Raw genomic sequence first — 57671 nt, 5'->3', positions numbered from 1 at the left:
ATCATTTCGCGTTTGATGGCATGAAACGTATGCTTGAACAGATCAAAGCCGTCCTGCTGGTACAGCCGGACCGGATCCTCTTGCTGATACTGCCGGATGCCGACGCCTTCTTTCAGGCGGTTCATCATCTCCAGGTGACGGATCCAGTGCCTGTCAAGAACCCGGAGTGCGCCCTGCGCAACCTTGTGCTGCACTTCCGGCCGGCTTTCATACGTCTGAATCTGCCCCTGATAACGCTCGGCCAGCGCATGAAGATCGGAGATAACCTCGGCTTGATCTTCATAATCGACCTGAGCAATTTGAATATCTATTCCCGGTGCGGCCCGTTTTAAATCCCTTTCGAGCTTATCCAGATCCCATTCTTCAGAAGCTGCCGTTTCCGGACAGTACGTTTGCACTAACTCATTAACGTAATCCAGGACCATCGGCGCGATGATCTTTATAGGATTTTCGGCATGTAGAATTTGATCACGCAGCCCGTACACCACGGTGCGCTGATCATGGATCACGTCATCCAACTTCAGGATGGAGGCCCGGATATTCGCCTGGGTGCCTTCGCTGATTTTTTGCACAGTATTGATGAACGCGTGAATCTGCTTGTTCAAAATTAACCCGTCTTCGTTCGTCTTCGGTGCTTTCCATTTACGGTCCCGTTCCGTCTTTCCGAAGCGCTCGAACATCTCATCCTCCAATGAAAGCAGGAAGCGGGAGGAGCCAGGATCACCCTGGCGGCCAGCGCGCCCTTTCAGCTGGTTATCAATGCGGCGCGATTCATGCCGTTCCGTTCCAATCACATGCAGACCACCAAGTGCGGCCACGCCTTCACCAAGGACAATGTCCGTTCCGCGGCCGGCCATATTCGTTGCAATCGTCACCTGGCCGATTTGTCCGGCGAGCGAAATCAAGCGGGCTTCCTGCTCCACACTTTTCGCATTCAAAAGCTCATGACGAATGCCTGCTTCCTGTAGCAAGTTTGAGACGTATTCCGACTGCAAAATGGAGGAGGTGCCGATCAGGACCGGCTGTCCTGAGGCGTTTACCGTTTCCACCTCACGAACAATCGCGCGGTACTTGTCCGCCTGCGTAAGGTACACCTGGTCCAGATGATCTTCCCGGAGCACAGGTTCGTTCGTCGGAACCGACCACACATTCATCCCATAAACACTCTGAAATTCGCTTTCCTCGGTCTTCGCCGTTCCGGTCATTCCCGTGAGCCTCGGGTACATCCGGAAGAAATTCTGTACCGTAATCGACGCCTGGGGCTTATTCTCTTCCGTAATCGCAAGCCCTTCCTTCGCTTCCAGCGCCTGATGAAGCCCGTCGGAGAGCGTGCGACCTTCCATTAGCCGTCCAGTGAACGTATCAATCAGCTTGATCTGCTGTTCATCCACCACATAATCTTTATCTTTATGAAAAAGAACCCGGGCCCGGACCGCTTGCATCATGTAGTGGTAAAGCGTCTGATGCTCGAGCTCAAATAAATTCTCAATATCAAAAGCGCTCTCAATTTTATGTATGCCCTGATCGGTAAAATGGACAGCTTTTGATTCCGGATCAAGCTGATAATCCACATCCTTATGGAACGTACGCATCACCAGAGCTCCCAGCTTATGAAGATTCGCGTGGGCTTCCATTTTGCCGGCGATGATCATCGGTGTCTTCGCTTCATCGATCAGTACGCTGTCAATCTCATCGATAATCGCCACATGATAGGGGCGCTGCACCTGGTTCTTTCGGTCCCGTGTCATATGATCGCGAAGATAGTCGAAACCGAAGGCGGTTCCTGTCCCGTAGGTCAGATCAGCTTGATAGGCTGCTTGTTTCTCAGATTGGGAGATTTGATTCATATTTAATCCAGTTCTTATCCATAAGAAGTCATACAATGGACTTAAAAGTTCATAGTCACGCTGTGCTAAATACTCATTGGCCGTAATCATATGGACACCCTTTTCCTCTAAGGCAAACAGATAGCCGGAAAGGGCGGCCACAAGCGTTTTTCCTTCGCCGGTCGCCATCTCTGCAATATGGCCATCCGACATGATCAATCCTCCGAGCAGCTGAACGTCATAGGGACGAAGGCCAAGCACCCGGCGGGCAGCTTCGCGCACGACGGCAAAGGCTTCCGTGCGAATGTCATAAATGGACTTCCCATCAAGCAGCGAGGTCTTGAATTCGCTGGTTTTCGCCCGCAGTTCATCATCAGAGAGAGCGGTCATCGCGTCTTCCAATCGGCTGATGGCGCGGAGTTCTTGTTCGTAAGTCTTCCATTCACGTCCCCTTCTGTCAGGGAAGAGTTTCTTCTTCATGGTGGATGCTCCTTGGTTAGGTAGTTATCATTCACTTTACCATGGAAACTCCTGTCATTTCTACACGAATTACGTTAAGTTTTGGGAACGAAAAATCATTTCGTGTGCCTAGTCTTTTAAACCTAGAATTCTATCATTATTGCATGATTTTTCCACTGAATGAGGACAAGGTCCTGAATGTTACAATTTGTAATTTTATGAATATTTGAATATACTTAAGGTTGTAAAAAAGTAGAAAGGAGGGTAATTTTAGGTTTTTTGATAGAAATAATAAGGAGGACAACCATTTGAACATGAAGAAGAGTTTGATTCTATTCTTTATTTTCCTGCTCGCCTTTTCAAACTCGGTGTTCGCGGCCAGTGGAATAACCGATAATGCGGATGTACAGCAGCCGGAACCCGAAGCGAAACCAAAGGTCCAAAAGGAAATTAAGGAAACGGATGCTGAGAAGGAATATTCCCCGAACGATGATGTTCGCGTCATTGTCGAACTGAAGAATGACCCGGCAATTGAGCAAGCGAAATCAACAGGTAAGACATACCAGGAACTACCTAAGGAAAAGAAAGAACAATTACAACAGCAAGCTCTACAAGAGCAAGAGAAAGTAAAACAATCCATTTCCGCTGAATCGGTGCCAATGGAGTATAAGGAAAGCTTTACCACCGTTGTAAACGGCTTTAGTGGAGTTGTAAACTACAAAGCTATTAAAGTACTTGAATCTCTTCCGAATGTGGGCAAAGTACATATTAGTCATGAATATGAGCGTCCGGAAGTGATCGATCCTGAAATGTTATATAGTAAGGAGCTTGTAAACGCTCAAAAAACATGGCAGGAATACGGATATAAAGGAGAAGGGATGACTGTCGGTGTTATTGACACAGGCATTGACCCGTCTCATAGGGATATGGTGTTAAGCGAAGACACCGACCCTGAACTTAGTCAAGATGATGTATCCGGATATAAAGATTCCGGAGAGCTGAAAGGGGAATACTTCACCGAGAAAGTCCCTTACGGCTACAACTATGCTGACGAAAATGATACGATCCTTGACCTTGGACCAGGGGCCTCTGAACACGGGATGCACGTATCCGGTACAGTGGGTGCCAATGGCGATGAAGATAATGGCGGAATTAAAGGGGTAGCTCCAGAAGCCCAGATTCTCGGATTGAAAGTGTTTGGTAACGATCCGGAAATGCCGTCCACATATAGTGATATCTATGTCAAAGCCATTGATGATGCGATTATGCTTGGAGCAGACGTGATCAATATGAGTCTTGGTTCCACAGCAAGCTTCGTATTACCAGAAGATCCAGAACAGAAAGCAGTTGAAAGAGCTGTTAATAACGGCGTAATGATGGCGATTTCAGCCGGGAACTCCGATCGTTTCGGCGGCGGATTCAATAATCCGTTTGCTGCGAACCCGGATACCGGTCTTGTTGGAGCTCCAGGATTATCAACAGACTCCCTGCAAGTCGCTGCTTTTGAAAATGAATACCTAATGCTGAGTGCTTTCAATACACAAGTAGATGGGGAGCCGAAAGATCCCGTATCCTTCCTATCTGCAAGTGAAGTAGATCCTGAAACACTTGGAGAAAATTATTACGAAGTCGTAGATGCCGGTCTTGGCCGAAAGCCGGGCGACTCGGAATCAAACCCGAATGCGAACGACTTTGAGGGCATTGACCTTGAAGGGAAAATCGCACTGATCAGCCGAGGCGAAACTCCGTTTGTAACGAAAACGTTGAACGCTCAGGCCGAAGGAGCTGTCGCTGCCATTATCTACAATAACGTAAGTGGATATATCAGCATGGCTTCAAGTTCCGAAATCAACATTCCTCAGCTTGGCATCCTGCAGTCTACAGGACAAGAGATGAAAGGATATTTAGATAACGGACAAAATCTTGAGATTGCCTTTAAAGGCGAAGAAGTAAAATCGAAAAACCCACAAGCTGGAAGTATGGCAGGTTTCTCTTCCTGGGGTGTAACACCGAACCTTGATTTCAAACCTGAAATCACGGCGCCAGGAGCAAGCATTCTTTCAACTATGCAAGACAATGATTATGGATTGATGAGTGGAACATCCATGGCCGCGCCGCACGTAGCAGGTGGATCTGCCCTTGTTATGCAGCGAGTGGACAAAGAATTTAGTTTAGAAAATGCTAACCGTGTGGAAATGACGAAAAATATTCTAATGAATACGTCAGCTCCGCAAATTGATAAAGGATTGTATAACGATGCGCTGAACCTTAACTACTATTATTCCCCTCGTCATCAGGGAGCGGGACTAATGGATTTACATGCCGCAATGAAGACTCCAGTCGTTGCAACTGAAAAAGACTCCGGTCTTGGTAAGGTTTCACTGAAAGAAATGGACACGCAAGAAACGTTCACAGTAGAACTTGAGAACGTAAGTGACGAGAATGCGGTCTATAATGTAGAAGGTACCGTTCAGACAGATCTTGTCGTACAGAACCCGGATACCAATAATTTTGAAATTCGTGAAGAAACACAAGGGATCTTTAAAGAAGGAACGACCAGCGATGAGAGTCCATTCAAAGGGGAATACCCAATTGATATGAGCTCATCGAACGGTGCTGAAGGAGAAAATGGCTATCAGGTTATCGTACCAGCCAACTCCTCTGTTGAAGTAGACGTTACCGTCGATCTTGAAAATACAGTCGACTGGAACTACAACCTACCGCTTGATCAACTATTTGAAAATGGACACTTCGTTGAAGGATTCGTTACCTTCACAGACCCGAACGACACGAACCCGGAAATTAATGTTCCTTATGTCGGCTACCACGGAGAATGGGATGAAGCACCAGTCGTAGATGATACTATTTATGACGAAGACGGCAATTCCTTCTATGGTGCTACCGGCTTGTTAACTCCATCGGAACTTGGTTACGAGTACCTGGGTGTCAGCCCTCTATTAGCGGAGGATGCGGCATTAACAGGTGATGAGAAGAACGTCGGTTTCTCTCCAAATGGAGACGGAGCGCGTGAAGAAGCTGTACCATATCTTTCTTTGTTAAGAAATGCGAAGGATGTTGAGTTCAATATCTTAGATGAAGATAAAAACGAACTGCGCACCATCCGTACCCGTGATGAACTGAGAAAGAACTACTATGACGCAGGTGCTGCACCTGTTGCCAACATCTATGCACCGGCTGCCTGGGATGGCAAGGTGAAAGGTGAAGTCGTAGAAGATGGTCAGTACTACTATGAAGTTAAGAGTAAAGTAGACTATCCAGATGCCGAATGGCAATCCTTTACGATTCCTGTCAAGGTGGACACAGATGCGCCTTCTCTTGAGGTGACCTACAATCAGGAGAGCGGTCAAATCAACTGGGATGCATTTGATGAAGACACAGGACTATCTCACTTTGACGTCCTTGTAAATGGCGAACTTGTTTCTGAAGATTCCCTTGGGGCAGACGCTGATTCGTACACCGTCAAAAATCCTGACGAAGCGAATAACGTAAAAGTCGTTGCGCATGACTATGCAGGAAACACAATGTCTGACAATGTGATGGAAGAAGCGGATGATACGATTCCTGGTGTTATTGCCCTTACTCCAAAAGCCTTAAGTGTTACCAATAACAAAGAAGTCGCCGTAACAGGCTACGTGGAAGATGACTCTCAAGTTGAGAGCCTGACCATTAATGGCAAAGAAGCGAAATTGAACTGGGATAAAGAAAACCAGCGCTACAACTTCAACGAAACCATCAGCTTCAAGAAAGATGGATTCAAAGAAATTGAATTTAAAGCTGTGGACGACAGTGGCAATGACATTTCCTTCATTAGAAGGTTTATGTTAGATTCCACGAACCCTGTTCTATCTATCGATGGACCGCACACCACCGATCAAGGGGAAGCGGAACTCGATATAAATGTTAAAGATAACTTTGACGAGCTTCGTCTTTATGTAGACGGCAGCGAAGTTTATAAGAACATCTTTAAAGAACCATATGAAATGAGATCGATTGAAGAAACCATCAGCGAAACAGTAAATCTGGAAGAAGGTAAAAACTCCTTTGAGATTGAACTAGTGGACTTGGCTGGAAATACAACGACCAAGCAAATCACAATCTATCAATCTGATAAAGAAGCTAAATCCTTCAACGATATTCCAGAAGATTACTGGGCAGAAGAAGTGATTCAGAAGCTGAACGTGGGCGGAGTCATCCTCGGTTATCCAAATGGTGATTTTGGAACCAATGACGACATCTCCCGTGTGAATGCCGCGAAAATGATTGTTCGTATCCTTGACCTGGACACAGACAATGTCGAAAATCCAGACTTCAATGATGTGAAGAAAGGCGATTACGGCTATGCTGATATCGCAGCGATTGCAGAAAGCGGAATTATGGTTGGTTCCCCGGACGGCAACTTTAATCCGAAAGCCAGCCTGAAGCGTTCTGAAATGGCGAAAATCCTTGTCGATGCTTATGACCTGAAAGGCAGCACCGACGATGGATTCAGTGACGTGCCTCTTGATCACTGGGCGTATGATTACATCAATACGCTGGCAGCTAACAAGATTTCCATCGGTTATCCAGATGGAACGTTCAAGCTGAACCGTGACACGACTCGTGCTGAATTTGCGATGTTCCTTGCAAAAGCTGAGGATGATCGTTTCATTAAGTAAGATATGAAGAAGCAGCTGAGGCTTTTATGAGCCTTAGCTGCTTTTTTTATCTCTCTGTTAAACGCTTTTATTAGTTTTTATAAAGGTATTTATTCAGTCAGCTATAAGGTTGTATTGGTTATGATGAAGGTCCTCCGGGTAACAGCTCGCTTTCCGTGGACTCAACACAGTGGAGGTTCGACTAAGACCGCCACATCGTGTGGCAACGTCGAACGACCCTGCGTCCTGCAGCGCCTCAGGCTTGCGCCTTCCGGGGTCTTACCTGTCATGTTCATCCCGCAGGAGTCTCGCTGTTACCCTCCGGACCTAACGATAAATGGATTAATAAATTATATGAGGGATCAAGGTAAGTACTCTCTATACAGTTATACGGAATATTTGCGTCACTCATAGTAATGTTGTAGAAGGTAATGTTAATCTATCAATCCCCTCACTAGGAATCCTTCAAGAATAGGAGGGTTCACATGAAAAAATATGGAGGTGTAAAGTAGTTTTGCTTTTTTGAAGTATTTCTTCATATATACAAGCCAGTCTTAAAGAAGGTAATAGATAATGCTCGAAGCCTAAAAGGGCATTCCCTGCGATTTACAGGAGAATAGTACTCAGGAGGTAAGTGTATGAAGAAAAGAGGAGAGGGAAATGTGCCGGTGATTAGGGCATTACTCATGTTTGTTGTCCTTTTGAGCTGGATGATGCTTGATAGCCAAATTACGGGTTTTATTCATAAATATATTACCTCTAATCACTTTCTTACGGGAGTGATTTATTCGCTGGGTGGAGGAGGAGCAGCTTGGATAGCGCTTCTTATTCTAGGGAAGGTGATGTCATTAATTAATAGAGAGTAACTTTAAAGATGATAGTTTTGGTTCACGGAGAGTAAGGCAAAGAAGGAAATAAAAACAGGAAGCAACAACAGCTATATATAGAAGAAACTAGGTATAAATTTGAGAGAAGAAAGAGAAAAACTAGAGCAATAAAAAAGGCTTTTTTCCTATTTCAGGAAAAAAAGCCTTTTTTAGGTTTAAAAACTTACAAAGCGCGGTATAGGAATACTGCGAACTCACTACGAGTAGCTTCGTTGTCTACTCGGAATGTTCCATCTTCATAACCTTCTGTAATATCATTCGCACTTAGGGCTTTAATGTGGTCGTACGCCCAGTGACTGCTTCTAACATCAGAGAATTTGTTGCTTCCATAAGCATTTAAATCAAAAGCTCTGGCGAAGATTGATGCAATTTCCGCACGAGTAATCGATTGGTCAGGTCTGAAGTCACCATCTTCATAGCCTGATAGATAACCTTCATCTGCAGCAGCTTCAATGTAGTCAGCTGCCCAGTGAGAAGAAGATACATCATCGAAGCTTGAACCGTGGCCGTTGTCTAGATCAAGCGCATCGGCAAGCATTTTAGCAGCTTCCGCACGAGTTACATCGTTTTTCGGCTTAAATAGATCTCCATCATAGCCATCAATAATTCCCTGTTTACTTAATGAACTTACAGCATCTGCAGACCAGTGATCGCTATCAAGGTCGTGGTAGCTTCCAGTTGGAAGGGAACTGCTGGATACTCCAACATCAGCTACACGCTTAGCGCCACGGTAGTTGCGGTCCCAGTAACCAGTAAGAGAAGCAACTGTTATGTCGTCACTCGGATTTTCAGCAGAAATCATTTTGTTATTTCCTATGTATATCCCAACGTGCCATACAGGATTACCGAAGAATACGAGATCACCAGGCTGCAAGTTTGAACGCTTTACATAATCCCCTTCGCCATACTGTGATCTTGATGTGCGAGGTAAATCAATACCTGCCTTATCATATACATACTGCGTATATCCTGAACAATCAAATCCGTTAGTAGATGTTCCGCCCCAAACATAAGGTGCATAGTCGTACTTGAATGCTAGATCTACTATTTGGTTCCCAATTCTTGAGCCGGCTAAAGAGTTAGGTACGAACAGTAGAAAAACCATAGAAAATGCGAGCAACGACATAAGAGCTTTCTTCATAAATTATTTATCCCCCTGAAATTTTTTTCGTCTCTCTTAATCCTTTTCTAATGTATCACAACAATTTACGTCATGAATTTACAGTTGTGTAACAATTAAATGACAACGGGTTTGCGAGAGTAGAAAAGGGGTAAAGGGCACGGGTTTACCGGACTCTAACCTCTATGAATTTTTCGCATTGGTTACAAAAGTGTGGGATTTTTATAGAATTGATCACTCAACCAACTTACATATTATGGAAATTTATTTCATCTATGATAGTTTTTCCTCTCATGTAAGAACTGAAAGTACTGTAGTAGTATAGAGAGAATAAACTCGCAAGTTAGAAATAAGGTAAGAATTAATAGATATATCACGAAGATCATCTCTATAATTAACTTCGAATGTGGTGCTTACTTATACCACCCACATTGTATTTCAGTACATATAGAGAGCTTTATTTACGATTTAATTATGGGTATAACTTGTCGATATAAACTATGTTACGGATTTTTGTGCATTCGGTCCTCAGACTTTAGTCTGTGATTGTAAACTATTTGAAAAAATAACAAGTGTGCACTCATTCCCATATTTATCTATGATATAATGACTCTATGTTTTGAAATTCGACAATATCTGGAGGTTTAGTAATGGAAGAAACAATATCCCTTAAGGAAATAATTGAGGTACTGAAAAAACGCCTTTTACTTATTATTGGTCTTGCTGCCGGAGCGGCCATTATTAGTGCTTTAGTCACCTTCTTTGTATTAACACCGTCTTATGAGGCTTCTTCTCAATTCATTGTCAATCAGTCGCAGGAAGAAACGGCAGAAAACCCTTATGATGTAAATGATATAAGAACCAACGTAGAACTAATTAATACATATAATGTTATTATTAAGAGTCCGCGTATCTTAGATCAAGTGGTTGAAGAGTTAGGTTTAGATGCAACAGCGGGAGCGTTATCCAAAAAGATTCAAGTTTCCAATGCTGAACAATCCCAGGTGGTTAACGTGGTTGCAACGGATGAAGATCCGCAGCAGGCGGCGGCCATAGCCAACACAACGGTTCAGGTATTTAAAGAAGATATCCCTCAATTAATGAACGTAGATAACGTAAATGTTCTATCCGAAGCAGCAGTTGGTTCAACACCGACTCAAGTAAGTCCTCAACCTTTATTGAACATTGCCATTGCTTTAGTTGTTGGAATAATGGTAGGAGTAGGAATAGCCTTCTTACTGGAGTACTTGGACAATACGCTTAAATCCGAAGAAGATATAGAAAGCCATTTAGACCTTCCTGTTATGGGTGTTGTTTCAACTATTACGGAAGAAGATCTACCGGAGCGTCGTCCAACCAGAAAAAAGACCGAAGACACAAAGGTGAGGAGTGAATCTATTGGCGCTTAGTAAGAAGAAAAATAACCAACAAACGTCAGTCCGAAGCATCATTGCCAACGACAATCCTAAATCACCGATCGCCGAGCAATACCGGACGATCCGTACGAATCTACAATTTGCCTCTGTGGATAAAGAGCTCGAAACCATGATTGTTACGTCTCCCGGTCCGTCAGAAGGAAAGTCTTTGACAACCGCTAACGTGGCAGTGGTATTTGCCCAACAAGGGAAGAAGGTATTGCTGGTAGATGCAGACCTTCGTAAGCCTACCGTGCACTATACTTTCCGTGCTGATAACACTTCAGGATTGAGTAATTTTCTCGTAAGGAATCGATCTCTGAAAGAACTAGCGAAAGAAAGCCGTGTAGAAAATCTGGATCTTCTTCCATCCGGGCCGATTCCTCCGAACCCTTCAGAATTACTAGGGTCCACGATGATGGAGAAGTTAATTGGAGAAGCTAAAGAACACTATGATATGATTATCTTCGATACGCCGCCTGTACTAGCGGTTGCCGATTCTCAAGTGTTATCTAAGTTTGTAGATGGCGCGTTAGTGGTTGTCCGCAGTAAGCAGACTGAACAGGAAGCAGCCGGTAAAGCGAAAGAACAATTGGAACAATCAAGAGCCAATATACTTGGTGTGGTACTGAATGATATGGATGTTAAAGACAGTAACTACTATTATTATTACGGAAACTAGAGAGAGGAACTTTCCTCTCTTTTTTTATAATAAATTATTAGAAATATTCAAAAATGTTGGATTTTGAAGTATAAAAAACAAAATGATTCTTCTAAAATATCTTCAATTCGAGACCTTAAACTGATATACTCTATAATAGACTTTATAAGACTAATAACCTAAGAATATGATATAGAGAGGAGTCCGGCATATGATCGATATTCATAGCCACATTCTTCCGGGGGTAGACGACGGAGCGCAAACCATGGAAGAAAGTATGGATATGGCTAAAGCAGCTGTAGAGGATGGAATTGATACCATCATTGCGACGCCGCACCATATGAATGGAACCTATAATAATTATAAAAATGATATATTGATTCAAGTTAGTGAATTAAATCGGCAGTTAAGTGAACGAGGAATGGAATTGAAGGTACTCCCCGGCCAAGAGACGAGGATTCATGGAGAGATGCTGGAAGGCATACAAAGTGAAGAGGTATTATCTCTTAATGTAGATACCAAGTTTGTATTCGTAGAGTTTCCGCCTGACAGTGTCCCGCGCTACACAAGTAAGTTACTGTTTGATTTGCAAGTGGAAGGATATCACCCGATTATTGTTCATCCCGAACGTAATAAGCATATTATGGAGCATCCAGATACCCTTTACACTTTGGTTAAAAATGGGGCATTCGTTCAGCTCACGGCAGGAAGTGTATGCGGTCATTTCGGTAAGAAAATTAAAAAGTTCTCCCATCAATTAATAGGAGCGAACCTGGCTCACTTAATAGCTTCTGATGCTCACAATACTTCTAGTCGTGGTTTCTGTATGACTGAGGCTTATAGTGAAGTAAGGAAAGAGTTTGGGCTGGATACGGTTTATCTTCTTTCTGAGAACGCTGAAGAGCTGTTAGAAAACGGGATATTAGCCTCAGACCCCCCGCAGCACGTGAAGAAGAAAAAGACTTTTGGTCTATTCTAAAAGCTGTATAACGAAAAAAATAACAACTTCTAGTTTTTTATACGACTAGGAGTTGTTTTTTTATTATTTCTGTAAGCGCATTAATATGAAAGTGATTAGACTCAGACAAAATCTATTAATATTGTGTAAAATATTACCTTGTTCCCCTTCAATCGGAAATCTAAACCTGCTATAATGAACAATGTTATGAACTTATATAAATTCAATGAAACTAGTAAATTCATACTACATAAAAGTTGTAAGTATAATTATTTAAGCTTTAAATAATTACTTATTAGACTCATCCATAGACCAATATTGAAAGGAGAGGGTTATTGAAATGTTTGCTTCTCTAAGGAAAAGACTTATTTTATTGATACTTATTGATTCGATTATCGTTTCCTTTTCAATTTACATGTCCCATTTCTTCTTAAATCCCTATGTGGCAGTTTTTGATCGCATTATGTTAGTTTCAGCTATTGTCTTGTTACTAACGCACCATTTGTTCTCAGGTGTGTTAGGGATGTATAGAAAGAAATGGCGCTATGCAAGTATGGAAGAATTGATTGGAATTATCGTGGTTGTAACTTTATCTATTATTAGTGCAGCTTTAGTTCAGTTTTTGGCATTTGAAATGGTTTACGAACGAGCTTTAGCTATTACATGGATGTTACACATATTATTAATTGGCGGGGTGCGGTTTGCTTGGCGTTATTATAAAACCTACGGGCTGACTTTTAATCCGAAAGGTAAAAAAGCACGATTGGTGAAAAAAAATCCTAATATGAAGCAAACGTTAATTGTAGGTGCAGGTTCAGCTGGTCGGATGCTAGCCCGTCAAATGAAAGGCTCTAACGATAGTAATACGAATATTGTAGGCTTCATTGATGATGATTTCACAATGCATCACTTGAGTATTGCTGGTCTCCCTGTTTTAGGCAGCAGTAAACATCTAAAAGAAGTGGTTAATAAGCATAAAGTTAACCATATAGTTATAGCTATGCCTTCTATTGATCAAGCCAGGATTAAAGAAATCATTAAAGAGGCGAAAAGCGTCGTATCCAATGTACAAACTCTTCCGATGATTGAAGATATCGCCCTTGGCAATGTATCTGTCAATCAAATCCGTGACGTACAAATTGAAGATTTATTAGGCCGTGAACCGGTCGAGCTTGATATTGACTCGATCCAATCCGAAATTAAAGGTAGAACCGTTATGGTCACGGGTGCAGGAGGAAGCATCGGATCGGAAATCTGCCGGCAGCTGGTGAAATTTGGTCCAAAACAACTAATTTTATTAGGTCATGGAGAAAACAGTATCTATACGATACATATGGAACTCAAACAACTAGACATGGATACTGAACTTGTGACCGTCATTGCTGATGTTCAAGACCGTGAGCGTATATTCCAAGTGGTACAGGAATATGCCCCCTCCTATATATATCATGCCGCAGCGCATAAACATGTTCCACTAATGGAAGCAAATCCGAAAGAGGCTGTTAAGAATAACGTCATTGGAACGAAAAATGTAGCTGAAGGAGCTCATTATGCAGGGGTTAAAGCGTTTGTCCTTGTTTCTACCGATAAAGCAGTTAATCCTCCGAATGTGATGGGAGCTACGAAGCGAATTGCTGAAATGGTTGTTCAGAATATCAGTAAGCAAAGCCATACTAAATTTGTTGCTGTTCGATTTGGGAACGTTCTCGGCAGCCGTGGTAGTGTTATTCCTTTATTTAAGAAGCAAATCGCTGCTGGTGGTCCTGTTACTGTTACTCATCCGGATATGACTCGTTATTTTATGACTATTCCGGAAGCTTCTCGATTGGTACTTCAAGCAGGAGCGCTAGCAAGAGGCGGAGAGGTATTTGTGCTTGATATGGGTGAGCCAGTGAAGATTGTCGATCTTGCAAGGAATTTGATTCATCTATCTGGGTTTACTGAAGACCAGATTCCAATTCAATTTAATGGGATTCGTCCGGGTGAGAAAATGTATGAAGAACTTCTAAGTGATAAAGAAGTGAATAAGAAGCCAGTATTTCCGAAGATATTTATTGGCAAAACCGTCGAGTTCGATTACCAGCTTGTGCAGTATTTGGTTGATCATCATGTATATAGTGACGTGGATGATTTGAAAGAGTATGCGCTTGCTCTTGCTAATAACAGTCTACCAAAGAAACAGGAATTTTTAGAACAAGTGCTTTAGTTGTTAGGAGTAACACAAGTCCGGGGGATTTGAAGGGTACTCCAACAGCGGGGTAATTAAAGAGTTAGTTGAGCGTTCTGTAATGAAAAATAAGGTTGCTTCGTTTGAAGCGACCTTTTGCTTTGGCTGTTTATAGTGACTGACAGGCTTTGAGCCCATCCTATTAAGGAAGAACTTTCAAGTTGATAAATAACGTCTTCTTTAATTTTTATCACTAAACGTAGTTGTTTTATGTGGAGATTTCTGAGGCATAGACAACTCTAGCAAAAGGTGACTTACATTAGGTAGGTGAGATAGCCTAAGAATTTGGTGTCTCAATAGTTACTTGGATGATCACCGAATTGTTATCCAAGCAACTATTAAATCACTAAGTGGTTTTAAAAAGTGTAAAGATTTTCATAAAAAGGGGTAAGTGAAATGTCATATTTAGTTGTGATTGCCCACCCAGATGATGAAGTACTAGGGGCGGGAGCTACAATCAATAAGCTTGCACAGGAAGGACACTCAGTAAATGTTTGTATACTTTCTGGAGATGTTAATGTAAGGAACCACAGACCAAGTACTGATGAGTTAAATGAAGATGTGAATAGCTCCATGAATATTATTGGTGTAGATAGAGTTATTACAGGGGACTTTCCAAACATTGAGTTTAATACGGTTCCACATTTAAAACTAGTACAGTTTATTGAAAAATCTATTATTGAAACGGAAGCGGATGTAGTATTCACTCACCATCCTGCAGATTTAAATAATGATCACTTACATACTTCTCTTGCGTGCCAAGCTTCAGTGAGGTTATTCCAACGTAGAAGTGATGTAAGACCATTAAAAGAACTACTCTTTATGGAAGTCCCATCTTCAACGGAATGGGGAGTAAATAAAACTATGAATCAATTTTCACCAAATACTTTCATTGAAGTTGGTGAAGGAAGTGTCGATAAAAAATTAGAGGCTCTAGCCCAGTACCGAGGAGTAATGAGAGACTACCCTCATCCTAGAAGCAATGAAGCGATAAAAGGTTTAGCTGCATACCGTGGCAGTCAAGCTGGAATGGTATATGCAGAAGCCTTTGAGAGTGTATTTAGACGTGGATTCTAGAAAGCAGAGAGGATGGTAGACTTTGAATAAGAGAATTGCATTTGCCACTTGCGTTCAATTAGGGCTAAGCTGTATTGAAGAAATCTATCGTGTTGGGGGTAACTTAGACTTACTTATTACTCTTAAAGATGAAAAGGCTAAAAATAAGTCTGGAAGAATATATCTTGATGATTTCGCAGCTAAGCATAATGTACCTTTATTAAAAATTGATAATATCAATAATCAAGAAGTACTTGATGCTTTGAAAGAACATCAAATAGATTGGCTGTTCATTATAGGATGGTCGCAAATCGCAAAGAAAGAAGTACTTGAAGCCCCTAACAATGGTTGTATTGGTATGCATCCGACATTATTACCTGTAGGGCGAGGAAGAGCGGCAATACCATGGGCTATTATTAAAGGGCTGGATGAAACAGGGGTAACAATGTTTAAGTTGGATGAAGGCGTTGATACCGGTGATATTATAGGACAAGGTGTTATACAACTTAATGAAAGTACTACAGCAACCGAACTCTATGAAAAAGTAGATGATATGCACATCAGTCTTATTGCAAAGTATTGGGAAGATATTGTTACTAATAATATTAACCTTGTAAAACAGCATGAAGCAGATGCTACTAAATGGCCGGGTAGAAAACCAAAAGATGGCGAAATATTAACTAGCATGACTATGGATGAAGCTGACAAATTGGTGAGAGCTGTTACACGCCCTTATCCGGGAGCATTCTTAAACAAGGAAGATAAAACCTTAAGAATATGGTCAGCTAAGACAAGCGTGCACGAAGGTGAAATTAAACTTAGTGACGGATATTTAACACCTATTGATTACGAGATAGAGGGATAGTTATGAAGGAGAAGAAAAATCAAAAAATTACTAAACGTTTCTTTGACATTGTTATATCTTTATTTATTCTTGTCCCATTTCTCCCTTTATGGTTATTAGTTGCAATTATCATTAAGACTACTTCACCAGGACCAATATTTTTCTTACAAGAAAGGCCGGGGCTTCATAAGAAAATATTTAAAGTCTACAAATTCAGAACTATGCGACCGGGCTCTGGAAAAATGATCAAAGGGCAAGAAGTAATGAGAGACGATAATCGGATTACGAAAATTGGTAAATTTCTAAGAAGAAGTAAAATTGATGAGATACCTCAAGTTCTGAATGTGCTTAAAGGCGAGATGAGCCTTGTTGGTCCAAGGCCAGAACGTATTGCATCTCTTAAAGACTATACAGACGAAATTTCCAAAAGATTAAATATGAGGCCGGGATTAACCGGATTAGCACAGGTTAGCGGAAATATATACCTTACCTTGCAGGATAGATATAAGTTTGACGTCTACTATGTAGAAAATTTCAGCATGGTCCTCGATGTTAAAATTATATTAAGGACTATTGGGGTTGTGTTATTTGGAGAGGATAGATACGTAGATAAATACTTAGTTGATGTGAACAAAAGCAATAACGAAGTAGCAGCAACTAATGAGGAGACTGTTTCAAATGAAAAAGATACTTATAACAGGGGCTAATAGTTATATAGGAACATCTTTTAAAACATGGGTTTTACAATTCCCTGATAATTATTCAGTTGAAACAATTAGCTTGAGAGATGACAGTTGGAAAGACCACTCATTTAAAGAATATGATGTGGTCTTTCACACGGCAGCAATTGTACATGTCAAAGAAGATAATACCGATCAGTATTCTAAAGTAAATAGGGACCTCACTATAGAAGTAGCGAAAAAAGCAAAAAAAGAAGGAGTGAAACAGTTCATATTCTTAAGTACGATGGGGGTTTATGGGACGGAAACAGGATATATAACAAAGAACACTCTTCCAGTACCGAAGACACCTTACGCCAAATCAAAATATGAAGCTGAACAACTTCTTGAAGAGCTGGAAAATAAAGACTTTAATGTTGCCACTCTAAGACCACCGATAGTATATGGCAAAAATTGTCCTGGAAACTATAGGAGACTTGCAACTCTCGCTTTAAAATCTCCGCTCTTTCCTAATATAGATAATGAACGTAGCATGATTTATATTGATAATTTATCTGAGTTTATACGATTATTAATTAAACACGAAGTTAGTGGTCTGTATTTTCCGCAAAATAAGGCATATGTAAACACAACAAAGTTAGCGAAAGTTATTGCGAATGCTCATGGGGAAGACTTAAAAGTTACAAAGTTTTTTAATGGTGTGGTTACAATAGGCATTAAAAATTCAAAGATATTTAAGAAAGTATTTGGTTCTTTTATTTATGATAAAGAGTTACCCGGTAGTCCAGGAACTTTGCTGAACGGTATGAGAGTAGAATACGAGAAGGTATCATTTGAAGAGTCTATATTAATAACAGAAAAGAATTTAGGGGCTTAAAATATGGGAGAAACAAACGATTATAAGAATATATGGATTTTTCATCACTATGCGACGCCACCTACATTGAATGGTTTTACGAGACCATACAACTTTGGGGTAAATCTGAATGAAGAAAACTATAAAACTACAGTATTTGCGGCATCATACCTTCATTTTTCAGATATGAATTTAATAAATGATGGTAGGCCCTTTACCGAAGAAGATCATTCCGGTGTATCTTTTGTATTTGTCAAGACTCCATCATCTTCAAAAAACACGCTTGCAAGAGTTAAGAATATGGCAGTATATTATAAAAATCTACTTAGTGTAGCAAAAAAATATGCTAAACAATATGGTAAGCCTGATTTAATCATTGCATCATCTCCTCATCCACTAGCTATGATTGCAGGCATTAAGGTTTCAAAGAAGCTTAACGTGCCTTGTGTTAGCGAGGTGCGAGATTTGTGGCCAGAGGCAATATTTGCTTTTGGGAAAACAAAAGAAAGTAGCCTCTTAGGAAAGCTTCTTATAACTGGAGAACACTGGATCTATAAAAATTCAGATGCGTTAATTTTTCTAAAAGAGGGCGACACGGACTACCTTAGGGATAGAAAGTGGACGACTGAACAAGGTGGAGATATTGATCTTGATAAATGTCATTATATAAATAATGGTGTAGACATTGAAGCATTTAATAGACAAATTGAAAATAATGTACTAGAAGATGAAGATTTAATGAGCGGAAATTTCAATGTGGTATATACGGGGGCAATACGCCCCATTAATAATGTAGGGAATATTTTAGATGCTGCAAAGTTATTGAAAGATCAAAAAAATATTCAATTCTTAATATACGGTGATGGTAACCAATTATCAATGTTAAAACAGCGCGTTAATGATGAAGGATTGACTAATGTTAAATTGAAAGGTTATGTAGATAAAAAGTTCATGCCTTACGTACTGAGCAAATCCTCAGTAAATATATTGAATTATTCACAAACAAAATATAATTGGTCTAGAGGAAATAGTTCAAACAAATTGTTTGAATACATGGCGTCGGGGAAGCCTATTATTTCTACTGTCAAAATGGGTTATTGTCCTTTGGAGAAATATGATTGTGGACTCTCATTAGAAAAAGATACACCTGACGAGTTGGCTAACGCTATTATGCATATCTATGAAATGCCCAATGAAACCTACAATAAGATGAGTCAAAACGCAAGAGTAGGCGCGCAGCATTATGATTATAAAGTTTTAACAAAAAAATTAATTTCAGTAACGGAGAATGTAAGCTCATGAAAAAAGAAGTTTATTCGCTATTAACTGAATATGGATTAAAATGGACAATCAATCGTTCCTTGTATTCAGCGAAATTAAAGATGATGTCTGCAATTCCTGCTACAGAAAACTTTTTTGAAAGAAATGTTGAAGTGAAAAGAATTGACTTATTTGAATTTAACGTGCCTTCAATAAAAAACTTTTTAGATGAGTTAACAGAAGAAAAAAAATCAGAAATCGTATTAATTGCCGATAAAGCCATTGATGGGATTATTACTGGCTTTTCTTCAATTGAACTAGATTACGGATACCCTATTAACTGGCATTATAACCCACTTACCAGAGCTGAGAGTAAAAAAAACGTTAAATGGTATCAGTTACCTGACTTTGATAAAGATGTAGGTGATATAAAAGTTATTTGGGAAGCATCACGACTAACACATTTTCACTTCTTTGTTAGAGCTTACTTGTTAACAGGTGAGCAAAAATACTATATTGCATTTTCAAACCAGTTAAAGGCTTGGTTAGAAGACAACCCTTATCCATACGGAGCTAATTTTAAATGTGGCCAAGAATGCACTTTAAGAATGATAAACACACTGATAGCATATACAGTATTTAAAAATTGCGGCCTTACAACAAAGTCAGATGAAGAGAATGTAAAAAATCTAGTCGAAGTATGCTATAAGAAAGTTTTATCAAACTTTTTTTACGCCCATAAATGTATCCAAAATAACCATACATTTTCTGAGATAAGTGGCTTAATTGTGGGGGCATGGTGTTGTGAAAGTAATGCAACAGTAAAAAAGGCTTATGAATTACTAGATAAAGAAATTGTAAAACAATTTGAACCTGATGGTGGATTCACACAATTTTCCTTCAACTATCACAGGTTTACTCTTCAAATTATTGAATGTGTCTATAAAATGAGTGAAAAAACTCAGATCTATATTAATGAAGCCGAAAGAATTAAAAACAGTGTTCTATTGTTATACCAAGTTCAAAATGATGATGGAGATGTACCCAACTACGGATCCAATGATGGAGCCCTTATATTTCCATTAAGTTCATGCGGGTATCGCGATTTCCGACCAGTATTGAACACAATTTATGCATTAATTGAAGGTAAAAGGTTATATGAATTTGGCGATTATGATGAGGAAATTTTTTGGTTTGGAGACAATAGAGAACTTCCTTTTGAAAAGTTAGAAAGAAAATCTTCAGTTTTTAATGAATCAGGCTTCTATAGTTTCCGTCATGATGGTGGCTTTTTAATGACATGTCTACAGAATTATAAATCTAGACCTGCACACATGGATCAGTTGCATATAGATTTATGGCATAAGGGAATAAACGTTCTTTGTGATAGTGGCACTTATTCTTATGCCAGTGAACTTGGTAAAACACTTTCCTCAACGAAAGGTCATAATACAGTAAAAGTACCTGGAATGGAGCAAATGAATAAAAAAGGTGCCTTTCTAGTTACTGATTGGACTAAACGTAAAGAGGTAAAATACAGATCTGATAATTTTGAAGGGACTATGATTTCAAAGAATGGCTATCATCATCAGAGGAGAATTGAGCAAAAAAGTTTCGGATATTCCGTTACTGATGAAGTTATAGGTGATGGAGAATATTCAGAGGTTATTTTCCACACACCCTGCGAGGTAAAAAGAGTTGCAAAAGGACTGGAATTACATTGGGAAAATCAAGCAATTTGTTCTATAGAAACTAATGGAGATATAGAGATTAATAAATGTTATAGGAGCGTCTACTATTTAAGAAAAGAAGAAATAAACTGTATATCTATTAAAAAAAACATGGTAGAAAAGAAAAGCAAATTCATATTTAATATTAGATTATTTAAATGAGCAAAATACAAATGGATAGATGAAAGGAAGTTAATTATGATTAATATAATTGGACTAGGATATATTGGTTTACCAACGGCGCTTATGTTTGCCAAGAGTGGAATTAAGGTTGTTGGTACTGATTATAATGAAAACTTGGTAAACAATTTAAATAATAGCAAGTTGCCTTTTGAGGAAGAGGGTTTAGAAGAGTTGTTTCAAAAGGCACTATCTAATGGAATTGAATTCACAACTGAATATCAGAAGACTCATACTTATATTCTTGCAGTTCCTACACCGTATGTTAAGGACAGTAAGAAGCTTGACCCTAAGTATGTCATAGCAGCAGTAAATAGCGTACTTGATGTTTGTGAAAAAGGCGCATCCATAATTATTGAATCGACAATTTCACCTGGTACAGTCGATAAGTTTATTCGCCCTGAAATTGAAAAAAGAGAATTTAATTTGGGTACTGATATTCATTTGCTACATGCTCCTGAAAGAATTATTCCAGGTAATATGATTTATGAACTAGAACACAATTCAAGAACAATAGGCACCGATGATTTAGAGATCGGAGAAAAAATTAAAGGGCTCTATTCTAATTTTTCTAAAGCGGAAATTGTCATAACAGATATAAGATCAGCAGAGATGTCGAAGGTCGTTGAAAATACATATAGAGATATTAATATTGCATTTGCTAATGAGTTAGCGAAGATATGCCGTACGGATAATATGGATGTTTATGAGATTATAAGGATCGCAAATATGCATCCACGAGTTAACATGATGCAACCGGGCCCAGGGGTAGGGGGGCATTGTATTTCAGTAGATCCATGGTTTTTAGTTGGTGATTACCCAGACTTAACAAACTTAATTTTAACTGCGCGTAAAATAAATGATTCCATGCCAAGGCATGTATTGGGACGTATTAGAGATATTATGAGGGAACATGGAATTAAAGATATATCCAAAGTGGGACTTTACGGGTTAGCTTATAAAGAAAATGTTGATGATACAAGAGAGAGTCCAACTCTTCAATTGTTAGAAAGAATGGATGAACATTTAGCCTTCGGAGTAAAAGTGTTTGATCCTTTTGTTAAAGATAGAATGGTAGATCATCAGTTTATGAATTTTGAAGATTTTCTAAATGAAATAGAAATTTTAGTTATAATGGTAGGGCATGACCATATTAAGAATAATGCAAACCTTGTTATAAACCAGCTAGTACTAGATACTAAAAATACAAACACATTTAAAAATTCATATAAATTATAGAATTTAATGGATAGATATTTTGAAAGTTTAATAATTACACTTAAAATTAGTAACTTAATATTTAATTATGATACATGTTAAAACAAAAGCTAACTTATAAGGTCTCAGAGTACAATGAATAACGTTATAAGAATTTTTTATACTGATAGTAGTAGAAAAGAGGTAGTGAATTGAAGCAATTATTTCTAATGGTAAATGACGGATCTGTTAATTTAATCGATACACCGCGCCCTATAGTTAAAGATAATTATGTAATAGTTGAAACACATTACTCCATTATAAGTGCAGGGACAGAAAGAGGGCTTACATCTTTTGGCGGCAAAAATTTAATGAAAAAAGCATTAGAAAGACCTGATCAAGTAAAAAAAGTTACCGAAAAGATGTCAACTGATGGTATATTAACTACTTTAGATGCAGCGTTTACCCGCCTAAATGAACCAATGCCTATGGGATATTCAGCGGTAGGTAAAGTAATAGCTTGTGGGCGTGGTGTAACAGAAGTGGAAATAGGAGATATAGTTGCTATGGCTGGCCAAGCATACCATAGCGAGATTAACAGAGTTAATAAAAACTTAATAGCAAAGATACCTCAAGATTATAAGGATTATCGACAAGGAGCATTGTGTGCTTTAGGAGGCATAGCTCTACAAGGTATTCACCAAGCTAAGGTATTACCGGGGGAGACGGTAGCGGTAATTGGAATGGGGCTTGTAGGTCATATAACCTCTCGAATACTGGAGGCGTATGGTTGTAACGTTATAGGTTATGATGTCTTTGATAAATCACTCCCAGCAACAAAATTAAAAGCTTTTATTAACTCAACAGATGAAAATGCTGAAAAAATAACAAAGTCCCTTACTAAAGGTTACGGAGTAGATAAAGTTATTATAACCGCAGCAACTAATAGTAATGAACCAATGGATTTAGCTGCAAGTATTGCGAGGGATCGTGGCACTATTTGTATGATAGGTGTTACGCAAATGAACATAGACAGACGGCCGTATTATGAAAAGGAATTGACTTTTACAATAGCTCGCTCTTATGGACCTGGTAGATATGACAATAATTATGAAGAAAAGGGTATAGATTATCCACTAGGTTATGTACGTTTTACAGAAGGACGAAATATTGAAGAATTTATAAGGTTGTTAATTGAAAAAAGAGTGGATTTCTCTGATTTGCTCACCCATGAAGTTGACTTTGAAAAAGCTGATGAAGCTTATGAAATGATTACTCATAATAAGAAGAATGAACATTATATAGGAATATTATTGAAATACTCTAATAACAAATCTAAATGGAAAAATACAGTATATAATGATAAAAATAAACAGACAATTACCAATAAAAAGGTTGTGGTTGGTTTAATAGGTGCAGGAAACTTTGCTAATAATACTTTATTACCAATTATGCATAGTACTGGCAGATATCATATTAAATCTTTGGCTACTACAGGTGGAATTGGGTCTGCACAGGCTAAAAACGCATTCTCATTTGACTACGTTACAAATGACTATAAAAAATTGTTGAATGATCAACAAATTGACCTTATAGTTGTCTCCACTCAACATAATACTCATGCTAATTTTATTATAGAGGCTCTAAAAGCAGGAAAACATGTTTACTGTGAGAAACCTCTTTGTTTAAATATTGAAGAACTCAATGAGATTAAATCTACTTATCATGCAAATGAAGGAGAATTATTCTGTGGAATGAACCGCAGACATGCGCCACTTATTGAACAAATTAAGAAAGAACTATCGACTGACAAAATACCAGCACTTTATGACTATGTTTGTAACGCTGGATATATTCCTACAGATCATTGGACCCACGATGAAAGAGTGGGAGGGGGGAGAGTTTTAGGAGAAGCTTGCCACTTTGTAGATGTGATACAGGCACTTGATGGAAGTGAAATAATATCTTTAGATATAACTTTTGCAGATGTTGAAGCTTACCCTAAAAAGGATAATGCATTAATTACAATGAAGTTTAGATCTGGGGCTATTGCAAACATTATATATACATCCATGGGATCTAATAAGTATCCTAAAGAGAAATTAAGGGTGTTTTCTAATGGAAGAGTTTTTGAAATGGATAATTTTATCAAATCAGCTAATTATGGAAGTAGTAAGAAAACTAGGAATAAATTAAAACAAGATAAAGGAATCCATAGCCAGTATGTTTATATTTATGAGGTTTTAACAGGGAAAAAAGAAAATTATACAATTTCACAAGCCTTTGAGAACCATAAGTTTCTATTAGAGGCCATAGAAGAATACAAAACTATTTAAATAGCGAGGTATCCAATGAAAGTTTTAATTTTATTAAAAGGTTATTTTCCCGCTTTAAATTACGGTGGGCCACCAGTAAGTATTTCTAATTTTTCGGAGTTATTAAAAGATAAACTAGATATTTATATAGTAGCTAGTGACCATGAGAAGGGTTCCAAAGAAAGATTTAAAGGAATTTCTTCTGGATGGAACGAAAGAAACGAAGCTAAAGTTATGTATTTAAGAGAAAAAGAAATAAATTATAAGGGCTTAAAAAAAATTGTGAAAGAAGTTGACCCTGATCTTATTTACGTTAACAGTTTCTTTAGAGCACAATCTACAATTCCAGCTCTTAAAATAAGTAAAAAACTGAACATTCCATGTTTGTTAGCACCTAGAGGCGAAATGTGCAAAAATGCATTTAACATGAAAAAGTATAAGAAAAGGATATATACTCAATTAGTGAGGAAAACACTAATAAATAATAATGTATATTTTCAGGCGACTTCAGAAGAAGAACTAACACAAATAAAAAAGAAGCTTAAAGTTGAAAATTCTAAAACTTTCTTCCTGGATAATATACCTACAGTATATAAAGGGGAATTAAAAGAAATTAATAAAAAGGAAAATGAACTAAAGCTTATTTTTCTTTCAAGGATACATCCCAAAAAAAATTTAATATATGCAATACAAGTATTAAAACATTTAAAAGGCGATGTAGTTTTTGATATTTATGGATATATTGAAGATGACCCATACTGGGAACATATATTGAAGGAAATAGCGGGTCTCCCTTCTAATATAAGAGTGCAATATAGAGGTGTAGTAAGTAGAGACTCTATCCATGAGACCTTTTCTAAATATAATATATTCTTTTTTCCTACTTTATCGGAAAATTATGGTCAGGCAATAGTGGAGGCAATGATCTCAAATTGCCCGGTAGTTATCAGTGATCAAACCCCTTGGACGGAGATTAATGAATCAAAAGCAGGTTGGGCTATTCCCTTGGAGGATAAAGAAAAATTTGTTAATGTATTACAAAATCTTGTGAACATGGATAATAATGAATTTTCAAAGCTCGTATTTAGAAATAAAAAATTCAAAGATGAAAAATTAAACTTTGGGGAAATTAAAGATGAATATATAAAAGTTCTTAATAGAATTATAAATAAGGAAGTTTGAAATGAAGAAAATTTTAATGGTAGTATATAATGATTTAAATACTGATGCACGTGTTCAGCGTGCAGCTACTGCACTAGCAGAAGATTATGATGTTACTGTAATATCTTATGGAGAACCAATTAATAGTGAAACAGGCATTCATAATATTACTATTAATAATAAGAAAAAAAGTAGTAGTTGGGCAAAATATATAAACTTTGTAAAAGAAGTAATTGCTTACGCTAAAAGTAATAAACATGATTTATTCTATGCTCATGATTATTATTCTGCAATTCCTTTATTGTTTTTAAAAACAATAATTAAAAGAAAAAATATCTACGTGTACGATAGCCATGAACTTAACTTTATGGTTGAAAAGGCCAAAGGAGTTAGGTCAAAGTTATTTAATTATGTTGAAAAAATATCTATAAAAAAATCCGATTTAGTAATATGCGCTAATAATAATCGAGGAAATTTGATGAAAGCGTATTTGAATTTAAAAAAAGATCCATTAGTCATCAAAAATATTTCTTATTTGACAGTTTTTGAAAGTTCATCCTCTAAAGATATGCAAAAAAGAATTGACGATGTTAATAGTTTTATCTCAAAAGATAAGGTTACACTCGTGTATGCTGGGGCAATTACTAAAAAAAGAAATATTGACAAGGTTATTGACACAGTTTACGAGTTGGGTGATGAGTTTCAATTCCTAATTATAGGTGATGGTCCTTTTTACAAAGATATAGAATTAAAAATATGTAATTTAAATGCTCCTAACTCAAAAATCATACCTTCAGTACCTTATAAAAATTTAGCTTCTTTTTTAGTTTCTTGTGATATTGGGTATTTGTTCTACCCAAATCATGGATTAAACAACGTTTATTGTGCCTCAAATAAAGTTTATGAATACGCAAGTGTTAACGTGCCTATGGTTTCTTTTTATAACCCCACATTGCGTGAAATATTTGATAGGTATCAAATTGGAATTGCGGATAATAGTTTAAAGCAATCTTTAATCAGAATAAAGCAAAACTATATGTACTATAAATCTAATTTAACTACTTTCATTAATGATAATAAATGGGAAGATGAAAAAGCTAAATTAAAAAATTCAATTTTTGATTTACTTAAAGAAGGATGATAGCGTGTATGTAATTAACTGGAGCTTATTATTTTTAATTACCTTAATTACTTTTTTTATATTTGGCATTTTTTATCTCCGGATAAAGAGATCAAATCGAAAGCTCATTTTTATTTTCATTACTATTTCTGTCTATATGTATTCTGGTGTTGGCATATCATTTGATCAAGTAAATATTAAACATGTAATCACATATATTACTTTTTTATTCTTTTTGCTATTTTCTATGTTTTGGAGTTTTAAATTATTCGATAAAAAGCTACAAAATAAACTTTTAAATGGAAAAAATTCTTTAGATTATAACTTAATTCGTTTTAAGAAATTGTATTTTATACTTTCTGTGATTTTCATTTTTACCATTTTCATTAATTTACTTTTACCTTCATTTAGAATAAGTGATTTATGGAATCCACCTTTACCTAGTCTCGTTAACGTATTCGAAAAAACAGAGACAAGATCTTCAAGTTTTATTTTAAGTATTAGTGAATTAATAGGTTTTGTTTTGATGCCATTTTTTTTCATCCACTTATATATATTAATAGTGAATAAAAGAAAATATATCGCGTTTATATGGGTTCTTATTTGGTTGTATCTAGATTATCTAACCATAGGCTATTGGGGTAGATATGAAATGGTTGTTTATATAGTATTTACTATTTTACTGTTTACTTCAATAGGGAAGCATGGGTTTAAAGTTACTAAGGGTAAATTATCAATAATAGGAATAATTCTGTTATTTTTAGTACAATTTTTTCAAAATTATAGAGCAATGAGACTTGGATCTAACATAACTAATGATAAATATTTAGACTCATTAGTAACCCTTGTTCAAAGCGAAACCTATTACCCAATTTATTATTCATTAATAACTAATTTCACTGAAGCTCTAACTCCACTTTCTTACTTGTTATGGCTCATATTCCTCCCTATACCTTCCATAATATGGGGGAGCAAGCCCACAATTTCAATAAATGATATATTTAGTTATCAGGTATTAGGTGTCCAACGAGGAGAAGAAGGGTTTAATGTAATATTACCTTCTATACTAGGAGAATCTATTTTAGTGTGGGGAATGCATTTTTTCTGGATACATGCAATAATTATTGGATTTCTAGTCGGTTTATTTTGTGTATTTTATGAAAAATCTAAAGTTTTATCTGTTATAAATCTTTATTTTATTGTTCTTATACTTGTCATTGGTAGAGGAGGTTCGCAGTCTTATATAAGTGATTTAATAAATGCTACAATTCCACTTATAATTTGGATTATCTTAATAACCTCTTCCAAACAGAAAATTCAAAAAGTATCTAAAGATTGATATTAAATGGTATTTTAAGAACTTTATATATAAAGAGGAGAAATTAATTATATGAGTGATTTTATTCTTTCTAATCAAAAACAAGAAGAGAGTATTTCTTCTTTATGCTTTGAGAAGGTATTCAATGGTATTTATGAAGAAGTATTGGAATTTCAAGGCAGCTGGGGTTTCCTAACAATTCCCAAAAACCACTATGATGGTTTCAATACTTTCGAAGATGAACAATTTTTAATAGGTGTAATTGGTGGTCCTGTACTTACATTTAAAAAAAATAATTTTGATATAGATAGTGATAATGAACATACTAGAGAGATATTTGAACGTTGGAAAAGTGGAAAAATAGTATGGGATGAAGATCTAAGCGGTCCATTCGTGATAATTATTGTAGATAAAGTAGAAGAAAAATTTGTAATAGTTACAGATTTGATGTCCTTTATTCCTGTTTACAAATTAGAGAATGGGAAATTAGTGGCTTTTTCTAGTCACGTTGACTTGCTTGCTAAAAGTTTTAATATTCAAAATGAAATTGATTACATCTCAATAGTAGATTTTATTATTAACGGAATAGTTACATATCCTTACACTACTAACTTGAATATTTTTCAAGTGCCACCAAGCTCTCTACATTTATATTCAAAAAGATCAAACAATATTAACTCCACTTTTTACTGGAGACCATACGAAACCTTTAAATTCCATAATAAGAAAAAAGCAGCTAAAAAATTGCAGTTGGGATTAAAAAAGTACGTAAATAGTTTAGTAAGTAAAAATTCGAAAGTGGCACAATTTATAAGTGGAGGGGAAGATTCAAGAGTTCTTTCCTCATTATTAAAACCTTTTCCACGAGATAGTTTTATTTTTTTAGAGCAATTTAATCTAGAAGGAAAAAAAGCGAAAAAAGCAGCAGAGAAAAATAATGCTAATTTTTACTATTTTACTCGTACTTCCACTCACTATTTGGAAATATTTCCAGAGGTTTCTAAGTTATGTAGCAGTAACTTTCAATTTATTCATGCCCATTCATATAAATTTCATTTAAATTGTCAATTACATCATTATGATGGTGTATTTGGAGGGTTGTTTGCAGACGCTTTATTGAAAGGCTCAAGGATAGCGAAATTAAAAGGTACGACTCGTCCTTACATTCCTGATGTTAAAGTAAAAGAGGACGTAACGAGTATAACGCAATCAATATTTAAAGATTCTTTCATAGAAAAGTTAAGAAGTAGAAAAAAAAAGCATTTAGATAATATAAATACTTTTAGGAAAAAATCTAGTGATGAATGGTTTTATCTTTGGCCCAGTTCGATGAATGTAAGTATTTCGAACTTACATGTAAATAGAAGGTTATTTAAAAGTTATGAACCTTTTTTATCAAAAGATATAGTTAAGTTAAGTGCCTCAGTACCTCAATCTTGGAAGTTGAATAGACGGCTTTTTCATAAAGCCAGTAAAGATTATTTAAGGTCAACAAAATTTTTAATTCATAGTGATGGAAGATTACCCTACTTTTCTTGGTATATAAATATCCCTATATCATTCTCTAACGTAGTTTTTAAGAAAGTATTAGGTAAGTTAGGTTTACAAAAAGGAGAACAAGGGCCTTGGTATGACAAGAATAAATTAGTAAATTCTAGTGAATTTAGTTTTCTGTATGAAACATATTATTATAAGTCTATTATAGATTTTAACTATTTATCTACGGATAATCTTGATGGTTTTTCAATTCTTGAATCTTTGTCTCCTAATCAGAAATTTAATTTAATCCAAACATTATATTTATTTTCAGAAAGTTAATCCCAGTAAAAAGGTTTAAAAAGATATTCGTTATTAAATTTAAAAAAGTTTATTACTCAGCTTAATTATTAGAAAAGAGATCGATAATGAAAAATAAACTACTAAAATTATTCCAAAAGAAAATTGTGAAAAATATTATGGTTGTTGCTTCTGGGGCTGCTACTGCACAGATTATAACATTCCTGCTAATACCGGTCATCACACGTATTTATGGGCCCGAAGCATTTGGGTTAATGGGTTCCTTTCAAGCGATAATTATTGTTCTTATGCCTGTTGCAGCTCTTACCCTACCTATAGCAATTGTATTGCCTACTAAACGTGCAGAAGCCATTAGTATCATAAACACTTCTCTGAAAATTATTTTCTTAGTAACAATTTTGACATTAGCGATATTACTGTTATTTAATAATCAAATAGTCGAAATACTTCAAGCTCATGAGATTGAGAGCTTCTTTTATTTAATACCTATAGCAATATGTATGGCAGGATGTTCGCAAATAATGAGACAGTGGTTAATTAGAAATAAAAAATTTAAGTTAATTGCTAAGGCAACTATTTATCAGCCTGTAATTTCTCATGGTGGAATGATTGTAGTGGGTTTATATTATCCAACTGCTTCTGTTCTTGTTTTTTTTACAGCCATAAAAAGCGGGTTAATTGCTGTAATAATGTACTATAATACTCGTAGAATTAATGATAGTTCAAATTTTAGGTTTAATGAAAGTTCTTTAAGTTTTAAACAAGTAATTAAAAAATATATTGATTTTCCTAAATATAGAAGTCCACAGGTCTTACTTAATGCAGTAGCTCAAAATTTTCCCGTTTTATTATTGGCTTCTTTGTTCGGCCCTGCTTCGGCTGGTTTTTTTACATTGGGAAGGACTGCGATGAGTATACCTGTACAATTAATAGGTAAATCTATTGGAGATGTTTTTTATCCAAGGTTTACTGAAGCTTATAACAAAAAAGAAGACTTCTTGAAACTACTAATTATTGCCACCAATAGTTTATTTTGGGTAGGTTTACTGCCGTTTGGAGTAATTTTCCTGTATGGTCCCTCAATTTTCAGCTTAGTATTTGGGTCTGATTGGTATGTAGCAGGAGAATATAGTAGGTGGCTAGCAGTATGGCTTTTATTTGGACTCGCTAATAGGCCAAGTGTGCAAGCATTACCAGTTTTAGCAGCTCAGAAATTCCACTTGAATTTTACAATAATTTCTACAGTGATTAGAATTTGTGCTTTATTTATAGGTTTTTATTTATTCTCAAGTGACATAATAGCTATTGCATTGTTCAGTTTAGTAGGAGGGATTTTAAACATAGTTTTGATTCTAATAACTATTGCAAAATGTAAAACCCATATACAGCCTTAAATTTTCCGAGCCTGATTGTAATAACCGTTAGGTCAAGCAAGTAAATTTTATAATGGTAATCATTAGGACTGAGTGAAATGAGGAAGAACTAAAACCATCCCTGCGCTTACATGCGTGGAAATAACAAAGTATGAAGATAATAAACGTTTTTATTTTGCCAGAGAGGATTAATATTGTAGACGAAGAATAATAGAGGTGAATTAGATGAAAATTACTATTGCTGGAACAGGATATGTAGGTTTGTCAAATGCAATATTACTAGCTCAACACAACGAAGTAATTGCATTAGATATTATTCAAGAAAAAGTTGATATGATTAATAATAAGAGGTCTCCAATAAATGATAATAAAATTGAAGAATTCCTAGCAACAAAAGAATTAAGTTTAACTGGAACCACGGACAATTATAAAGCATTTAAGGATGCAGAGTATGTGATAATCTCTACACCTACCAACTATGATCCTGAAAAGAATTATTTTAATACACGAACAGTTGAAGCTGTTATTGCTAACGTTTTGTCTATTAACCCAGATGCAGTGATGGTTATTAAATCTACAGTTCCGGTAGGTTACACGGAAGCAGTACGAGAAAAATTTAACACAAGAAATATTATTTTTTCACCAGAGTTTTTAAGAGAAGGTAAGGCATTGTATGATAACTTGTATCCTTCAAGAGTTGTTATTGGTGAAAAGTCTGAAAGAGCAGAGGTTTTTTCTGACATATTAGTTAAAGGAGCTCTAAAAGAAAATATAGATGTCTTATTTACTAATTCAACAGAAGCAGAGGCTATTAAACTTTTTGCAAATACCTACTTGGCTATGAGAGTAGCCTTCTTTAATGAGCTTGACTCCTATGCGGAAATAAGAGGGTTAGATACTAAACAGATTATCGATGGCGTTGGACTTGATCCTCGAATAGGTACCCACTACAATAATCCTTCATTTGGATACGGGGGTTATTGCCTTCCTAAAGATACAAAGCAGCTGCTAGCTAATTATGAAAATGTTCCAAATAATATCATGGCAGCTATAGTGGATGCCAACAGAACAAGGAAAGACCATGTTGCTGAAATGATTATCAAAAGAAAGCCTAAAGTTGTAGGAATCTATCGTCTTACGATGAAAATGGACTCAGATAACTTTAGACAATCTGCTATTCAAGGTGTTATGAAACGTGTAAAAGCTAAAGGGATTGAAGTAGTGATATTTGAGCCAGCGTTTCAAGATGATACATTCTATAATTCTACAATAATTAATGACTTCGAGGAATTTAAGAGAGTGTCAGATGTAATTGTTGCGAATCGAATAACTGATGATTTACGTGAAGTAAAGGATAAGGTTTATACTAGGGATTTATTTAGTAGGGATTAGTTGAGTTGTTTTATATGACGGTGGCTGAGTATCGACTAGGGGGTGTACAGGAGGGCGTAACTAATAGACTAATTTTAAAAGTTTCCGTGTAATAGAATTGAACAATTTTTTTAATGAAATTTTTATTAGTTAAACTTATCAATTACTAAGTTTCTAATGGGGAACCAGGGAGTATGAAGGTTGAAAACATGTTTACATTCACCAGTTAAGAAGAGGGTAAAGAGTAAAATAACCTCCACCTATGAAGTTGGGCAATGTCTGTATAAGACATACCCCGTTCTAGTAATTCTTTCACCTTTCGTCGCTCCCTCCAGCTTCATAATCTAAATCTCCTCCCCCTTTAGGAATCAATTTAATTATGAAGCTTGTCGAAATTTAAGGCGACAACTTTGTATTTTTTTAGCCGCCTATATTGTCCATTTTAAGTGTGAATCTCTCAAAGTGTAACTTAGTGTAGTGAATTAATACTTAAAGTCGTGGATTAGGTATAGTAATAGAACAATAAACACCCAGTTCTTAAGTAGCAATCGATGCGGAACCAGGTGTTTTTTTTATATATTCTAGGGTCCTCCAAGTAAGTGTATATCCATATATGATTGGAAAAGAACCACCATTTTGACGAATTCCTTAGAATTAACGGAAATTAATCTCAAATACGGTTAATGCTATTAGGGAGAAGCATCCAGGATTTTATAAAACCGTTCAATATATTATATCCACTCTCCATCTTATGGTAAAATATGTGTCGGTATTTCACTTAAAACGGAGGCTTTAGATGAATCTATCCAAAGAGACGAATAGGAAGTTCAGACCGGAGATTGAAGGGTTACGCGCGATAGCTGCCCTATTAGTCGCGGTTTACCACATCTGGCTGGGGAATGTTTCAGGTGGAGTGGATGTGTTCTTCGTTGTATCCGGATTTTTAATAACTACATCGCTTTTAAATATGTATGAAAGAACGGGGAAAGTAGATGGTATTGAATTTCTCCTTAAACTAGGGAAGAGATTATTTCCAATCGCCTTTGCGGTACTGGCATTTGTGATTATTACTAGTTTTTATTTCTTACCTCAAACCGAGTGGGTAACGATTATTAAAGAAGTTGCAGCTTCCTTGATCTATGTAGAGAATTGGCAGCTGGCCAGTAACTCAGTTAATTATTTGGCGCAGAATAACGCTGCTAGTCCCGTGCAGCATTTCTGGGCCATGAGTACCCAGTTTCAGTTTTATGTCATCTGGACCTTAGTGCTGCTAATAGTAATAGGGATTGCAAAGAAATTAAATAAGAATATTAGAGTTCTATTTTTCTATACTTTAATCGGGATGTTTATCGTATCCATTGGCTATTCGGTGTATATGACGGACGTTAATCAACCGTGGGCTTATTTTGATACGTTTGCGAGAGTATGGGAATTTGCCGCTGGCGGGATACTTTCCCTGGTCATCGCCCATATTTCATTTAATAAATGGACAAGTGTGGTGGCCGGCTGGTTAGGGTTAGTTGGTTTAGTTACCTGTGGACTGCTTTTACAGGTGGGGACTGTTTTTCCTGGCTATGCGGCTCTTTGGCCGGTGATGTGCGCCGTCTTGATTTTAATCGCGGGTAACCGTGGTGGACAGTTTGGAGTCCATCATCTTCTAAGTGTGAAACCTTTAGTGAAGTTCGGCGGGATTTCTTACGGTTTTTATCTATGGCACTGGCCGCTGTTGGTCTTATATTACAACATCACGGGTAATCAGACCGTTTCCGTGCTTCATGGTTTGTTGATCATCGGATTGGCCATAGTGGTATCCTACGCAACTACGAATCTAGTGGAGAAACCAATCAGAAACAGAAAAATACAGTCTAAATCAAAACTAGCACTCATTTTACTTGGAATCGCTATTCCTGTGATGGTGTTAAATGGATCCTGGACGTATTACGTGAAAGATACACAAGCAGCCTCTGCTAGTGTTGAAATAACGAATACAGACTACCCCGGAGCCGAGGCGATGGAACCAGGGAAAGAATTTAGTACCGATGAACCGTTTATGCCCACCGTCTTACAAGCGAAGGACGAAGTGCCGGAAAGCTATGGTGATGGATGTCACCAGGGGATGGAAGAGTCAGAAGTAATCATGTGCGAATATGGAGACGTAGAGGACCCGGAATACACCATCGCCTTAGTTGGCGGGTCTCATAGTGCGCATTGGTTAGCCCCATTGAAAATATACGCGAACAACAATGATATAAAGATATTGAACTATACCCGGAGTGCATGCAGGTTCTCCAGCGAATCTTATCGATTGACCACAAAACTCGACCAAGAAACGTGTGCCGAGTGGAATGAAACCGTGATGGATAAATTAATCGAGAAACAACCGGACTTAGTTTTTACGCCTGCTGATGCGACGGAATGGGAAGGCATACCAGAGGGTTATGTCGATCAGTGGAGAAAACTTAATAAACACGATATCAACGTGTTTGCCTTGAAAGACAACCCGAGAGCGGAGTTTGATATTCCGACGTGTATTGATAAGAATGGTCCAAATGCTGAAGAATGCACGACGAAGAATGACCTTGAAGATTTATCAGATGAAGTCGATCAGCTTAATTTGGATAATGTGTATTATGCTGATTTGACGGATAAATTCTGTAATGAGGATGAATGTAAGCCGATTATTGGAAATGTATTGGTTTATCAGGACGGGCACCATCTAACGAGGACTTATGCAAAAACGCTGGCGCCTTATGTGGGTGAGGAAGTATCTGAAGCATTGAACCATTTTTATGATGAGTAGCCGGGTTATACGGCGATGTGAAGAGCACCTCTTTGTGGGGTGCTTTTTTTGATGCTCGCTGGATGATTCATGTGAATCATTTTATGAAATTCAAACTGAAAAGACAGCTTGAAGATGAAGCGGCTGCAGTTGTCCAACGTTGGAAAGTTAAAACTGGCCATATAAAAGCATAGATTTTCATTTAAGTTTTAGGTGAGAAATCAAAAAAGTAATAAATAAATCTAATTTGTGTTCTCGGTGATCTCGAGAACTCAAGTAACTTAGATTATTTTACGATTAACTTAAATGTATTAGGAATTGATCCTAAGAGGTTCCAGTCCCACACTTTTTCTTTTTCCATTCATATGGTAAGAGGTAAATGAATTTGGATAGGAGAGAATGAAGTGGGGGATTTAATTCCTTTTCGACCGTCTGGAAAAAATGGTCCTAACGACGATTTACAAAGATTCAAAATGCATGTAAGGAAGTTTCAAGAAGCGAAAACGATAGCAGAGATGAATTATCATTATAACCAAGCAAAGAACATCCTTGAAAAATCAGGGTTTAAATTGGAAGATTGGTAACTTCGTGTAGATGTAAACCTTAAGCAAGTACAGGTTAACGTGAGCTGAAATATGGGCCATGAGGCATCCCTGAGGGGGTGCTTTTTATAATGGAGTAGTCTCCTATGTATAGAATAGAATCACCATGATAATTAGTGAAATCATGATGTTATTTACATATTGAGTCTATTTTTCCAGGGTGTAGGAGTCGGTGAATGACGGGAATAGAAATACAAGTAACCGTTTTATAGAAGGAGGTTTTAGACGTGATTCATCCGTCCGAATTACCGCTGGAACTCGTTCGGGATTTTCAGGTGTTTTTAGACTATATCGACCATGAAAAAGTAACCCTTACCAAAACGAAAGGGTATATGCAGAGGAAGCATTGTTATCAGTTGAACCAAAGGTTTGAAGTACAGAATACGGGTGTTACGGAGAAGAATGATCAAATCTACTATCCAAGAGTTCATTTGTTCTATTATCTGGCTCTGAATGGAAAATTAATGACCCGTAAAGGCAACCGTCTGATCTTACTGGACCGGGCGACCGAGTTCACCCGTTTTTCCGATGTGGAGAAGTATCTATTTTTACTGGAAACGCTTTGGGTGGACACGGACTGGGCGGTGTTCACCGACCACGAGAAATCCGTCTATAGATCTGTCATTAAAGCCTGCGGCGGGATACTCTCTCAACCTCCGGAACAGGAAATCGATGTGCCTGGGAGAACCAATGTTAGTTCTCTCTTTGATATGGGGCATATGGTACCTGTACTTTCCTATTTCGGCCTATGGAATTACACGCTTCTGGAAAAAATGGAATCGTACAAACAGAGTATCCATCCAGCATCCATTAAGACCACGAAGGTGGGCTGGGAACTCCTGCAGGCGCTCTTGCTCACTCGTCCGGTATCGGTTTGGAACGTGCCAGCAAGAAAGAGCGAAGGCGAGTGGCTGGTCAACCCTGGACGTTATCCTGAAGAGGGGAATAGTCTGATTGTTGCGGAGGATATGGCTGCCAAAGCGTATGGTTTGCACTTTTTCTGCGGAGATGGAGATGAGCGGTTTATGGATCGTTTTCAAGATTTGTTTGAAACAGATGATCTGCAGCAAACGTTTCCGCGAGAAATTGAAGAGGCGTTCCAAGGTACCTACACGTTTCGCCTAACACATGGGGACGCGACGGCTCGAGTTCAAGGCTCTGCTGAGCACACCATGGAAGATCTTCATATTGCTATTCAACAATCGTACGAGTTTGAGGATGTTCATTTGTACAGCTTCTTCATGACCGGTAAAGCCTGGACCGAACCTTCCATTTCCAGTCCGGAAGACTGGTCGTCGGAACAGTCCGCCGATCAGGTCTTAATTGGGGAAACAGGGTTAAAACAAGGCGATACGATCCTTTATGTTTATGACTATGGTGAGGAGTGGCGAGTGAAGATCAAGGTGGAAGAGATGATAGAAGGTTAGGTGAAGTCATACAAGTAAAGTGACCACTGAATTTTTATTGACTAGATGATCCGAGTGCTAAAAGTAAATGCACAATCAATGATCATAATGACCTTCGTTAATTCCTTTTAACCTGGGAAATAGAAATGTTCTCAGCTTATGATCTACATGTGAAATTTCTTCTGGGTAATAGATGAGGTATTGAGCCTTCTTGATGTCCAGGATATGTATGCTCCTGTGCCCATCCTCTTCAAGTTCGGTACGTCTTAATATATAGTCCATAGAATCGTTCCTCCGATATAGTATAGTAGATAGGCAGCGCCGCAAATCTTGAATGTTGCGGCGCTGCCTTAGTTATTGGTGCAGAATGTCTTCTATTCTCCTTTCTATCCAAGCGGTTTTACGTGTTTCCTTAACTCCTTTCCAGATACTTATTCCGGAGATCTCTTGCACTCCTCCGGTACAATTACTTCATTGAATAAATAAGATGGACTGACACCCAGGGCAAAAGAGATCGCAATGATCTGGTAAATGCCAGGTTCTCTCTCCGCTCTTTCGATGTAGCCGATATAATTTGGTGACAGTTCGACTTCATAGGCGAGCTCTTCCTGGGTCATGTTCAGATGAATTCGTGTGTTTCGTACTTGATTTCCAAAAATGGTAATGCCTTCTTTAATAGGTTCTTTTCTCATACTAAAATTTTCGTATGCAATCGGGAAACTTACCACAAACTGAGAGTGATATTTTTACATATTAAGTAAATATAGAGGTGTTTTTTCTGTTTTTCAATAAATAAGGCGTTTCATGAGGATGATTTCTTAATAAAATGGTAGAGATCTGGGTGTGAAAATTTCAAATTAAGGAATATACAAGAAAGAGAAGGAATGAATGTCAGATTTTCGTTTTTCTTGCGTAGGAATATTATCCTAAGTAGAATGAAGTCAGTATGAGAGAGAGGGGAAAATTATGGATCAAACTGTCGGATTTGCGAAAAGGTTCGGAGCTTCTCTGCTGGATGCACTGATTGTGTTCTTCCCAATTGGTCTTATTGCAGTCTTCCTTTTGGATGTGGACACCAGCACCAACCGCTTTATGCCTAATCTTATTCAATCGATTTACATGATTATTGTGCCTGTCTTCTGGTATGGATACGTGGTCGGTAAAAGAGTAATGGGCATCCGCATTGTGAAAAAGGACGGCAGTGATGTGGATTTCGGGACGATGCTTATGCGCGTACTAGTATCAGGCATTGTTTATGCCCTGACGCTTGGTATTGGCTATCTTGTCAGTGCCTTTATGGTCGCCTTGCGCAAGGATAACCGTGCGATTCATGATTTCATCGCAGGCACCTATGTGACTGAAGCCGCTCCAGGAGAAGCGGTTGGGTTACAGTACACCAGTGATCTCAAGCAAGCTTAATAGGATACAAAGCTGCCGCTACTTGGGCAGCTTTGTTTTTTATTCGAAACCTTCTTGAATGAGGGATACAATTGATGACTGTGAATCAAACTGATAGAAAGGTGAAGGTTATGGATCAATCGGTCGGATTTTTAAGAAGATTTGGAGCTGTCCTGCTGGATAGTCTAATCGTATTTCTTCCCATTGGGCTGCTCGTGTCTGCCCTGTTCCAGACGGATCTAAACAGCTTACTATCTAATATGCTCGAGGGACTGTATCTGCTGATCGTTCCTGTATTCTGGTATGGATACGTCGTCGGAAAGAGATTGATGGGGATTCGTATTGTGAAAACAAATGGAAAAGATGTAGGGATTGGGACGATGCTGCTGCGCGTGGTCTTGTCAGGTTTTATCTATGGACTGACATTTGGGGTACTTTATATTGTCAGTGCGTTTTTTGTTGGCTTTCGCAAGGATCACCGGGCGATTCATGATCTAATAGCCGGTACGTATGTGACGGATGCTGAACCTGGGGAAGCGGCGGCTTTACCAGATGCTTGATGTGGAACGTCTATTGAAGAAGGAAATAGAATTGAATAGTGTGCGCGGCAATGACCCTGTGTTTAAACAACAGGGTCATTTTTTAATGCTAGATTCGGTCTTCAGAAAGGTCGTTCTGTCTCTAGTAAAAAAATCGAGCGATCATTGATCGCTCGATTATAGCTTAGACAGCGTCTTTAATTCAAAGTGGTCGGCTACTCGGTCAAAGTCACGCGTGACATTAAACATTTGGCTCTCTGAGAAATTGTTGGTGCTTTCCCAGACGTGCGGGTGGATCGTAAAGGTATAATATTGGCCTTCTGTAAAGTAACAGTGGTGGGGTTCGTCCAATAGTTTCTTTAAGGCTTCTTCATTCTTCGCTTCGTTCAGTCGTAAAGGTTTTTGGCTGAAGATACTCCGTTTACATTTCGCTTCAATCTGCATAGGAAGCAGCTCCTTTTATTAATAGATTCTTGTATAAATAGTGTATCCAAATAGTCAGAAAATTATAACATTAAAATTGGACAAATTGTTGCTTATAAAGGAATATCCATGACTTTCTTGTGATGGCAGGAAATTCGTTGAGAATGCTGGTGTTTCGAGTTTATTTTTCTTAATTTTTATAAAATTCAGTTTACAAAGTTATGAATCTCTTATACAATTTTCAGTATACTGTATACAGAAATTAATGGGTGGAGTGATTCATGAGAAGGGTCAATAAGATGATGTCCATATCCGACCAGACGTATGACTTGCTGCGTCAGTCTATTGTTTCTGGGGAATTTGGTGCCAACGAAGAATTGCCGGAAGAGAAAATATCGAAGCAGATCGGTGTCAGTCGAACACCGCTGCGTGAGGCGCTGCGCCGCCTTGCTGCGGATGGCCTGGTCGTCCTTCAGAAGGGGAAACCGGCCAGGGTAGCCACGTTTACCATGCAAGGTGCTCTGCACCTGATGGAAGTCCGCACGCTGCTTGAAACGCACAACCTCCGTACGATCACCCCTATTCGATCTCAAGCTACCATCGAACAATTGCAGGAGAATGTAAGCCATCAAAGGAAAGCGATTACAGAGGAAGATTATGAAGAATTTGTCGAGCTGGATCGGGATTTTCACTTACTGCTGACAGAAGACAATGAGAATAAGAAGTTAAGGGATCTGATCCTGCAAATGAATTCAGGGGATTACCGTGCCTTTATCATTTTATCGAACACTCTTACTCAAAGTGCTGAGGCTGCCTGTCAGGAACACGCGGACATACTTGCAGCGGTGGAGGCAAAAGATGTCGATCGGGCCTCGGCAGCGATGGAACTACATATGAACAAAGTCAGTACGCGCATCACTCAATATCAAGTCTAGGAGGAGTACATATGAAGAAAGTTTTACTTGTTTTATTCGCAGCTCTTATCACATTAGCCGCATGCGGACGTCCGAGTTCAGGCGGCGGTGACTCAGAGGAGGGGAGCGGAGAAACATACACCATTAGTCTCGCTCACTTAGTATCAGAGGATCAGTCCTCTCACATCGCAGCGGAATCTTTTAAAAAGAAACTTGAAGAAGAGTCGGATGGCCAGTTTAAGGTTGAACTGCACCCAAATGGAGAGCTGTATCCTTCCGACCGGGAAGCAATTGAAGCGGTTCAGCAGGGGAATATTCAAATGACGATTCCGGCGGTTGCTTCGATTTCTTCTTTTAATGAAGATTTCATGGTGTTTGACCTGCCGTTCCTGTTTGAAAACTATGAGCAGGCATATAAAGTATTAGACGGTGAAATTGGCCAGGGACTCCTGGATGATCTGACGGAACAAAACATTAAAGGACTTGTGTTTGCGGAGAATGGTTTCCGTCACCTATCGAATAACCAGGGTCCGGTCGAGTCGCTGGAGGATATTCAAGGACTGAAAATGCGCACACTGGAAAGTCCGGTTCATACGGCTACTTTTAATGCGCTTGGAATGAATGCTTCTCCATTTGCTTTCGGCGAGCTTTACACAGCCCTTCAGCAGGGAACGTATGATGCGATGGAAGCGCCGGTATCCTTGTTCTACACAAATAAGTTCTATGAAGTGCAGGACTACTTAACGCTAACGGGCCATGTTTATGCGCCGACAGCTTTACTAATGAACAATGACTTTTACGAGAGCCTTCCTGGCGATCTGCAGGATTTAGTGGTGGAAGCTTCTGAAGAATACCGGACGGAACAAAGAGAACTTGCTCAAAAGCAGGACAGTGAGTTTTTAGAAGAGTTGAAAGCAGAAGGTATGGAAGTGAATGAGCCTTCCGAGGAGTTAATTCAAACCTTCAAAGAGGAAGTGCAGACGGTCTATGACGAATTTGAAGATGACATTGGGAAAGACCTCTTGGAGAACGTACAGCAAGCTGTTGAATAACGATAACTGAAAGGAAGGCCGCGGCCTTCCTTTTACTACATAATAGGGTGGGACAGACATGTCGAAGATTTTCGCAAATATAGAAAAAGGAATACTGGTGGCTACGCTTGCCCTGATGGTCGTCCTTATTTTCGGACAGGTCGTGGGACGGTATATTTTCCAGTCCGCACCAAGCTGGACGGAGGAAATCGCCCGCTACTTACATATTTTCCAGGTATGGGTCGGCGCAAGCTACGCTGTGAAAATGAGAGAACACATCCGAGTCGATGCTTTTGTTAACTTATTTCATGGCGTTGGGAGAAAAATACTGGAGTCGATCAGCATTATTCTGTGGTTTCTTCTGGTCTTATTTTTAGCGGTATACGGAACCAATCTCGTACTCGATACGATCAGCTACGGCCAGCAATCCCCGGCTATGCAGATTCCGATGTGGATTCCGATGGTCGCTGTACCGATTGGATCCTTAGGTATGTCTATCCGATTAGCCATTCAGCTTATAAAGATCTGGAAAGGAAATGACGAGCCGCCGAAAAGCGAGGGGATCACGACATGAGTATCCTTCTCCTATTTGGAACGCTGTTCGTCTGTCTGCTTATCGGTGTACCGATCGCCATCTCTCTAGGCGTATCGGCTTTTACAGCTATTTACTTCGGAACAACGCTCCCTCTTGATATCATCGTGCAAAAAGCGTTCACTTCCCTGGATTCTTTCCCGCTCTTAGCCATTCCCTTCTTCATGCTTGCCGGCATATTAATGGGGAAAGGCGGAGTCTCGAAACGCCTGCTGACCTTAGCCACCTCGATGGTTGGCTGGATGACCGGCGGATTATCGATGGTGACGATCGTCGCCTGTATGTTTTTTGCGGCCATTTCAGGATCTGGACCGGCCACCGTTGCCGCGATTGGCGGCTTCATGATTCCGGCTATGATCGCGAAAAACTATAAGCCCGGATTTGCCGCCAGTGTACCGGCTACAGCTGGATCAATCGGGGTGATCATTCCGCCGAGTATACCTTTTGTCATCTACGGCGTAACTGCTAACGTCTCGGTCGGAGACATGTTTATCGCAGGGATTCTCCCCGGCATGCTGATTGGAGCCTTATTAATGTTGACTGCGTTTATCATTTCGGCCAAGAACAACTACCGCCCGGATGATAACTCCAAGGCGTCCGGCAAGGAAGTGTTAAAGGCGTTCAATGATGCCAAATGGGCGCTGTTTATTCCTGTCATTATCTTAGGCGGGATTTATGGCGGGGTATTCTCCCCGACGGAAGCGGCAGTCGTCTCCGTGGTATATGCCTTGATTATCGGCGGGTTCATCTACAAAGAGCTGACGTGGAAGACGGTCTATGACTCGTTCATGCAGACGATCGTAATCAATTCAACGACGATGATTATTATCGCCCTGTCCGTCTCCTTCGCGCATTTTATGACGATTGTCCAAATCCCGGATCAAATCTCCAATTACCTGACGGGATTGACCACGAGTACGATTGTTATCTTAATTGTCATTAACCTGCTGCTTCTATTTGTTGGAATGTTTATTGATACGATCTCAGCCGTTGTCATTTTGACGCCGGTGCTGCTGCCGATCGTGACGGAGTTCGGTGTCGATCCTGTGCACTTTGGTGTCATTCTAGTTGCCAACCTGGCCATTGGCTTTGTCACTCCACCTGTTGGGGTCAACTTATTCGTTGCCTCGACGGTCGGGAAGGTGAAATTCGAAAAAATTGTTGTCGGTGTCATCCCGTTCTTAGTAGCGATGATTGTTGCTTTGCTGGTCATCACGTATGTGCCTGCTTTGTCGATGTGGCTGACGAAGATGTATTGATAGGAAGATGAGAGGTCTTGTGGAGTTATTCTCTGCAAGGCCTTTTATTTTTTGTATTGTTAAAGTTGATTTGTAATTCTTCATAAGTGCCTTATTACGCAATAGGGACGTTTACTTTAAGACTCAGTTTCGAGATATCGGGTTACAGTGAAGCTCCTGCGGGGGACGATTCGCTTTCCGTGGGCATGTGGTAAGCTTCCTCAGGCTTCGCCTTCCGGGATCTTACCGATCATGTTCATCCCGTTCTTACACTTTTATTAATCTTAATCTTACATCAGGGCATAAACGACAAGGAGTGCTATCCAGCTCCAGCACCTAGCGTCTAGTGAGACTTCCCTCGCTTCTGTACGATAAGGCAACATCGAATCGCTGCGCTCTTCGTGTTTTCTTTATCTCCGTCAGCTCAGTCCAGTCCATACGCCGCTGCCCAAGGTGCTTCCGCTTTTAACCGAGGAGTCTTCATTGTCCCCCTCCGGACCTTGCCAAATCAGCAACTCGAAACCACTTAAGATATCTTCTTGATGCACAAAATGAGCATGGGAGCATGAGGATTTGTCATGCTATAAAGATGGGGAATAGCCAGTCATAGGAGCATGTAAGACCGTTAAGAAAAAGAGCATACTTTCCTCTGGCAGGGCCCTCTTCCACATATAGTAACGGACCCAACAATCTCAAAACTGAGTCTTCTAATCAGGAGTTTAATCTTAAAATTAACACGGAAGTGTAACAGATCATTCTATTATAATCATGGCATCGTGAAAGTGGATTGTTTATATTATTTTTATATTAGTTTAAATACAATATTATACAATTATAGAATAATATGAAACTTATTGGGGAGTTATCTCGTAAACAGAGAGTAAGAATATTATTATGGTGGTGAGTTTTTTATTTTGAATATGAAAAGTAATAAAAAGTATTTTAAACTTGTTCTATTGTTTTCTTTCCTGTTTTTTATTACAGGCTGCTTCAACTCTAACTCCAGTTCCAGCTCTGGTTCCGGCTCAAGTGCTTCAGAGAAAGAAAATAACTCCTCTTCCAACAGGACAGATGAGAATAGCGAAAAAGTTCGAGACTTTTTAGAAATGGAATTCACAGGACCAAGTGAAAAAGTAGAAGAGTTGTATTCTAATAACTCGAACGAAGATATGCACGAATACTTGGATGATACCTATAAGCCCTTTTTTAACGAGAAATCTTACGAACATTTTAAAGGTAAACGTTATTTTTGGATGTTTATTACTCATGCGTATTTAAATGGTTATGAATTAAAACCTTTAGAAATTAATATTGAAAAGGATCAAGATAATAACGCTTATTCATTTGAAGTCGACGTTGAATATAGTAAAGGGGAAGAAACGAATTCAACTACCGTGATGGGGAGAATAAATTTTGACGGAAACGGAAAGTTTTCAAGGGTTAGATACTCAGACAAGGGTGGTCTAATTGAAGAAATGAAAAAATCTGATCGTTCCGGCTCAAGTTCTTCCGAAGCCTCACCTGAAGAAGCCCAAGACAATAGCGGTGAAAGCGAAAGCAAACAAAACATACGAGCTGCTTTGGAAACTGTGTTTAATGGACCGAATGAAAAGTTAGACAAAGCATTAGACGGTATGGAAAATAAGGGGTTTGAAAGCGAAGAATATAAAAAGCACTTTAGTAATTTTTCAGAATACTTTAAAGAGCATTATAAACCTTATGTAAGTGAAGGTTTCTATGAAGCTTCTTTCATAAACACTCCAGATGCATCGTATTTCCTAGAAACAGCACACCCAGATAATCAGTTAAAAACGGAAGGTATATTTATTAAAGAGAAGGATGGCTATTACAAATTTTTGGTAGAAGTTTCCTTTACGAATAATCAGAGCGGTGATAGTAAAACGTTGGAAGTTCGAGGGCATGCACAAACGAATGAAGAAGGAAAAGTAAGTAGTATTAATTATATTAACCCGAATGAGCTTATTGAAGAATTAAAGCAATGAATTCGATCCCCCTGGTCTGCAAGAGCAACCAGGGGGTTTCTTATATCAAATTTACGCTTTAACAGACTCTAAAACAGAGAAAAGAACACTCCATGGGCTGGAGTGTTCTTATTTAATATAGCCGTGGCTTCTGCGGATGCTCATGCCTTCAGAAAGGTCCTCATCCCACGTGAGGATCCGCTCAACATCTTCGCATTCCGTCTGATCGAAGAATTTCTTCACTTTTTCCCGGAATTCATTATATCGAATCGAGTCCTGGCGCAGCTTTGGCAGCGCCTTGGAAGAAGTTTCGTCATTGTAAGTTTCAGCTGTTAAGTATATTCCTATAGTGGGCAATAGTATTTTTAAGTTCGTTTGTCTTTTCGCCATTATCTTTAAGGGTTATTTTTTCTGTGTAGTCTCTCCAAATTTATTAGAAGCTGTGGATTCTCTTTTGACCAGCTCTGCCGGCAGCAAAATCTCTTGATTAGGCTCGTCTTTATTTTCCATCCTCCAAAATAACTTTTTCACTGCATTTTGACCGAAAGCTTTAAAATTAATGTCCATGGAAGTTATGCCTGGGGTCGACAGCTTAGCTAATTGCCCGTTATCAAAGCTGCATACAGAAGCTTCCTCAGGGACTTTAATACCGTGAATTTGTAATCCTGCGTTGACATGATAACCGAGGCCATCGTTTACGCAGAACCATGCCGTGGGCTGTTGTTCTAATTGAGCAATGTAGTGATTGATGACATTAGCTTCCTCGGGTGCATCGGTGAATAGATATTCTTTCTTTGTTTTGATTCCGTATTCCTTGCATGCCAGCATATAACCTTCTAACCTTTCTTGATAACTTGGTGAGTAATCCACATCTCCAACGAATGCAATCTTCTCATGCCCTAATTCTATTAAATGCTTGATGGCGTCGTATGCACCAAATCTGTTGTTCGTCAGGATTGCATCTGCTTGAATGCTTGGGTGGTGGTGATCAATCAAGACAGTGGGAATGCCTGTGTCTATCACCTTGTTAATATACTCATTACTAATGTGAGAGAGTATAAGTATGCCGTCCACTTGTCTATTTTCGATAAAAGAAGGGAGTTGCAGTTTCTCTTTGGATTGCTTGTTGATGGATTGAATTAATAGGTTTTTGTTCCGTTTGTTCACTTCTTCTTCTACACTTAAATATATTTCCCCGAAAAAACTTCTCATAGAGAAAGCAAATTCTGACGCAATTAAAGCAATGTTACCTGTGCTCTGCTCATTGGAGGGTGACGATTGTGTCGGACGATTGTATTGATAGCCTATTTCTTTTGCTACTTTATGGACGAGATTTCTCGTTTCTTCACTTACTCCTGGTTTACCTGACAGCGCCTGAGATACGGAATTCTTTGATATATTCAGTTGATCTGCGATGTCCTGCATGGTCACTTTCTTCGCCATATATAGTCAACCTCTCTGTCTACTTCAAGTATAATGTACTAAAAAAATTTGTAACGTTACATTTAATATACTTAAAACACCTGATTAATTCAATGTTTATGAATACTTAATTAAAATTTATAAATGATATTGACATTACATTTATTAGAGTTATAATTACTTGTAAGGTTACTTGTTTGAAAATATTACATTTGTAATGTGACAGTCAACAAGTAACTTTTATGTTTTTAGTTATATGAAAAGGCTTACAAAAACAATTTAATGGGGAGGGCTTGAATGGCATGAAGGTTAACAGGTTTAAAGATAATCCGATTATAACACCGAATGATGTATCACCCTATCATGAGAACCATGAAGTTATCGGAGTGTTTAATGCAGGGATAGCAGAATATAACGGAGAAACGTTGATGTTGCTTAGAGTAGCTGAACGTCCCTTAAGTCAAAATGACAATGTAGTAAAAGCATCTGTTATTAATTCTTCTAATAAAGAAAGCAAATTGAAGCTGATCGAACTCGATCGACAGGACCCAGCGTATGATTTCTCCGATCCACGGACGATTCGTCTTGTTGAGAAGGAAGAAACGGCGTTTTTAACCTCATTGTCCTATGTACGCTTGGCCCGAAGTAGAGACGGTCAGAATTTCACCGTAGATGCACAGCCTTTTCTCTATCCTGAAGTAGAGCTAGAAGCTTGGGGAATCGAGGATCCAAGAGTAACTCAAATCGAAGATACATATTACATTCAATATAGTGCCGTATCTGAAAAGGGAGTAGGTGTTGGATTAATTTCTACAAAAGATTTTAATTCTTATGAAAGGCACGGGCTCATGCTCCATCCGGAAAATAAAGATGTCGCCATTTTCCCGGAAAAGATAAACGGTAAATATTACGCCTTACATCGTCCGGTTCCTAAAGGAATTGGACGTCCGGAAATTTGGATCGCAGAATCAGCCAACCTGCTTCACTGGGGAAATCACAAGCACTTGCTGGGGTTAAGTGAGGATGGCTGGGACAGCGGCCGAATTGGGGGAGGGGCTATTCCTTTTAAAACCGAGAAAGGTTGGCTTGAAATTTATCATGCGGCTGATACCGAAGATCGTTACTGTCTCGGGGCCGTGTTACTAGACCTTGATAACCCATCCAAAGTTTTATCAAAAACCGATGAGCCAATTTTAGCCCCAGAAGCAGACTATGAAGTTAATGGTTTTTTTGATCAGGTAGTTTTCACCTGTGGAGTCACGTTACAGGATGATAGAATCCGTATTTATTATGGAGTGGCTGATACATCGATGGCACTCGCTGAAATAAGTTTAAAAGAGCTGTTAGATAAATTGACCTATGAAAAAATTCCGGAGGGGGAGGGGATCTAATGGTTTTTAAGGTTTCTAACCTGTTAACGGAATACAAGAAGCACCCTCCAGTTATGGATAGTGAAAAGATTCAGTTTACGGGAGTTGGTGAACGTGATGTATATAACATTACCGCCCCTTTTCTTGATGAAGGGGAATGGGTGATTGCAGCAAGAGTTGAAGGGCGTCACACGGAGGATTCCGACGTAATCTTTTTTGTTAAAGAGAGTGACGTTTGGTCCCCGCGTACAAATACCGCTAGTTATAACCTGCAAGACCCTTTTGTTAGTACCATTCATGGCCAGCTCGTATTCGGTGGGGTTAAGATCTCGCCCCATCCAACTAAAGAAGGAGCTTTGACTTGGAAAACTGTCTTCTATAAAGGAGAGTCAATCAACGACCTTCATTTTTTTGCTGAAGGGCCAGATGGTATGAAGGATATCCGCCTCTTACAATTAGAAGATCATCGAATTGGAGTCTTTACTCGCCCTCAAGGGGAAAAAGGAGGTCGTGGAAAAATCGGTTATACCGAGTTAAATTCACTCGAACAGCTCCAAGCTTCATTAATCGACCAAGCTCCGTTGATCGCACCTCACTTTACTGAGGAAGAATGGGGAGGGGTCAACGACCTCCATTTACTAGAAAATGGAAAAATTGGTGTTCTGGGACACATCGCAAGTTTTGATGAACAAGGGGACAGGCATTACTATCCGTTCACCTGTATTTATGAACGACAAACGAATCAACTCGTTGGTATGAATATTATCGCCACCAGAAATGATTTTCCGGAAGGTCCAGCCAAGCGGCCAGATCTGAAGGATGTTTTATTCAGCGGAGGCCTGGTTCAGCTGGAGGGTGGGAAGGCAGAGCTTTATGTTGGAGTGAGTGATGCTGAAGCACATAAAGCAGTCATACTTAATCCGTTTACAAGAAAATGAATACGATTACAAACCTGGAAGGGGAGAATAAAATGAAAAAGTTATGCTTCGTGTTACTTCTTATGATTAGTGGATTGATTATTTCGGGGTGTCAGTCGGATAGTAGTGGAGAGGGAAACAGCTCAGACGGTGAAGTGGAGTTTGAGTTCTGGGCAGCTCCGAACCCGACGCAGGAAGCTTTTTGGGAAGACATGGCTCAACAGTACATGGAGGAAGAGGATGGAGTAAGTATCAAAGTTACTCCTATGCCAGAAAGTCCTTCATCAGAGGCTGGAATTCAGTCCGCCATTGCAGCAGGAAATGCGCCGGCTATTTCGGAAAATATATCAAGAGGATTTGCAGCTCAATTGGCTGCCAGTAGTGCCATTGTTCCTTTCGATGAATTTGATGGGTACGATAATCTAATTCAGGAACGTCAAATGGAAGAAACGATGTCCTCATGGACGTTTGCGGATGACCAACAATTCGTACTACCGGTTTATTCGAATCCTATGCTTTTCGCTTGGAGAACCGATATCTTAGCGGAACTTGGCTTTGAGGAAGCACCTCGTACTTATGATGAAGTATTAAAAGCAGGAGAAAAGTTAAAGGCGGAGTACCCGGAGAAATTTCTTTGGTCAAGAGCAGATCTTGTTAAACCTACGTGGCATGCTAGGTGGTTTGATTTCTTCATGTTATATAATGCGGCTTCGGATGGAAACAACTTTGTAGAAGATAACAAATTAGTCGCCGATAATGAAGCTGCAGTCAAGACGTTTAAATTTTTTAGTCAAATGGCTGAAGGCGATATGCTATTAACTCGTGAAGCAACAGATCCATTTGAGTCAGGCGATTCCATTATGATGGATATTGGCCCGTGGACGTTCTCTTACTGGGACGAGAAGTTCCCGGAAATGGTAGAAGGTGAAACTTATGAGCTTACCATGCCGCCTGTACCTAGTGAAGAAGGTACAGAAAATCCTAAAACGTTTGCTGATACGAAAGGTTTATCTATTTATGCATCTGCAACAAAAGAACAACAACAGGCTGCCTTTGATTTCGTGAATTGGGTCTTTTCTAATCCAGAAAATGATTTAAAGTGGTTTGAAAAGACTAATCTCCCGCCAGCTCGAGATGACTTAGCAACGAACGATGCTTTTACTGACTTCTTGGGGGAGAATCCAGAACTGAAGAAGTATGCTGATAATATTCCAAATGCTGTCCCCCCTATTGCTAGTGAAAAGACGGCAGAGGTGCAAGAATTAATCGGGACGGAAGGGTTAAATCCTGTGGTTAAAGGGGAGAAAGAAGCGCAACAGGCATGGGAAGATGTGAGGAGCGCCATTGACGGGGTGTTGAAGTAGATGGAAAAAAGTACAGCGAGGTTGGGTTGGCTATTTGCCAGCCCTTACCTCATCTATTCCCTCATATTCTTCTTATTCCCGTTACTGTGGGCAACGTATCTAGCTTTTACCAACTGGGATTTAATTTCACCAGATTATGAATTCGTAGGTATATCAAACTTTATCGAAGCATTTTTTAGTGAAAGTGTAAGAGCGGCATTTTTTGTTACTTATAAATTTTTGGGAATGTTTGTCCCGATTGTCGTAGGTGGAGCTTTAATGCTTGCGATGATCATCCATACGCTTCCAAGATTTAAAGGCTTGTTTTCCGTCGCTTTCTTTTTACCATACTTAGCATCGGGAGTAGCTTCAGCAATTATCGTGAATGGTGTGCTTTCCTACAATAGTCCATTTAATACTTGGTTGCGAGGATCTTTCGGACTTGATATTGACTGGCTGGGCTCATCCATATTGGCCCCATTAATTATTGCTCTTATGATGGCATGGAAATTCGCTGGGTACTATGCACTTTTATTTGTTGCTGGCCTTGAAAGCATCCCTAAAGATATATACGAGGCAGCCGAAATTGATGGAGCGGTGGGCTTTAAGAAGTTCTGGTACGTCACCCTGCCAATGCTTTACCCTTCCTTTTATACCGTTACGATATTGGCGGTTGGGCTGATGTTCGGGATTTTTACTGAGCCATATGTTTTAACTGGTGGTGGTCCTGACTTGGCGACCCACACGTGGCAGTTAGAAATTTATAGTCAGGCGTTTGAACGACTTAACGCAGGTTATGGAACAGCAATTGCGGTTATTAATTCTATTGTGACCTTTGGTTCCATCCTAGTATTTCGAAAAGTTTTAGAGAAGTGGGGTGCCAGACATGGCTGGGAATAATAAGATCAAATTAACTCTTCTATATATACTGGCTTTCAGTGTGCTTATATTGATGATTGCCCCTTATATTTATATGGTTCTAGGTTCTTTTGCCGCATGGGATCAAGTTGATCGAAAAATTATCCCGACCGAGTTTACCTTACGTTCGTATGAATGGTTATTTTTTGGAGGGGAAGGGGCCAATGCCAGACCATGGATGCGATCTTTTTTTAATAGTATTTTCGTAAGTACAACATCAGCTGTATTAATGATTGTTACCGCATTATTCGTCTCATATTCCTTAGCGAAACTTAAATTTAAAGGGAATCGAGTTATTAATAATGTTATTCTCTTTCAAATGTTTTACCCGGCAGTTATTCTATTGATTCCGTTGTTCTTGATCATTCGATACTTCGGAATGTACGACACCTACTGGGCAATGATTCTGCCTAAAGCCGTAAACCTATGGGCAATTTTTATGTACACGAACTTCTTTAGAGGGTTGCCGGATGAACTGATCGAAGCAGCGAAAATCGACGGAGCTAGCCAGTGGAAGATTGTTTGGAAAATTGTCCTACCGATGTCGAAATCGATTACGACAATCATCTTCCTGTTCGTGTTTATGGAGAGGTGGGTGGAACTATTATGGGATATGATCGTAGTGAATAGCGAAGATATGCTAACACTTAACGTGTTGTTAGCTCAAATGTTCGGTCCATATGGTGGGTATCCTGGGCCGATGTACGCAGCATCGGTGCTGTTAACGCTTCCAATTCTCATATTATTTATTATCTTTAGTAAGAACTTCAAGAAAGGCATGCAGTTTGTGTTGAAGTGATGGCATATACGAGGTGGGCAGTCAGTGGCTTACTGGTACCAAAAAGGAGGAGACACGTATTGCACAGATAGGATTACAACTGTATTCGTTAAAGGATTTAACTGAGCAAGACTTTTTACGAACATTGGGTAAGGTCTCTGAAGTAGGGTATGATGGTGTCGAGTTTGCTGGGTATTTTGATATACCCAGTCTTGAATTGAAGAAGAACTTGGACAACTTAGGTTTAAAGGCAGCGGGTAGTCATATTGGAATTCACGATTTAGAGAAGAATTTAGGGCCGACTATTCAGTACTCTCTTGAGATTAACAGTCCTTATATTATTTGTCCCGGACTTCCGGAAGAGTATAGAAATAATGCAGATGCTTATAAGCGGACGGCAGAGTTATTTAATAAGATTGGACAAACGTGTAGTGAGCACGGATTGTTTTTCGGTTATCACAATCATCACGTGGAATTCGAAAAGCATGACGGGGAATATGGATTAGATATTCTAGTAGACAATACCGAACGTAACAATCTATTTATAGAGCTTGATACCTATTGGGCAGAAGTTTGTGGACTGAAATCAGTGGATTTTATGGAGAAATATGAGGATCGTTGTAAAATCCTTCATATGAAGGACATGAACAATTGGATTGATCAAAAAAATGTAGAAGTAGGCACTGGGATTATGAATTTTGAGACCATTGTTGAATATGGTCAAGCGAATGGAATTGAGTGGTATACGGTCGAGCAAGAGGAATACGATCAAGATCCTCTTAAGAGTGTCGAAGAAAGCCTGAAATACTTACGTGGAATCGTGTAGGAGGTTAGAGAAGTGGACAAAGTAAAGATTGGTATTATCGGCTGTGGAGGTATAGCGAACGGCAAACAAATGCCAAGTTTAGCAAAGCTTGATACGGTCCAGCTCGTAGCTTTTTGTGATTTAGTCGAAGCTCGCGCCACAGAAGCGGTAGAGAATTATGGTGTAAATGACGCTCAAGTTTACACTAACTATAAAGACTTATTAAAAGATGCAAGCATAGACGTCGTTCATGTTTGTACACCGAATAAATCCCATGCCCGCATTTCCATTGATGCCTTAGAAGCAGACAAGCATGTCATGTGTGAAAAGCCGATGGCAAAAACCGCAGCAGAAGCAAGATCTATGGTGGAAGCTGCCAAGCGAACAGGGAAGAAACTATCCATTGGGTACAACAATCGCTTTCGTAATGACTCCCAATACTTAAAACAAGTTTGCAAGAATGGAGAGCTTGGAGAAATCTACTTCGCCAAATCCCACGCCATCCGCAGGCGCGCCGTTCCGACTTGGGGAGTATTTTTAAATGAAGAAGAACAAGGTGGCGGACCACTGATAGATATCGGTACGCACGCTCTAGATCTAACATTATGGCTGATGGATAACTATGAAGTAAAGAGTGTCATGGGAAACGTCTACCATAAACTATCGGATAAAGAAAATGCAGCCAATGCATTTGGACCATGGGATCCAAAAGAATTTAACGTAGAGGATTCCGCCTTCGGTTTCCTTACCATGAAAAATGGAGCAACGGTTATCCTCGAATCAAGTTGGGCACTAAATACGCTCGACATCGATGAAGCAAAAAGCACACTATGCGGAACAGAAGCAGGAGCGGATATGAAAGATGGGTTAAGGATTAACGGAGAAAAGTACGGAAAACTATATACTACTAAGCCAGAGCTTGATGCTAGTGGCGTAGCTTTTTATAGCGGTGATGATGAAAGTGACAGTGATCGCGAAGCTAGGTTGTGGATTGAAAGCATCTTGAATGATACAGAGCCTGAAGTTACGCCTGAACAGGCGGCCGTGGTAAGTGAGGTTCTGGAGGCGATCTATGAATCGGCGAGGACAGGGCAGGCGGTTTATTTATAGAGTTTGTAGCACTCGCCTATTGGGTCTCCCTATGAAATTGATTTAGAGTGATACGAATAAGAGTGCAGGCTGCAAATCCTGCGCTCTTATTTGTGATATCAGATATTATTGGTGTGATACGGTGGTTTCAAAAAGAGCGATAATCAATAGAAAGCTGCGAAAATTCAGAGGATGAAGTGAACATCGCAGTATGGAAGTGGGATCGGACCGTTCAATGTTTAGTTGATTGTGAGTTCAATGGTGAGCGGTGGGTATGTGCTTGTTAAGTTTGTAAAACATACATAAGAAATAAAAGCGACTTGAGTTAGTGGGCTAGGGTTATATATATATCGAGCATAACATACATAAAAAACACTCCATGAGCTGGAGTGTTTTTACTTAATATAGCCGTGGCTTCTCCGGATGCTCATGCCTTCAGAAAGGTCCTCGTCCCACGTAAGGATCCGTTCAACATCTTCGCATTCCGTCTGACCGAAGAATTTCTTCACTTTCTCCCGGAATTCATTATATCGAATCGAGTCCTGGCGCATTTTATAGTACGACTTCTTATAAACGTTCACGGCGTCTTCTATCGCGCATTCGTAATCGTGGCGCAGCTTTTGCAGTGCCTTGGAAGAAGCTTCATCATTATAAGCTTCAGCGGTTAAGTATAGCAAACGATCGACGATCTCAGACGGATGATTCTGGACCGGCGCATCCGGACAGGCTTCGTTTCTCGCCCGCAATTTCTTATCGAGGTCAAGAATCTCCTCTACCGTCTCTGAATTCTTTTGCTGGAAAATCATTTTTATTTTCAAGATCAGTTCGTTGTAACGGACAACTTCTGGACGAATATTTTCACTTGCTTCTTTATACATCTGAATCGCTTGGCCGAGGGCACATTCATAATCGTGACGCAGTTTCTGAATCTTAGGGGAGTCATAGCGGTCGTTATAAACCTCAACAGTAAAGTGAACCAGACGATCAACGATTTTTTGTGGTGTACTCATAGCTCCTCTTCCTTTCGCGTGACCTTCAACAACTGGGAAGGCCTCTCGGTTTGTTATGGATGATAGTGGTATATCCTATATTGCAGAGATGTAAACATTTATTGCATATTTATGTCGATTAGTGAGGAAGAAGTGCTATTTTTACGAGAAGTTGAGGTGCAAACGGACACTTTACCCCACAGATTTTATGACAAAAAATTCGATAGATTCAAAAATTCCCATGACGAAATTCCTCTCATCAATGGTATAATAGCCTATATCATATGAATAAATACACTTATGGGTATAGGGGGCATTATCATGAAGAAATTATGGTGGATCCTGGCAGCCTGTCTCTTCATGTTGGCTGCATGCGCACCAGATACAAATTCCAGCTCTGACTTAGCAGCAGAGAGTGGAGAGAAGAACCAGACGGAGGAACAGGCAGTCTCTGAGGAGGCAAGCTCATCCAATGAAGAAAAAGAAGAATCGGTCGAAGTAGATAAGAACGTGAAGGGTGTATCAGTTACGATTCCAAAATCATTCTTCGAGATTCAGAACCAGGACTTTGATCGAATTAAAGCAGAGGCCAAAGAAAAAGGTATTAATGAAGTCATTGATAATGGCAGTACCGTTACTTATAAAATGTCGCAATCCAAACATAAAGAATTAATGAAAGAGATGGAGAAGCAGATGACTGCAGCCATTGAAGAAATAAAGAATGAAGACAATTACTCGTCCATTCAGGATATTCAAGCGACTGAATCTTATTCCGAATTTATGTTGTCTGTAGACCGGGAAGAGTACGAAAACAGCCTGGATGGATTTGCGGTAATGGGACTTGGCGTGACGGGAATGCTGTATCAATTGTTTGATGGGGCTGGGCCGGAAGAATATGACGTCACGGTCAATGTGGTGGATGCCGAGAAGGAAGAGGTTTTTGATACGATTAAATATCCGGAGGCTTTTGAGTCTCTTAAGGATGTAAAAGTGGAATAAGGATCTCTTGTGACTCCCTTGCTGATGGGTTCAGCAGGGAGTTTTTGTGTATCTAATTTTTCAAATAAAAAAATTTAAAATTAAACGACACCAAATCATAAGTTCCTTCGATTATAGAATCGTAGGGGCTTATTTTTTATGCCTCAATCCAGAGGAGGACGATTGTCATGAATTATATTAAAGAGATTAACGCGTTTTACGATCGCATGGAATTGGATGGGCTGACCACTTCAGAGATTGTGCTTTGGCACACGCTGATGCATTTTCACAATAAAGCGGGCTGGCGGGAGGAAATTACGCTTGCAGCTACTTCCATCCTGGTGAAATCGGGTTTGACGGAGAGTGCTTTTAAACGGGCACGTAAGCAATTAAAGGAGAAGGGTTATCTTACTTTTCGCTCGGTAGGGAAAAATCAGGCTCCTATCTATCAGTTAATTACCCGTGAATATCCGGATAGCGGCCGACTGAGTGACGAGCTGGCGATCCACCAGGCGGACGTACAGATGGACGAGCAAGTGGACCAGCAAGCGAGCGAGCAGATGAACCAGTCAGCGGACGCATTAATTAAACAAAAAGAAACAAAACAAGACAAAACCATCGTGGTGAATACGCCCACAGAAAATCCGCACACCTTTTACGAACAGAACTTCGGGATGCTGAGTCCCCACATTGCGCAGTCCATTACGGAGTGGTGTAAGGATATGCCGGAGGAGCTGGTGCTGGAAGCGATGAAACGCGCGCTTCAACATAACAAGCCTTTTTTTCAGTACAGCGGAGGGATTTTAAAGCGCTGGCAGGCACGTGGGGTGAAGACGCTGGCGCAGGCTGAGGCGCTGGATCTGGAAGTGCGGCGGTCGTCCTCCGGTAAGCCGAAGGAAGACGCGCCGACAGTAGCGGAACTATATGAAGAGTGGCGAAAGGAGAATGAAGCATGAAGAGTCATGAAGCGATAGAAATTTTGGAGACGATGCAGGAAATGTACCCGGGGAAATTTGAGGTTACCCAGCGGATGATCAATACGGCCCTTCCGCAGTTGATGCAGATGGATTTTAAGGCGGTCATGGAAAAGCTTTCCCGCTATGCCTTTACGTCTCCATTTCCGCCGTCGTTTGCAGATATTGCGGTGTACCTGCCGGAGGAGAATGCCTATTTGGAGAAAATGAAGGTGTGGGAACAGGAAGCGGCAGAAGTGTCTGAAGAAACGAAGCGCCATTTTGAAGAAAAGTTGGAACAGTTCATGAGGAGGTTTTCAGATGATTCATAATCGTGAAGCAGAACAGTCGGTAATCGGCACGATTCTTTATGAAGGTACGTTGATGAAAGATGCAACCCTTTCAGCGGATCATTTTGCCGATCCGAGGCATCAGCTCATTTATCGAGCGATGCAGAAGGTGTACAAAACGGAGGCACCGGTCAATCTGGTGTCCGTTACAACGGAGTTGAATCATAAAATTACGGCGGTGGGAGGGGTCAGCTACTTAGCGGATCTTGCAGGCTCTGTACCGACGACGGAAGCATTCAAGCATGACCAGCGCCTGGTGCTCGAAGCTTTTCGGAATCGGAAAGGGAAAGAACATGCGCTCCGTTACATAGAGAATCCGAGTAATGAGTCACTCGAGGAGCTGTTGAAAAGTCTTGAAGATTACCGCGGAACGACGGTCAAGGAAGCAC

Annotated in this window: 49 protein-coding genes (2 of these 49 only partly in view); 41 read left to right on the top strand and 8 right to left on the bottom strand. The window is 39.2% G+C overall.

From position 1 onward, the window contains the following. On the bottom strand, window positions 1-2306 hold the 5' portion of the coding sequence (gene secA2, locus ACTWPM_RS03060; RefSeq protein WP_443131594.1) for an accessory Sec system translocase SecA2. It extends 79 nt beyond the left edge of the window; the window shows 2306 of its 2385 coding nt (coding positions 1-2306); its start codon is at window positions 2304-2306; its stop codon lies beyond the left edge, outside the window. Between the two features lie 293 nt (window positions 2307-2599). Between secA2 and ACTWPM_RS03055 the strand changes: the two genes are divergently transcribed. Together ACTWPM_RS03055 and ACTWPM_RS03050 are read left to right on the top strand one after the other, a co-directional pair. Then, entirely contained in the window at window positions 2600-6961 is a 4362-nt protein-coding gene (locus ACTWPM_RS03055; protein WP_443131612.1) for a S8 family serine peptidase, read from the top strand. A 617-nt stretch (window positions 6962-7578) separates the two neighbouring features. Next, the gene (locus ACTWPM_RS03050; RefSeq protein ID WP_443131593.1) at window positions 7579-7806 is read left to right on the top strand and encodes a hypothetical protein; all 228 of its coding nucleotides are present in this window, start codon (window positions 7579-7581) and stop codon (window positions 7804-7806) included. Between the two features lie 184 nt (window positions 7807-7990). On the opposite strand, the gene ACTWPM_RS03045 is transcribed toward ACTWPM_RS03050, so the two are convergent. After that, a complete protein-coding gene (locus tag ACTWPM_RS03045; RefSeq protein ID WP_443131592.1) occupies window positions 7991-8968 on the bottom strand; it encodes a C40 family peptidase in 978 nt (325 codons plus the stop codon). A 629-nt stretch (window positions 8969-9597) separates the two neighbouring features. Here ACTWPM_RS03045 and ACTWPM_RS03040 point away from each other — a divergent pair. The 21 genes from ACTWPM_RS03040 to ACTWPM_RS02940 all read left to right on the top strand — a co-directional run bounded on the left by ACTWPM_RS03040 (window position 9598) and on the right by ACTWPM_RS02940 (window position 37274). Continuing rightward, window positions 9598-10356, top strand: a complete 759-nt coding sequence (locus ACTWPM_RS03040; RefSeq protein ID WP_443131591.1) for a YveK family protein — start codon at window positions 9598-9600, stop codon at window positions 10354-10356. Further along, a complete protein-coding gene (locus tag ACTWPM_RS03035) occupies window positions 10346-11044 on the top strand; it encodes a CpsD/CapB family tyrosine-protein kinase (RefSeq protein WP_443131590.1) in 699 nt (232 codons plus the stop codon). Before ACTWPM_RS03040 ends, ACTWPM_RS03035 begins: the two co-directional genes overlap by 11 nt. Before the next feature lie 190 nt (window positions 11045-11234). Then, window positions 11235-12002 carry a tyrosine-protein phosphatase gene (locus ACTWPM_RS03030; RefSeq protein ID WP_443131589.1) on the top strand — a complete coding sequence of 256 codons (768 nt, stop codon included), beginning with the start codon at window positions 11235-11237 and terminating at the stop codon, window positions 12000-12002. A 319-nt stretch (window positions 12003-12321) separates the two neighbouring features. Beyond that, window positions 12322-14187 carry a polysaccharide biosynthesis protein gene (locus ACTWPM_RS03025; protein ID WP_443131588.1) on the top strand — a complete coding sequence of 622 codons (1866 nt, stop codon included), beginning with the start codon at window positions 12322-12324 and terminating at the stop codon, window positions 14185-14187. A 417-nt stretch (window positions 14188-14604) separates the two neighbouring features. Next, on the top strand, window positions 14605-15285 hold the full coding sequence (locus ACTWPM_RS03020) for a PIG-L deacetylase family protein (RefSeq protein ID WP_443131587.1): 681 nt from the start codon (window positions 14605-14607) through the stop codon (window positions 15283-15285). Window positions 15286-15307: 22 nt separating this feature from the next. Further along, window positions 15308-16129, top strand: a complete 822-nt coding sequence (locus ACTWPM_RS03015) for a formyltransferase family protein (protein ID WP_443131586.1) — start codon at window positions 15308-15310, stop codon at window positions 16127-16129. 2 nt (window positions 16130-16131) lie between these two features. Then, a complete protein-coding gene (locus tag ACTWPM_RS03010; RefSeq protein WP_443131585.1) occupies window positions 16132-16815 on the top strand; it encodes a sugar transferase in 684 nt (227 codons plus the stop codon). Next, window positions 16787-17665 (top strand): NAD-dependent epimerase/dehydratase family protein, encoded by an 879-nt coding sequence (locus ACTWPM_RS03005; protein ID WP_443131584.1) that lies wholly within the window; start codon window positions 16787-16789, stop codon window positions 17663-17665. Before ACTWPM_RS03010 ends, ACTWPM_RS03005 begins: the two co-directional genes overlap by 29 nt. Before the next feature lie 3 nt (window positions 17666-17668). Continuing rightward, window positions 17669-18946, top strand: a complete 1278-nt coding sequence (locus tag ACTWPM_RS03000; RefSeq protein WP_443131583.1) for a glycosyltransferase family 4 protein — start codon at window positions 17669-17671, stop codon at window positions 18944-18946. Further along, on the top strand, window positions 18943-20796 hold the full coding sequence (locus ACTWPM_RS02995; protein WP_443131582.1) for a heparinase II/III domain-containing protein: 1854 nt from the start codon (window positions 18943-18945) through the stop codon (window positions 20794-20796). The genes ACTWPM_RS03000 and ACTWPM_RS02995 overlap by 4 nt, the downstream gene beginning before the upstream one ends. 36 nt (window positions 20797-20832) lie before the next feature. Then, window positions 20833-22053, top strand: a complete 1221-nt coding sequence (locus ACTWPM_RS02990) for a nucleotide sugar dehydrogenase (protein ID WP_443131581.1) — start codon at window positions 20833-20835, stop codon at window positions 22051-22053. A gap of 170 nt (window positions 22054-22223) precedes the next feature. Continuing rightward, on the top strand, window positions 22224-24347 hold the full coding sequence (locus ACTWPM_RS02985; protein ID WP_443131580.1) for a bi-domain-containing oxidoreductase: 2124 nt from the start codon (window positions 22224-22226) through the stop codon (window positions 24345-24347). 15 nt (window positions 24348-24362) lie between these two features. After that, the gene (locus ACTWPM_RS02980) at window positions 24363-25508 is read left to right on the top strand and encodes a glycosyltransferase (protein WP_443131579.1); all 1146 of its coding nucleotides are present in this window, start codon (window positions 24363-24365) and stop codon (window positions 25506-25508) included. Window position 25509: 1 nt separating this feature from the next. Further along, entirely contained in the window at window positions 25510-26628 is a 1119-nt protein-coding gene (locus ACTWPM_RS02975) for a glycosyltransferase (RefSeq protein ID WP_443131578.1), read from the top strand. 4 nt (window positions 26629-26632) lie between these two features. Continuing rightward, window positions 26633-27946, top strand: a complete 1314-nt coding sequence (locus ACTWPM_RS02970) for an O-antigen polymerase (protein WP_443131577.1) — start codon at window positions 26633-26635, stop codon at window positions 27944-27946. A 51-nt stretch (window positions 27947-27997) separates the two neighbouring features. Then, the gene (locus ACTWPM_RS02965) at window positions 27998-29743 is read left to right on the top strand and encodes a hypothetical protein (protein ID WP_443131576.1); all 1746 of its coding nucleotides are present in this window, start codon (window positions 27998-28000) and stop codon (window positions 29741-29743) included. Window positions 29744-29829: 86 nt separating this feature from the next. Then, window positions 29830-31116, top strand: coding sequence for a lipopolysaccharide biosynthesis protein (locus ACTWPM_RS02960; protein WP_443131575.1), 1287 nt, complete (start codon window positions 29830-29832; stop codon window positions 31114-31116). Window positions 31117-31320: 204 nt separating this feature from the next. Next, a complete protein-coding gene (locus ACTWPM_RS02955) occupies window positions 31321-32487 on the top strand; it encodes a nucleotide sugar dehydrogenase (RefSeq protein WP_443131574.1) in 1167 nt (388 codons plus the stop codon). Window positions 32488-33262: 775 nt separating this feature from the next. After that, a complete protein-coding gene (locus ACTWPM_RS02950) occupies window positions 33263-35266 on the top strand; it encodes an acyltransferase family protein (RefSeq protein ID WP_443131573.1) in 2004 nt (667 codons plus the stop codon). Window positions 35267-35649: 383 nt separating this feature from the next. Then, window positions 35650-35829, top strand: a complete 180-nt coding sequence (locus ACTWPM_RS02945; RefSeq protein WP_443131572.1) for a hypothetical protein — start codon at window positions 35650-35652, stop codon at window positions 35827-35829. A gap of 245 nt (window positions 35830-36074) precedes the next feature. Then, the gene (locus tag ACTWPM_RS02940) at window positions 36075-37274 is read left to right on the top strand and encodes an IS1096 element passenger TnpR family protein (protein ID WP_443131571.1); all 1200 of its coding nucleotides are present in this window, start codon (window positions 36075-36077) and stop codon (window positions 37272-37274) included. Window positions 37275-37349: 75 nt separating this feature from the next. Here ACTWPM_RS02940 and ACTWPM_RS02935 read toward each other — a convergent pair whose 3' ends face one another. After that, window positions 37350-37535, bottom strand: coding sequence for a hypothetical protein (locus ACTWPM_RS02935; protein ID WP_443131570.1), 186 nt, complete (start codon window positions 37533-37535; stop codon window positions 37350-37352). Window positions 37536-37684: 149 nt separating this feature from the next. After that, the gene (locus ACTWPM_RS02930; protein WP_443131569.1) at window positions 37685-37945 is read right to left on the bottom strand and encodes a helix-turn-helix domain-containing protein; all 261 of its coding nucleotides are present in this window, start codon (window positions 37943-37945) and stop codon (window positions 37685-37687) included. Between the two features lie 274 nt (window positions 37946-38219). On the opposite strand from ACTWPM_RS02930, the gene ACTWPM_RS02925 reads away from it, so the two are divergent. Continuing rightward, a complete protein-coding gene (locus ACTWPM_RS02925) occupies window positions 38220-38672 on the top strand; it encodes an RDD family protein (protein ID WP_443131568.1) in 453 nt (150 codons plus the stop codon). 74 nt (window positions 38673-38746) lie between these two features. Beyond that, entirely contained in the window at window positions 38747-39211 is a 465-nt protein-coding gene (locus ACTWPM_RS02920; RefSeq protein ID WP_443131567.1) for an RDD family protein, read from the top strand. Between the two features lie 156 nt (window positions 39212-39367). Here ACTWPM_RS02920 and ACTWPM_RS02915 read toward each other — a convergent pair whose 3' ends face one another. Continuing rightward, on the bottom strand, window positions 39368-39634 hold the full coding sequence (locus tag ACTWPM_RS02915; protein ID WP_443131566.1) for a hypothetical protein: 267 nt from the start codon (window positions 39632-39634) through the stop codon (window positions 39368-39370). 260 nt (window positions 39635-39894) lie between these two features. Here ACTWPM_RS02915 and ACTWPM_RS02910 point away from each other — a divergent pair, with 260 nt between their 5' ends. From ACTWPM_RS02910 to ACTWPM_RS02890, 5 genes are all read left to right on the top strand, one after another. Continuing rightward, window positions 39895-40548 (top strand): GntR family transcriptional regulator, encoded by a 654-nt coding sequence (locus ACTWPM_RS02910; protein WP_443131565.1) that lies wholly within the window; start codon window positions 39895-39897, stop codon window positions 40546-40548. A gap of 11 nt (window positions 40549-40559) precedes the next feature. Further along, window positions 40560-41579 (top strand): DctP family TRAP transporter solute-binding subunit, encoded by a 1020-nt coding sequence (locus ACTWPM_RS02905; protein ID WP_443131564.1) that lies wholly within the window; start codon window positions 40560-40562, stop codon window positions 41577-41579. Window positions 41580-41637: 58 nt separating this feature from the next. Then, window positions 41638-42132 carry a TRAP transporter small permease gene (locus ACTWPM_RS02900; protein ID WP_443131563.1) on the top strand — a complete coding sequence of 165 codons (495 nt, stop codon included), beginning with the start codon at window positions 41638-41640 and terminating at the stop codon, window positions 42130-42132. Beyond that, window positions 42129-43409, top strand: a complete 1281-nt coding sequence (locus ACTWPM_RS02895; RefSeq protein ID WP_443131562.1) for a TRAP transporter large permease — start codon at window positions 42129-42131, stop codon at window positions 43407-43409. The genes ACTWPM_RS02900 and ACTWPM_RS02895 overlap by 4 nt, the downstream gene beginning before the upstream one ends. 1085 nt (window positions 43410-44494) lie before the next feature. Continuing rightward, window positions 44495-45391 (top strand): hypothetical protein, encoded by an 897-nt coding sequence (locus ACTWPM_RS02890; RefSeq protein ID WP_443131561.1) that lies wholly within the window; start codon window positions 44495-44497, stop codon window positions 45389-45391. A gap of 108 nt (window positions 45392-45499) precedes the next feature. Here ACTWPM_RS02890 and ACTWPM_RS02885 read toward each other — a convergent pair whose 3' ends face one another. Both ACTWPM_RS02885 and ACTWPM_RS02880 read right to left on the bottom strand, forming a co-directional pair. Beyond that, the gene (locus ACTWPM_RS02885) at window positions 45500-45760 is read right to left on the bottom strand and encodes a hypothetical protein (protein ID WP_443131560.1); all 261 of its coding nucleotides are present in this window, start codon (window positions 45758-45760) and stop codon (window positions 45500-45502) included. 12 nt (window positions 45761-45772) lie between these two features. Further along, window positions 45773-46813 (bottom strand): LacI family DNA-binding transcriptional regulator, encoded by a 1041-nt coding sequence (locus ACTWPM_RS02880; protein ID WP_443131559.1) that lies wholly within the window; start codon window positions 46811-46813, stop codon window positions 45773-45775. A gap of 281 nt (window positions 46814-47094) precedes the next feature. Between ACTWPM_RS02880 and ACTWPM_RS02875 the strand changes: the two genes are divergently transcribed. The 7 genes from ACTWPM_RS02875 to ACTWPM_RS02845 are packed head-to-tail and all read left to right on the top strand — an operon-like array spanning window position 47095 to window position 54033. Continuing rightward, entirely contained in the window at window positions 47095-48183 is a 1089-nt protein-coding gene (locus tag ACTWPM_RS02875) for a BtaManbiosPhlase (protein WP_443131558.1), read from the top strand. Continuing rightward, window positions 48183-49100: a DUF1861 family protein gene (locus ACTWPM_RS02870; protein WP_443131557.1), complete on the top strand. Its 918-nt coding sequence runs from the start codon at window positions 48183-48185 to the stop codon at window positions 49098-49100. Before ACTWPM_RS02875 ends, ACTWPM_RS02870 begins: the two co-directional genes overlap by 1 nt. Window positions 49101-49132: 32 nt before the next feature. After that, window positions 49133-50443, top strand: a complete 1311-nt coding sequence (locus tag ACTWPM_RS02865; RefSeq protein ID WP_443131556.1) for an ABC transporter substrate-binding protein — start codon at window positions 49133-49135, stop codon at window positions 50441-50443. After that, entirely contained in the window at window positions 50444-51322 is an 879-nt protein-coding gene (locus ACTWPM_RS02860) for a carbohydrate ABC transporter permease (RefSeq protein ID WP_443131555.1), read from the top strand. It begins immediately after the preceding gene. After that, complete coding sequence (locus tag ACTWPM_RS02855; protein ID WP_443131554.1) at window positions 51309-52139, top strand: carbohydrate ABC transporter permease; 831 nt, start codon at window positions 51309-51311, stop codon at window positions 52137-52139. Before ACTWPM_RS02860 ends, ACTWPM_RS02855 begins: the two co-directional genes overlap by 14 nt. 13 nt (window positions 52140-52152) lie before the next feature. Then, entirely contained in the window at window positions 52153-52944 is a 792-nt protein-coding gene (locus tag ACTWPM_RS02850; RefSeq protein WP_443131553.1) for a sugar phosphate isomerase/epimerase family protein, read from the top strand. A gap of 12 nt (window positions 52945-52956) precedes the next feature. Further along, entirely contained in the window at window positions 52957-54033 is a 1077-nt protein-coding gene (locus ACTWPM_RS02845) for a Gfo/Idh/MocA family protein (RefSeq protein WP_443131552.1), read from the top strand. A gap of 374 nt (window positions 54034-54407) precedes the next feature. Here the strand turns inward: ACTWPM_RS02845 and ACTWPM_RS02840 are convergent, their stop codons facing one another. Next, a complete protein-coding gene (locus ACTWPM_RS02840) occupies window positions 54408-55022 on the bottom strand; it encodes a hypothetical protein (RefSeq protein ID WP_443131551.1) in 615 nt (204 codons plus the stop codon). Window positions 55023-55322: 300 nt separating this feature from the next. Here ACTWPM_RS02840 and ACTWPM_RS02835 point away from each other — a divergent pair, with 300 nt between their 5' ends. The 4 genes from ACTWPM_RS02835 to dnaB all read left to right on the top strand — a co-directional run. After that, a complete protein-coding gene (locus ACTWPM_RS02835) occupies window positions 55323-56000 on the top strand; it encodes a hypothetical protein (protein WP_443131550.1) in 678 nt (225 codons plus the stop codon). A 167-nt stretch (window positions 56001-56167) separates the two neighbouring features. Further along, window positions 56168-56935, top strand: a complete 768-nt coding sequence (locus ACTWPM_RS02830) for a DnaD domain-containing protein (RefSeq protein WP_443131549.1) — start codon at window positions 56168-56170, stop codon at window positions 56933-56935. Then, window positions 56932-57264: a hypothetical protein gene (locus ACTWPM_RS02825; protein WP_443131548.1), complete on the top strand. Its 333-nt coding sequence runs from the start codon at window positions 56932-56934 to the stop codon at window positions 57262-57264. The genes ACTWPM_RS02830 and ACTWPM_RS02825 overlap by 4 nt, the downstream gene beginning before the upstream one ends. Next, window positions 57254-57671, top strand: partial view of a replicative DNA helicase gene (gene dnaB, locus ACTWPM_RS02820; RefSeq protein WP_443131547.1) — the start only. It continues 839 nt past the right edge of the window; the window shows 418 of its 1257 coding nt (coding positions 1-418); the start codon lies at window positions 57254-57256; the stop codon falls past the right edge of the window. Before ACTWPM_RS02825 ends, dnaB begins: the two co-directional genes overlap by 11 nt.

Origin of the sequence: Halobacillus sp. K22 (genome assembly GCF_052246795.1) — a bacterium.
GTDB lineage: Bacteria > Bacillota > Bacilli > Bacillales > Halobacillaceae > Halobacillus.
Note: the sequence above shows the minus strand (reverse complement) of the source record. Positions and strands in the feature narration are given on the sequence as shown.

Bases quoted from the DNA above. Each gene is read 5' to 3' on its own strand.
- ACTWPM_RS03055 (WP_443131612.1), top strand. From the start codon at position 2,600: ATGAAGAAGAGTTTGATTCTATTCTTTATTTTCCTGCTCGCCTTTTCA.
- ACTWPM_RS03050 (WP_443131593.1), top strand. From the start codon at position 7,579: ATGAAGAAAAGAGGAGAGGGAAATGTGCCGGTGATTAGGGCATTACTC.
- ACTWPM_RS03045 (WP_443131592.1), bottom strand. From the start codon at position 8,968: ATGAAGAAAGCTCTTATGTCGTTGCTCGCATTTTCTATGGTTTTTCTA.
- ACTWPM_RS03040 (WP_443131591.1), top strand. From the start codon at position 9,598: ATGGAAGAAACAATATCCCTTAAGGAAATAATTGAGGTACTGAAAAAA.
- ACTWPM_RS03030 (WP_443131589.1), top strand. From the start codon at position 11,235: ATGATCGATATTCATAGCCACATTCTTCCGGGGGTAGACGACGGAGCG.
- ACTWPM_RS03025 (WP_443131588.1), top strand. From the start codon at position 12,322: ATGTTTGCTTCTCTAAGGAAAAGACTTATTTTATTGATACTTATTGAT.
- ACTWPM_RS03020 (WP_443131587.1), top strand. From the start codon at position 14,605: ATGTCATATTTAGTTGTGATTGCCCACCCAGATGATGAAGTACTAGGG.
- ACTWPM_RS03010 (WP_443131585.1), top strand. From the start codon at position 16,132: ATGAAGGAGAAGAAAAATCAAAAAATTACTAAACGTTTCTTTGACATT.
- ACTWPM_RS03005 (WP_443131584.1), top strand. From the start codon at position 16,787: ATGAAAAAGATACTTATAACAGGGGCTAATAGTTATATAGGAACATCT.
- ACTWPM_RS03000 (WP_443131583.1), top strand. From the start codon at position 17,669: ATGGGAGAAACAAACGATTATAAGAATATATGGATTTTTCATCACTAT.
- ACTWPM_RS02995 (WP_443131582.1), top strand. From the start codon at position 18,943: ATGAAAAAAGAAGTTTATTCGCTATTAACTGAATATGGATTAAAATGG.
- ACTWPM_RS02990 (WP_443131581.1), top strand. From the start codon at position 20,833: ATGATTAATATAATTGGACTAGGATATATTGGTTTACCAACGGCGCTT.
- ACTWPM_RS02980 (WP_443131579.1), top strand. From the start codon at position 24,363: ATGAAAGTTTTAATTTTATTAAAAGGTTATTTTCCCGCTTTAAATTAC.
- ACTWPM_RS02975 (WP_443131578.1), top strand. From the start codon at position 25,510: ATGAAGAAAATTTTAATGGTAGTATATAATGATTTAAATACTGATGCA.
- ACTWPM_RS02965 (WP_443131576.1), top strand. From the start codon at position 27,998: ATGAGTGATTTTATTCTTTCTAATCAAAAACAAGAAGAGAGTATTTCT.
- ACTWPM_RS02960 (WP_443131575.1), top strand. From the start codon at position 29,830: ATGAAAAATAAACTACTAAAATTATTCCAAAAGAAAATTGTGAAAAAT.
- ACTWPM_RS02955 (WP_443131574.1), top strand. From the start codon at position 31,321: ATGAAAATTACTATTGCTGGAACAGGATATGTAGGTTTGTCAAATGCA.
- ACTWPM_RS02950 (WP_443131573.1), top strand. From the start codon at position 33,263: ATGAATCTATCCAAAGAGACGAATAGGAAGTTCAGACCGGAGATTGAA.
- ACTWPM_RS02935 (WP_443131570.1), bottom strand. From the start codon at position 37,535: ATGGACTATATATTAAGACGTACCGAACTTGAAGAGGATGGGCACAGG.
- ACTWPM_RS02930 (WP_443131569.1), bottom strand. From the start codon at position 37,945: ATGAGAAAAGAACCTATTAAAGAAGGCATTACCATTTTTGGAAATCAA.
- ACTWPM_RS02925 (WP_443131568.1), top strand. From the start codon at position 38,220: ATGGATCAAACTGTCGGATTTGCGAAAAGGTTCGGAGCTTCTCTGCTG.
- ACTWPM_RS02920 (WP_443131567.1), top strand. From the start codon at position 38,747: ATGACTGTGAATCAAACTGATAGAAAGGTGAAGGTTATGGATCAATCG.
- ACTWPM_RS02915 (WP_443131566.1), bottom strand. From the start codon at position 39,634: ATGCAGATTGAAGCGAAATGTAAACGGAGTATCTTCAGCCAAAAACCT.
- ACTWPM_RS02910 (WP_443131565.1), top strand. From the start codon at position 39,895: ATGAGAAGGGTCAATAAGATGATGTCCATATCCGACCAGACGTATGAC.
- ACTWPM_RS02905 (WP_443131564.1), top strand. From the start codon at position 40,560: ATGAAGAAAGTTTTACTTGTTTTATTCGCAGCTCTTATCACATTAGCC.
- ACTWPM_RS02900 (WP_443131563.1), top strand. From the start codon at position 41,638: ATGTCGAAGATTTTCGCAAATATAGAAAAAGGAATACTGGTGGCTACG.
- ACTWPM_RS02895 (WP_443131562.1), top strand. From the start codon at position 42,129: ATGAGTATCCTTCTCCTATTTGGAACGCTGTTCGTCTGTCTGCTTATC.
- ACTWPM_RS02890 (WP_443131561.1), top strand. From the start codon at position 44,495: ATGGAATTCACAGGACCAAGTGAAAAAGTAGAAGAGTTGTATTCTAAT.
- ACTWPM_RS02885 (WP_443131560.1), bottom strand. From the start codon at position 45,760: ATGGCGAAAAGACAAACGAACTTAAAAATACTATTGCCCACTATAGGA.
- ACTWPM_RS02880 (WP_443131559.1), bottom strand. From the start codon at position 46,813: ATGGCGAAGAAAGTGACCATGCAGGACATCGCAGATCAACTGAATATA.
- ACTWPM_RS02875 (WP_443131558.1), top strand. From the start codon at position 47,095: ATGAAGGTTAACAGGTTTAAAGATAATCCGATTATAACACCGAATGAT.
- ACTWPM_RS02870 (WP_443131557.1), top strand. From the start codon at position 48,183: ATGGTTTTTAAGGTTTCTAACCTGTTAACGGAATACAAGAAGCACCCT.
- ACTWPM_RS02865 (WP_443131556.1), top strand. From the start codon at position 49,133: ATGAAAAAGTTATGCTTCGTGTTACTTCTTATGATTAGTGGATTGATT.
- ACTWPM_RS02860 (WP_443131555.1), top strand. From the start codon at position 50,444: ATGGAAAAAAGTACAGCGAGGTTGGGTTGGCTATTTGCCAGCCCTTAC.
- ACTWPM_RS02855 (WP_443131554.1), top strand. From the start codon at position 51,309: ATGGCTGGGAATAATAAGATCAAATTAACTCTTCTATATATACTGGCT.
- ACTWPM_RS02840 (WP_443131551.1), bottom strand. From the start codon at position 55,022: ATGAGTACACCACAAAAAATCGTTGATCGTCTGGTTCACTTTACTGTT.
- ACTWPM_RS02835 (WP_443131550.1), top strand. From the start codon at position 55,323: ATGAAGAAATTATGGTGGATCCTGGCAGCCTGTCTCTTCATGTTGGCT.
- ACTWPM_RS02830 (WP_443131549.1), top strand. From the start codon at position 56,168: ATGAATTATATTAAAGAGATTAACGCGTTTTACGATCGCATGGAATTG.
- ACTWPM_RS02825 (WP_443131548.1), top strand. From the start codon at position 56,932: ATGAAGAGTCATGAAGCGATAGAAATTTTGGAGACGATGCAGGAAATG.